The following is a 55,147-nucleotide window of genomic DNA, read 5'->3' on the forward strand; positions in this document are numbered from 1 at the left end:
CGATCTATCAGGTGTCCACCTACAAGCAGGACGGTGTGGGCGGCCTGCGTGGGGGCTACGAGTACAGCCGCAGCGCCAATCCGACCAGGACCGCGCTGGAGGAGAACCTCGCCGCCCTGGAGGGCGGCCGTCGCGGTCTCGCGTTCGCGTCAGGACTGGCGGCCGAGGACTGCCTGTTGCGTACGCTGCTCAGCCCGGGCGACCACGTGGTGATCCCGAACGACGCGTACGGCGGCACGTTCCGCCTCTTCGCCAAGGTCGTCGCCCGCTGGGGCGTGGAGTGGTCGGTCGCCGACACCTCCGACCCCGCCGCCGTACGGGCCGCGATCACCCCGAGGACCAAGGTCGTCTGGGTGGAGACCCCCTCCAACCCGCTGCTCGGCATCACCGACATCGCCGCCGTGGCCCAGGTCGCCCGGGACGCGGGCGCCCGGCTCGTCGTCGACAACACCTTCGCCACGCCGTACCTCCAGCAGCCGCTGGCGCTCGGCGCGGACATCGTCGTGCACTCCCTGACCAAGTACATGGGCGGCCATTCCGACGTCGTCGGCGGCGCCCTGATCACCGCTGACGCGGAGCTGGGCGAGGAGCTCGCCTACCACCAGAACGCGATGGGCGCGGTCGCCGGCCCGTTCGACTCGTGGCTGGTGCTGCGCGGCACCAAGACGCTCTCGGTGCGCATGGACCGCCACAGCGAGAACGCCACGAAGATCGCCGACATGCTCAGCCGTCACCCGCGCGTGACGAGCGTCCTGTACCCGGGGCTGCCGGACCACCCGGGGCACGAGGTCGCGGCCAAGCAGATGCGCGCCTTCGGCGGCATGGTCTCCTTCCGCGTGGAGGGCGGCGAGGAGGCGGCCGTCGAGGTCTGCAACCGGGCCGAGGTGTTCACGCTCGGCGAGTCGCTGGGCGGTGTCGAGTCCCTGATCGAGCACCCGGGGCGGATGACGCACGCGTCGGTGGCCGGTTCCGCGCTCGAGGTCCCCGCCGACCTGGTGCGCCTGTCCGTGGGCATCGAGAACGTCGACGACCTGCTCGAAGACCTCCAGCAGGCGCTCGGCCGGTAGGCCCCGGTCACCAGCCCGTGAGCGGTGGAGTCGTCTCCGACGGTGGCTCCACCCACGGGCGGGCGGTCAGCGCCCACGCGGTGAACGCCACGGCAGCCGCCAGTAACAGCAGCCACATGGCGCGGCGCGCCAGCGTCCTGCGCCGCAGGATGCGGGCGCCGCGCCGCGTGGCGTCCAGGTGCAGGTCGGGCGGGACGGGTGGCGGTGACTGCTCCAGCATCCGCCGTACGGTCGCTTCGCGTTTCATCCCTGCCATGCCGGCTCCCGTCTCATGACGGCACCGCCTTGACGCCCGCCACCGTGGGCGACGGGCTCCTGGGCGGGCGCAGCACGTTCGCCATCGCGCGGTTGAAGATCGCCCGCACGCGCTCCGCGGGCAGTCCGAGCAGCGCCGCCGTCTGTTCCTCGGCGACGCCTTCGCGCAGCCGCAGCACCAGGACCAGGCGTTCCTGCGGGGGGAGCGCGGCCAGCGGGCTGCCGGGGTGGGGGCGGGAGCGGAGCAGTCCGCCGAGTTCGTGCCACGCGCTGTTCGCGAACCGGGTCGCCAGGTACCGGCGGGTGTGGTCGTAGGGGTCCTCGCCGTGCAGCCGGTCCCAGCACGCGTACGTATGAGCCAGCGCCAGGGTGAGCAGGCGCCGCGCGCGCGGGTTGGCGTCCCGTGGCTCCGCGGTGAGCAGGGTGGCGGTGTGCAGCAGCCGTCCGCCCGCGCCGGCGACGTACGCTTCGAACTCGCGGGTGCGGGAGGCGTTCTCGGACACCTGCCGTGCCATGCAGCCGCGCCCTCCCCTCTGGGTCCCCACCCCTCATATCAGGCCAGGAGGCACCCCGTGGTCAAGAGCCGTGCGTGCGCATGACGGTTCCAGCTTTGTTTCGCCCCCGCCGCCCCTTCCCGTTCCCGTCCTCCGGGGGCTCCGCCCCCGGACCCCCGCTCCTCAAGCGCCGGAGGGGCTGGATTTTCAGCCCGTCCGGTCCTGAACGGACATCCGAGAAGACAACGCACCGTTGAAGCGCGTCAGGAGCGCGCAGAACGCCTCGCGCTCCTCCGGCGCCCAGTCGTGGGTCAGCTCGGCCATCAACTGACGCCGCGAGGTGCGCACTTCCTCCAGCCGCGACTGCCCGCGCGGGGACAGCTGGAGCACGACCGCCCGGCCGTCCTCGGGGTGCGAGGTCCGCTTGACCAGGCCGGTGTCCACGAGCGGTGCCACCTGACGGGTGACCGTGGAGGAGTCGATCCCCATGCTCGCGGCGAGCGCCTTGACGCCCATCGGACCTTCCTTGTCGAGGCGGTTGAGCAGCAGGTATGCGGCGCGGTCCATCGAGTTGCGCACCTGGCCGACCCCGCCGAGCCGGGTCTGTTCGGCACGGCGGGCGAACAACGCCACCTCGTGCTGCAGCGTGTCGAGAAGACCGGTGTCGCCGACGGTGGTCAGGTCCGTCGTCATGTCCATCGACATTTCAGGTGTTGTGGGCATGGCCGGAGGCTCACTTCGTGGAGGGCTGCTCATTGGGGGACAGGTTACGCGGCTGGGGGGCGGGCCGTACCGGCGCTGCGCAAAGCCGAGTCCGCGGGTTGGTCACACCGGTCGTGGCCGTCCGTGAACTGCGATGCTGGAGTCATGAGCTACAGCACGGCCGGCTCCCTGCGGGCCGTCACCCTCGATGATGTGCGCGGCGCCCAGAAGATGCTCTCCGGCGTGGCCCGGACCACCGCGATGGAGAGCAGCCGGCATCTGTCCCAGCGGGTGGGCACTCCGGTGCACCTGAAGTGCGAGAACCTCCAGCGGACCGGGTCGTTCAAGCTGCGTGGCGCCTACGTCCGGATCGCCGGGCTGCTGCCGGAGGAGCGGGCCGCCGGTGTCGTCGCGGCGAGCGCCGGCAACCACGCGCAGGGCGTGGCGCTGGCGTCGTCGCTGCTCGGGGTGCGTTCCACCGTGTTCATGCCGGAGGGCGCCCCGCTGCCGAAGGTCAGCGCCACGCGGGAGTACGGCGCCGAGGTGCGCCTGCACGGTCAGGTGGTCGACGAGACGCTGGCCGCGGCGATGGAGTACGCGCACGAGACGGGCGCGGTGTTCATCCACCCCTTCGATCACCCGGACATCATCGCGGGCCAGGGCACGGTGGGCCTGGAGATCCTGGAGCAGTGCCCCGAGGTGCGCACGATCGTCGTGGGGGTCGGCGGGGGCGGGCTGGCCGCCGGGATCGCGGTCGCGGTGAAGGCGCTGCGGCCCGATGTGCGGATCGTGGGTGTGCAGGCGGCCGGCGCGGCGGCGTATCCGCCGTCGCTGGAGGCCGGCCGTCCGGTGTCGGTGCGCAACCAGGCGACGATGGCCGACGGGATCAAGGTGGGGCGGCCCGGTGACGTGCCGTTCGGGATCGTCGGCGAGCTCGTGGACGAGGTGTGCACGGTCACGGAGGACGAGTTGTCGGCCGCGCTGCTGCTCTGTCTGGAGCGGGCCAAGCTGGTCGTCGAGCCGGCCGGGGCGAGCCCGGTGGCGGCGCTGCTGAGCCGTCCCGGTGTCTTCGAGGGTCCGGTCGTCGCGGTGCTGTCCGGCGGCAATGTGGACCCGGTGCTGATGGAGCGGGTGCTGCGGCACGGCATGGCGGCGCAGGGCCGCTACCTGGCCGTTCGGCTGCGGCTGACGGACCGGCCGGGGGCCCTCGCCTCGCTTCTCGGGGCGTTGTCAGTGGTCGACGCTAACGTCCTCGATGTGAGTCACGTACGGACCGATCCACGGCTCGGGCTCACGGAGGCGGAGGTCGAGCTGCACCTGGAGACCAAGGGCCCGGCGCACTGCGCCGAGGTCGAACGGGCTCTGCGCGAGGCGGGTTACACGGTCATGGACTGACGCCGGGGGCGGTGTCACTCCTTCAGGTAAATGCATTGAGAGACGCGATACATCGCGTTAGAGTGTGTCTCTCGTCACTGCCTGGCCGCCGTACGTGCCGCTGTCGTGCCGGGCGAAAAAACATGAGCGCATCGCAGCGCGCAAACCTAGGCTTTCCGAAAAATCGAAGACGTGGAGATTTCATATGCCAGGCGCCATCTATGCCGAAGGTCTGGTGAAGACCTTCGGAGACGTAAGGGCACTGGACGGCGTCGACCTCGAGGTCCCCGAGGGCACCGTCCTGGGCCTGCTCGGGCCGAACGGCGCGGGTAAGACCACCACCGTCCGCTGTCTCACCACGCTGCTGCGGCCCGACAGCGGCAGGGCCGTCGTCGCCGGCCTGGACGTGCTCAAGCAGCCCGACGCCGTGCGCCGCTCCATCGGCCTGTCCGGCCAGTTCGCGGCCGTCGACGAGTATCTGACCGGCCGCGAGAACCTGCAGATGGTCGGACAGCTCTATCAGATGAGGGCCAAGGCGGCGAAGTCCCGCGCGGACGAGCTGCTGGAGCAGTTCAACCTGGCGGACGCCGCCGACCGCACCGCGAAGACCTACTCCGGAGGTATGCGCCGCCGGCTGGACCTCGCGGCCGCGCTGGTCGTCTCGCCGCCGGTGATGTTCATGGACGAGCCGACGACCGGCCTCGACCCGCGCAACCGCCAGCAGCTGTGGGAGGTGATCAAACAGCTCGTCTCCGGCGGTACGACGCTGCTGCTCACCACGCAGTACCTGGAGGAGGCCGACCACCTGGCGCACGACATCGCGGTCGTCGACCACGGACGGGTCATCGCCCAGGGCACCTCCGACCAGCTCAAGGCCCGTACCGGCGGGGAGCGCGTCGAGGTCGTGGTGCACGACCGCGAGCACATCCGGGCCGCCTCCGCCCTCCTCGACAAGTACAGCCTCCGGGGTCTCGGCCAGGGCGACACCACGGTCGAGGAACACATGCGCAAGATCACCACCCCGGTCTCGGGCGGAGCCAAGCTCCTCGCCGAGATCATCCGCGAACTCGACGCCGAGGGCATCGAGATCGACGACATCGGCCTGCGCCGCCCCACCCTCGACGACGTCTTCCTCTCCCTCACCGGACATGTCGCGGAAGCCAAGGACGAGCACGACGACGGCCCACCGGAAGCCGACGGTCACAGCAAGGGACACCGCCCCGCCAAGGAGGCCGCGAAATGAGTGCCGTCACCGACGCCGTGCGGGTCACCGCGCCCGGCAACCCGATCGGCCAGTCGATCCGGGACTCCCTGGTCGTCGCCAAACGCAATCTGATCCGTATGGCCCGGATCCCCGAAGTCGTCATCTTCGGGCTCATCCAGCCGATCATGTTCGTGGTGCTGTTCTCGTATGTGTTCGGCGGCTCCATGGACATCGGCGGCAGCACCAGCCCGGAGGTCTACCGCGAGTTCCTGATGGCGGGCATCTTCGCCCAGACCGTCACCTTCGCCACCGCCGGAGCCGGCGCGGGCATCGCCGAGGACATGCACAAGGGGCTGATCGACCGCTTCCGCTCCCTGCCCATGGCACGCGGCGCGGTCCTCACCGGCCGCACCCTCGCCGACCTGGTGCAGACGGCGCTCACCCTGCTCGTGCTCGCCGTGGTCGCCCTGCTGGTCGGCTGGCGCACCCACACCAGCATCGGCGAGGTGCTCGGCGCGTTCGGGCTCCTGCTGCTGACCGGGTACGCATTCACCTGGATCGGCGCGGTCATCGGCCTGTCGGTCCGCACCCCGGAGGCGGCGACCTCCGGCGGACTGGTCTGGCTCTTCCCGGTCACCTTCGTGTCGAACGCGTTCGTGGACTCCAGCAACATGACGCCCTGGCTGCGCCACATCGCCGACTGGAACCCGTTCAGCGCCACCGTCCAGGCCTGCCGGGAGCTCTTCGGCAACCCGGGGGTCTCGACCTCGGACGCCTGGCCCATGCAGCACCCCGTGTGGGCCTCGCTGATCTACTCGGTCCTGATCATCGCGCTCTTCCGCACCCTCGCGGTCCGCAAGTACCGCTCCGCCGCGGCATGACGAGACCCCCGGTGCCCCAAGGGGCGCCGGGGGTCCGTCGGGACATCGCGGGGCGGGTCAGCCGCGGTACGGCTCGGCCTTGAGGATCTTCACCGAGGCCGTCTTGCCGTTGGGCAGCTCGTACTCGGCGTCCTCGCCGACCTTGTGGCCCATCACGCCGGAGCCGAGCGGGGACTGCGGGGAGTAGGTCTCCACGTCCGCGCTCGCGTACTCGCGCGAGGCGAGCAGGAAGGTCAGGGTGTCGTCCTCGTCGCCGTCGAAGGCGATGGTGACGACCATGCCGGGTGCCACGGCGCCGTCGGCCGCCGGGGCCTCGCCGACCTTGGCGTTCTCGAGGAGCTGGGTCAGCTGGCGCACCCGGAGCTCCTGCTTGCCCTGCTCCTCCTTGGCCGCGTGGTACCCGCCGTTCTCCCGCAGGTCGCCCTCCTCACGCGCGGCGGCGATCTTGGCGGCGATCTCCGTGCGCGCGGGACCAGTAAGGTACTCAAGCTCGTCCTTGAGCTTGTTGTACGCCTCCTGGGTCAGCCAGGTGACGTTCTCGCTGGTCTGGGTCACAGGTGCTCCTCGTAGGTACTGGGAAATACAAAGCAACGCCCTACCAAGAAGGATGGTCCTCCGTGGATGGGCGAAACCACGAGCCTAACAATTGAGTGCCCGCAAGGGGAGGACATAAGCCCCCAGACTTCTGTCAGCGCAGGTCACCGGCCAGGTATTCCCGCCACGTCACTCCGCGTGGCAGCCGACGAGCTCGGCCGAGGTGGCCCGGGAGGTCGTGCGCAGCGTGACGACGTCGTCGACGCGCGTGGCGTCCTTGTCGAAGCGGAAGTCGGCGCGGCCCACCTCGGCGCCGTTCTCGGCCTGGGAGCGGACCGTGCAGTAGCCGTCGACGCCCGCGTCCTTGTGCACCTCCAGCTGCACCTTCACGGCGTCGTCGTCGGAGACCTCGAAGCCGATCACCTCGCCGCTGATCTCGTTCTCGGCGACGTAGTGGTAGCCGAACCAGCCGATCAGCCCGAGCATCAGCACCGACAGCACGGCGCCGACGACCTTGAGGGTGCGGTCGGCACGCTGGTCCGAGGAGCGGCCGTAGCGGCCCTCGGGCAGCCGCGTGCTCGACGTACTCATGATCGTCTCCTCGGCAGGAAGGGACCGGCGTCCCCGTGACAGTCCCGGAGCGTAACTCCGGAATTTTTCGTCCCCCGATTCGGTCACTATAGAAGCCTGCGACTGCGCCGCCGCACACAGGGCGCCTGACGACTTGAGGATTGAGTCTTGACTGACCAGCTGCGACTGATGGCCGTGCACGCCCACCCCGACGACGAGTCGAGCAAGGGCGCGGCCACCATGGCGAAGTACGTGTCCGAGGGGGTGGACGTGCTCGTGGTGACCTGCACGGGTGGGGAGCGCGGCTCCATCCTCAACCCGAAACTGCAGGGCGACCCGTACATCGAGGAGCACATCCACGAGGTGCGCAAGAAGGAGATGGACGAGGCCCGCGAGATCCTCGGCGTGAAGCAGGAGTGGCTCGGCTTCGTCGACTCCGGCCTGCCCGAGGGCGACCCGCTGCCGCCGCTCCCGGAGGGCTGCTTCGCCCTGGAGGACGTCGACAAGGCGGCCGGCGAGCTGGTGCGCAGGATCCGTGCGTTCCGCCCCCAGGTGATCACCACGTACGACGAGAACGGGGGATACCCGCACCCCGACCACATCATGACCCACAAGATCACGATGGTGGCGTTCGAGGGTGCGGCGGACACCGCGAAGTACCCCGAGGACGAGTTCGGCCCGGCCTACCAGCCGATGAAGGTGTACTACAACCAGGGCTTCAACCGTCCCCGCACCGAGGCGCTGCACCAGGCCATGCTGGACCGCGGGCTGGAGTCGCCGTACGGGGACTGGCTGAAGCGCTGGAGCGAGTTCGAGCGCAAGGAGCGCACGCTCACCACGCATGTGCCGTGCGCCGACTTCTTCGAGACCCGTGACAAGGCGCTGATCGCGCACGCCACGCAGATCGACCCGGACGGGGGGTGGTTCCGGGTGCCGATGGAGCTGCAGAAGGAGGTCTGGCCGACGGAGGAGTACGAGCTGGCGAAGTCGCTCGTCGATACCTCCCTCCCCGAGGACGACCTCTTCGCGGGGATCCGGGACAATGGCTGACATGAGCGTGAGCGCGAGCCTGGCAGTGACGCATTTGGTGCCGTTGGCAAAGGAGCTGGACGAGGACAAGGTGACCCCGGGGGTTCTCGGGTTCATCGTGTTCGCGGTGATGGCTCTGGCGGTGTGGGGGCTGATGAAGTCCATGAACCGGCATATGGGGCGGGTGGACTTTGTGGAGGCGGAGGAGCCTGAGGCGAGGGGTGCGGGTACGGGTGCTGAGAAGCACGCCTGAGCAGTGACCCCGTGACTGTGTGGGCCGGGGGTGGTGCGCAGCCCGGCGTATACGGGGTGCCGCCTGCGCCCACCCGTGCCGCCCCAGCGGCACGACTGCCCGCAGCTGGGGAGGCACGACTGCCCGCAGCCCGGCGTATACGGGGTGCCGCCTGCGCCCACCCGTGCCGCCCCAGCGGCACGACTGCCCGCAGCTGGGGCGGCACGACTGCCCGCACCCCGGCGTATACGGGGTGCCGCCTGCGCCCACCCGTGCCGCCCCAGCGGCACGACTGCCTGCAGCTACTGCGGCACTGGGACGCCCATGATTTCTCGGGCGTGGCGGCTGGGGACCAGGCCGAGGTGCCAGGCCTGCCAGCCGGATTCCAGGGTGACGCCGCGTTCCAGGAGGAGCTGGTAGGCCTCCACGCAGTCGGTGAGTTTGGCGTCGCGGGCGGTGTGGGTGGCGCGGGCCAGCTGGGACAGTTCCTCCTGGGCCACCGCCGTACCGACCTCCGTACCGCCCGGTGCCGCGTACGGCAGCAGCGTGCAGCGCAGGAAGCGCGCCCAGTCCTCACCGCGCCGGTCGCCGTAGGACGCGAACAGGGACCCCGCCTCGTCGCACAGGGCGAGGGCCTGCGGCGTCCGCGCGTTGCCCGCGTCGACAACCGCCAGTTCCAGGCAGGTCCACGCCTCGCCGTGCGCCACCCCGATCCGCTGGAAGTCGGCGCGCGCGTCCACCAGGAGCTGCCGGGCGAATCCGGAGTTGCGCAGCGACCCCGTCCGGGCCGCGCGCTGGTCCCGGGTCACCCGCGCCGAGTGGTGCCGGGCGCAGGCCAGGCCGTAGACGTCCCGCATCCGGGAGAACATCGTGCGGGCGCGTTCCAGCTCGCGCACCGCGCGGTCCAGGTTGCCGGTCTCCTCCAGGGCCTGGCCCAGGTAGTACAGCGTCCACGCCTCGCCCCGCGCGTCCTCGTTGTCCCGGTGCCGGGCGGCGGCCCGGCGCAGCTCCTCCACCGCAGGGGATGCGTCACCGTCGACCAGCCGGGCCCGCGCCAGCTCCGTCAGCGCCCATGCCTCACCGCGGGCGTCGCGGGTACGGCCGTACAGGTCCAGGGCGGTACGCAGCTCGCTCTCCGCGCGCGGCACGTCGCCCATGCGCAGGTTCAGCTGTCCCAGCTGGAAGTGCGCCCACGCCTGCCCGTGCACGGACTCGCCCGCGCGGTGGAGTACCAGGGACTCGGTGAGCAGGTCCAGCGCCTCGGCCGGCCGGGCGCGGTCCCGCTCGACCGCCGCCAGCGCGTGCATCGTCCAGGCGCGGTCCGTGGCCAGCTCGGGCGCGGCCTGCAGATCCAGGGCCTCCCGCAGCCTGGCCGACGCCTCCGTCAGATTGCCCTGGTGGTGCAGCGTGATCCCGAGCGAGGTCAGCGCCCGTGCCGCGCCCGCGTTGTGGTGTGCCTCCCGGTACAGGTCCACCACCGACGTCAGCGTGGTGCGCGCCTTGTCCAGCTCGCCCAGCTGCCGCGCCGCGATACCCGTGCGCCACTGCACCGAGCGCACCAGCAGCCCCTCGTCCACGGCCTGCGCCAGCTCGCTGATCTCGCCCAGCCGGTAGAGGTCGCCGCGCAGCAGGCAGTAGTCGCACAGCGCGCCGAGCAGATTCTGCACCGCCCCCCGGTCCACGCCCTCCGCATGCCGCAGCGCCGCCGTGATGAAGCTCGACTCGTCGTCCAGCCAGCGCAGCGCCTCGTCCAGCGAGGTGAAGCCGTACGGGCTGAAGCGGTCCGAGCGCGTCGACATATTGCCGTCGACCAGCCGGAGCACCGAGTCGGCCAGCTCGGCGTAGTTCACGATCAGCCGTTCCTGCGCCGCCGAGCGCTCGTCGGGGTCCTCCTCGTCGAGGAGTCGCGCCAGCGCGAACGCGCGGACGAGGTCGTGCAGCCGGTAACGGCTGTGGCGTACGCGGTCGATCAGCCCGGCGCGGTTCAGCGCGACCAGGTGCCGGGTCGCCTCCGTCTCGTCGGTGGCCAGGAGCGCCGCCGCGGCCGCCGCGCCCAGCGAGGCCCGGCCGGCCAGCGCGAGCCGGCGCAGCAGCCGGCGCAGGATCTCCGGCTGGTCGGTGTAGCGCAGCCACAGGGCCCGCTCGACCGGCTCGACGGGCCCGTAGGCGCCGAGGTCGGTGGCGAGTGCGAGCGGCGAGCGCGGACCCAGGGCGGCGCCGACGGCCCGCAGCGCCAGCGGCAGGCCTCCGCACAGCTCCCGCACCCGCTCGGCGGACTCGGCGTCGTACGGCCCCGAGGAGTCCTGCGCGGCGGCCGCGAGCAGTTCCTCCGCGCCGGCCGCGTCCAGCGGCTCCACCGGCAGCCGGTACACCCGGGCCGGCAGATCGTCGGGCAGCCCGAGGGGTGAGCGGGAGGTGACCAGCACCAGGCTGTCGGACCGCTCCGGAATCAGGGTGCGGACCTGCTGCGGATCGGAGGCGTCGTCGAGGACCACGGTGACCGGCAGCCCGGTCAGATGCTGGTGGTACAGCTCGCTGAGCCGCTTGACCTGCTGGTCGGGGGACGACCGCTCGCGGAACAGCAGCTGCTCGCGCGGCGCCCCCAGCCGGTTCAGCAGATGCAGCAGCGCGTCCCGGGTGGACAGCGGGGGCTCACCGGGGCTGTCACCGCGCAGGTCGACGACACAGGCCCCGCGGAAGTAGTCCCTGAGCTCATGCGCGGCGCGCACCGCGAGGGTCGTACGGCCGCTGCCGGACGCCCCGTGCAGCACCACCACCGTCGGCCGGGTCTCCGTACTGGCGCGGGCGGCCTGCACCCACTGCCGGATCCGGCCCAGCTCCTGCCGCCGGCCCGCGAAGGGACCGTGCGGCTCGGGCAGCTGCCCGAAGGACTGCTCCAGCACACTGCGCCCGCGGGCCGCCGCGCTCTTGTCGCTGCCGCGCAGCCGCGGTCCCCCCTTCGCCGGCCCGGTGGACGCGGCGAGCACCCGCTGCTGGTCCAGGAACGGGCGGATGCCGCGCACCTCCAGCGCCGTCAGCCACTGCAGCCTCAGCTGCTCCGGCCCGCCCGGCTGGCTCACCGCCCCGGCCCGGTGATGGGCGGCGGGCAGATGGGCCCCGGCCACCTTCACCACGGTGGCCGCCGCGCCGGCGACACCGACGGCCACGCCCGCGCCCAGTGCCGTCCCGGTGCCCGTCCCGAGCGCCATGTCGGCGGCGACGGCCGCCAGCCCCGCCACCCCGGCCACCAGCAGCGGCGTCCCGGCGCCCTCGCGCGCGTAGCGCTGGCGGAAGGTGAGCTGTCCGTCCGCCGCCTCGTCCAGGGCGCGGGTGTACGCCTCGTACTCCTCGGCCGCCGTCTCGGCCATCGCGTCCAGCGCGCCGCGCGCCCGCGTCAGCAGCGTCGTGCCGTCCGTGCGCCCGCCCGACCGGCGCACATCCTCCTCCACGGCCCGCGCCAGCAACCGCTCGGCATCAGCCCGGTGACCGTCCCTCATGCCACGTCCCCCTCCGGCTGCAAGTCCGTTGCCTACGAGTGTCCTTCGGACGGGGCGTGGGCGCGAGGGGGCGGCGATCACCGTTGCACGCCGCCACACCGTCGAGCACGGCGCGGGCATGACAGTTTCATGAGGTCGATCCCGGCCATGGATGCGTAAGGATGGGGGTATGCCGAACCGACTCGCGCAGGCCACGTCCCCCTACCTCCTCCAGCACGCGGACAACCCCGTCGACTGGTGGCCCTGGGAGCAGGGCGCCTTCGAGGAGGCCCGGCGGCGTGATGTCCCGGTCTTCCTGAGCGTCGGTTACAGCGCGTGCCACTGGTGTCACGTCATGGCGCACGAGTCATTCGAGGACCAGGCCACCGCCGACTACCTGAACGAGCACTTCGTGAACGTCAAGGTCGATCGTGAGGAGCGGCCCGACGTCGATGCCGTGTACATGGAGGCCGTGCAGGCGGCGACCGGGCAGGGCGGGTGGCCCATGTCCGTGTTCATGACGCCGGACGGGGAGCCGTTCTATTTCGGCACCTACTTCCCGCCCGAGCCCCGCCACGGCATGCCGTCCTTCCGACAGCTGCTCCAGGGGGTGCACCAGGCCTGGACGGAGCGGCGCGACGAGGTGACCGACGTGGCCGGGAAGATCGCCCGGGACCTGGCCGAGCGGGAGCTCTCCTACGGCGACGACCGGGTCCCCGGTGAGCAGGAGCTCGCGCAGGCGCTGCTGGGGCTGACGCGTGAGTACGACCCGCAGCGGGGCGGGTTCGGCGGGGCGCCGAAGTTCCCGCCGTCCATGGTGATCGAGTTCCTGCTGCGGCACCACGCCCGCACCGGCGCCGAGGGCGCGCTGCAGATGGCGGCGGACACCTGCGAGCGGATGGCGCGCGGCGGGATCTACGACCAGCTCGGCGGCGGTTTCGCGCGGTACTCCGTGGACCGGGACTGGGTGGTGCCGCACTTCGAGAAGATGCTGTACGACAACGCGCTGCTGTGCCGCGTGTACGCGCACCTGTGGCGGGCCACCGGCTCGGAGCCGGCGCGCCGGGTGGCGCTGGAGACCGCCGACTTCATGGTCCGCGAACTGCGCACGCCGGAGGGCGGGTTCGCGTCCGCGCTGGACGCCGACAGCGACGATGGCACGGGACGGCATGTCGAGGGCGCGTACTACGTGTGGACGCCCGCCCAACTGCGCGAGGTACTCGGGGAGGACGATGCCGAACTCGCCGCGCGGTACTTCGGGGTGACCGAGGAGGGCACCTTCGAGGAGGGCGCCTCGGTGCTGCAACTGCCCCAGCGGGACGAGGTGTTCGACGCCGAACGGATCGACGGCATCCGGGAGCGGCTGCTCGCGGCGCGGGCGTCACGGCCCGCCCCCGGCCGGGACGACAAGGTGGTCGCCGCCTGGAACGGGCTGGCGATCGCCGCGCTCGCCGAGACCGGGGCGTACTTCGGCCGGCCGGATCTGACGGAGGCGGCCGTCGCGGCCGGGGACCTGCTGGTCCGGCTGCACTTCGACGAGAAGGCCCGTATCGCCCGTACCAGCAAGGACGGGCACGTCGGCGCCAACGCGGGGGTGCTCGAGGACTACGCGGACGTCGCCGAGGGCTTCCTGGCGCTCGCGTCGGTGACCGGCGACGGGGCGTGGCTCAAGTTCGCCGGGCTGCTGGTCGACCACATCCTGGAACGTTTCACCGACGAGGCGTCGGGTGCGCTGTACGACACGGCGTCGGACGCGGAGCGGCTGATCCGGCGTCCGCAGGACCCGACCGACAACGCGGCCCCGTCCGGCTGGACGGCCGCCGCGGGCGCGCTGCTGAGCTATGCCGCGCACACCGGTTCGGAGCGGCATCGCACCGCGGCCGAGCGGGCGTTGGGTGTGGTGAAGGCGCTCGGACCGCGGGTGCCGCGGTTCATCGGGTGGGGGCTGGCGGTCGCCGAGGCGGCGCTGGACGGCCCGCGGGAGATCGCGGTGGTCGGCCCGGCGCTCGACGATCCGGCGACAACCGCCCTGCACCGTACGGCACTTCTGGGCACCGCGCCGGGCGCGGTGATCGCCGTCGGGACTCCGGAGAGCGACGAGTTCCCGTTGCTCGCCGACCGTCCCCTCGTCGGCGGTGAACCAGCCGCCTATGTGTGCCGTAATTTCACATGCGACGCGCCGACGACCGATCCCGACCGTTTGCGTACGGCCCTGGGCAGCTGAACGAGGAGACGCACCAGGGCAGTTGGTGTGCCCGGTTGCGCACTTATTCGGTCGAATGATGGCACGGTTCCGGTCAACTTCCGGACATCATCGCACTGTTCCCCCACAGGCTCTTTATCGGAAGCGCCCACACGCTTCACGATTCCCCCCTAATCTCTCCACAGCGGCGTGACGGATCGGGCGTCAGGTAAGCGACGCACCGTCACGTTGTGGGGGTTTTTGGATCTGGGGGGATCTGTTTGCTCACGTCTGTCTTTATTTCTGTCGTTTCGCTTGCCCTGTTCTGGATGGCCGCGTTCACTCTGTGGTGGCAGATGCACGCCTGGCGTACGCCGGAGGTGCTGGCCTCGACGAGGTTCAGCAGCCCGGACGGCGGCGAGCATCGGTCGTTCTCGCTCCTGCTGCCGGCCCGTCACGAACAGGCGGTGCTGGACCACACCATCCAGCGGCTGCTGGAGTCCAGCCACACCGACTTCGAGATCATCGTGATCGTCGGCCACGACGATCCCGAGACCACCGCGGTCGCCCAGGCCGCGGCCGGCCGGGACCCACGGGTCCGGGTGGTCGTCGACACCCATGAGAAGAAGAACAAGCCGAAGGCCATGAACACGGCGCTGCCGCACTGCCGCGGCGACGTCGTCGGGGTCTTCGACGCCGAGGACCAGGTCCACCCGGAGCTCCTCGCCCATGTCGACCACGCCTTCCGCTCCACCGGCGCCGACGTGGTCCAGGGCGGGGTGCAGCTGATCAACTTCCATTCCAGCTGGTACAGCCTGCGCAACTGCCTGGAGTACTTCTTCTGGTTCCGCTCCCGGCTCCATCTGCACGCCCAGAAGGGGTTCATCCCGCTCGGCGGCAACACGGTCTTCGTCCGCACCGACGTGCTGCGCGAGGCGAACGGCTGGGACCCCGACTGCCTCGCCGAGGACTGCGACCTGGGCGTCCGGCTCTCCAGCGTCGGCAAGAGGGTCGTCGTCGCCTACGACTCCGACATGGTGACCCGCGAGGAGACCCCCGGTTCGCTGATGTCGCTGCTCAAGCAGCGCACCCGCTGGAACCAGGGCTTCCTCCAGGTGTACCGGAAGAAGGACTGGAAGCAACTGCCCACGTTCGGGCAGCGGATGCTGGCCCGCTACACCCTGATGACTCCCTTCCTTCAGGCGTTCACCGGCCTGATCATCCCGCTGAACGTGGGGATCGCGGTCTTCCTCGACGTGCCCGTCTCCGTTGCCTTCATCACCTTCCTGCCGGCCGTCACCGCGCTGGTCACCTTCGTCTTCGAGGTGGTCGGACTGCACGACTTCGGCAAGCAGTACGGGCTGCGCGTCCGGTTCGTCCACTATCTCAAGCTCATCGTGGGCGGCCCCCTGTACCAGGTGCTCCTCGCCGGCGCCGCCGTCCGTGCCGTATGGCGCGAGCAGCGCGGGCGCAACGACTGGGAGCTGACCACACATGTCGGCGCGCACCTCGACGCCCAGGACGCCTCCGCCGCCGTGACCCGTGACGCCTCCGACATGACCCGAGAGGACGTTCCCGCGTGACCTCCACCCTTCCCGCGGTGACCGGCCCCGACGTCACCGCGCCACGCCGACCCGTGCCCAAAACCAATCCGACCGGCCGGGCCCAGCCGCCGAGCCGGCTGCGGTCCTCCCGCTCCGACCTGCTCCTGTGCGGAGTCCTTCTGGTGGTGATCCTACTCGTCCAGGGCTGGAACATCGCCGACTACCCGACCCTCAGCGACGACGAGGGCACCTACCTCGCCCAGGCCTGGGCCGTCCAGGAGGGCAAGGGCCTCGCCCACTACACGTACTGGTACGACCATCCACCGCTCGGCTGGATCCAGCTCGCCGTCCTGACCTGGATACCGGCGATGATCAGCCCCGAGTCGATGACCGTCGGCACCATGCGCGCCGTGATGCTGCTGATCAGCGCCATCAGCGCGGTCCTCGTCTACGTCCTCGGCCGCCGCCTCGCGCTGCCCCGCTGGGCGGCCGGACTCGGTATGGCGATCTTCGGCCTCTCCCCGCTGTCGGTGGTCCTCCAGCGCGAGATCTTCCTCGACAACCTGGCGGTGATGTGGACGCTGCTCGCGTTCACCCTCGCCGCCTCGCCGAGCCGCCACCTCTGGCACCACTTCGGAGCGGGCATGGCCGCAGCCACCGCGGTGCTCACCAAGGAGACGATGCTCGTCGTCCTGCCCGCCCTGTTCATCACCGCCTGGCGGCACAGCCACAAGGACACCCGCAAGTTCGCCCTGACCGGCGCCGTCACCGCCTGCGCGCTGATCGGCTTCTCCTACCCGCTGTTCGCCCTGCTCAAGGGCGAGTTGTTCCCGGGCAGCGGACACGTCTCGCTGTGGGACGGCGTCGCCTACCAGATGACCCGGCCGGGTTCCGGCTTCATCCTCGACGAGGGCTCCGGCTCCTGGGGCGTGCTCCAGTCCTGGCTGTACTACGACCGGATCCTGCCCCTCGGCGGGCTCGCGGGGGCGCTGCTGCTGCTCGCCACCTGGCGCTGGTCGGTCACCGCCCGCGCGCTGGCCGGACCGGCCCTCACGGTCGCGATCCTCGCCGCGCTGGCCCTGCGCCCGGACGGCTATCTGCCCGCCATGTACATCATCCAGGCGCTGCCCTTCCTCGCCCTCGTGCTCGCCGGAGGGACCGCCAGCGTCGCCCACGCGGTGCTGCGCCGACGGCGCTCGGCGGCCGAGCCGCGGGCGCTGACCCACGCCCGGTACGCCCTCGCCGGCGTCCTGGCCCTCGCCGCCTGCGTCCACGTCGTACCGCGCTGGTACGACGGCGCCCGCACCGCCGTGACCACCGAGGCCAACGCCCCGTACGAGGCGGCCTCGACGTGGATGGCCACCGAGGTGGCGGACCCGGCGGACACCCGGGTCCTGGTCGACGACGCGATGTGGCTGGACCTGGTGCACGCCGGGTACCGGCCCGGCCTCGGCGTCATCTGGTTCTACAAGGCCGACCTCGACCCGGCGGTGACGAAGACGCTGCCGAACGGCTGGCGGGACATCGACTACGTGGTCGCCTCCCCGACGGTACGGCGCGACGCCAAGGACCTGCCGAACGTCAGACAGGCCATTGAGCACTCGAAGCCGGTCGCCGTGTTCGGCACCGGTGAGGACCGTATCGAGATCCGTCAGGTCGAGACCGCCGGAGGCACCCGATGAGCCAGGAGTCCCTGTCCCCCGGCGAGCTCGGCGACCCGGCGCTCGACCCGGTGGGGGTGCCGGAGCCCGGTGCCGTCACCATCGTCGTACCCACCTTCAACGAGTCCGCGAACATACGGCAGTTGCTGCACCAGATCACCGAAGCGGTGCCCGCCCGGCTGCCCTGTGAGGTCGTCTTCGTGGACGACTCCACCGACGACACCCCCGACGTCATCCGGGAGGCGGCCCAGGACTGCCCCTTCCCGGTCACCGTCCTGCACCGGGAGGAAGCGGTCGGCGGGCTCGGCGGCGCCGTCGTCGAGGGCATCAAGGCCGCCTCGTCGGACTGGGTCGTCGTCATGGACGGCGACTGCCAGCATCCGCCGTCCCTGGTACCGGAGCTGGTGGCGACCGGTGAGCGGGCCAACGCCCAACTGGTCGTCGCCTCCCGGTACATCAAGGGCGGCAGCCGGGCCGGGCTGTCGGGCAGCTACCGGGTGGCCGTCTCGCGCGGCGCGACCTGGCTGACCAAGGCCCTCTTCCCGCGTCGGCTGCACGGCATCAGCGACCCGATGAGCGGCTTCTTCGCCATCCGCCGCAGCGCCGTCACCGCCGATGTCCTGAGGCCCCTCGGCTACAAGATCCTCCTCGAACTCGCCGTCCGCAGCCGCCCCCGCACGGTCACCGAGGTGCCGTTCGTCTTCCAGGACCGGTACGCCGGGGAGTCCAAGTCGACGGCGAAGGAGGGGATGCGCTTCCTGCGGCACCTCGCCGGGCTGCGCATGGAGGCCCCCCTCGCCCGCATGGTCGTCTTCGGACTGATCGGACTGACCGGCTTCCTACCCAATCTCGCCGCGCTGTGGGCGCTGACCGAGGCCGGGCTGCACTATCTGCCCGCCGAGATCGTCGCCAACCAGTTCGGCGTGGCCTGGAACTTCCTGCTGATCGAGACACTGCTGTTCCGCGAGCGGCGGCGGCACCGGCACTGGGCGGACCGCACCGCGCGGTTCGCGCTGCTCGCCAACGCCGACCTGGTGCTGCGGCTGCCGCTGATCGCGCTGCTGGTCGGCCAGTTCGGCATGACGGTCCTGCCCGCCACCGCGCTGGCGCTCGTGATCACCTTTGTCCTGCGCTTCGTGGGGACCGAAGCGCTGGTGTACCTCCCGAGCCGGGCCCGTAAGGCAAGGAGCACCGCATGAGAACACCCGGAAATCCGCCGACGTCCAGACGCACCACGGCCCTGCTGGCCGTGGGCGCCCTCACCACCGGCCTTCTCCTGACCGCGCCGCAACCCGCCTCCGCCGCCAACCTCATCAAGAACCCCGGCTTCGAGACGGCCGGCACCGGTGACATGCCGTACTGCTGGGAGAAGTCCGGCTGGGGCGACAACGACTTCACCTTCACCACCACCGCCGACGCGCACACCGGCGGCAAGGCCATGAAGGTGGAGCTGACCCGTCGCGTCGACGGCGACCGCAAGGCCCTGATCACCGAGTCCGCGGAGTGCGCGCCCGTGGTGACGCCGGGCAAGCAGTACGACCTGGGCCTCTGGTACAAGACGACCACCCCGGACGCGGCCATCACCCTGTTCCGGCACGACACCACGGCCGGCTGGCAGTACTGGACCGACCTCAAGACGCTGGACATGCAGGCCGCCTGGACCGAGGCCACCGTCCGCACCCCCGAGGTCCCGGCCGGCACCGACCGCATCTCCTGGGGCGTCTCCGTCTACGGCACCGGCTCCGCCACCACCGACGACTACACGATGGAGCAGGTCGCCGACCCGGTCCCGGAGCCCGGCTGCACGGGCACCGCCGAGGAATGCGCCGACGGCAGTTGGGAGGTGCTGCCCGCGCAGAACCCGGTCCGCTCCATGCACTCCGTCGTGCTCCACAACGGCAAGGTGCTGCTGATCGCCGGCTCCGGCAACGACCCGGAGATGTTCGAGGCGGGCACCTTCACCAGCGCCGTCTACGACCCTTCGAGCGGCAGCTACAAGGTCATCCCCACCCCGGACGACATGTTCTGCGCCGGGCACGTCCAGCTCAAGGACGGCCGGGTGCTGGTGATGAGCGGCAACAAGGGCTATCCGTCGGCCGACGGCACCATCGGCTACCAGGGCTACAAGGACTCCTACCTCTTCGACCCGGAGACCGAGTCCTACACCAAAACCAACGACATGAACGACGGCCACTGGTACCCGTCGGCGACCATCCTCGGCAACGGTGACGTGCTCAGCTTCGGCGGTCTGCGCGAGGACTCCACCGGCTCGGTCACCGCCGAGCGGTGGTCGGACGCCGAACAGCAGTGGCTGCCGACCTGGAAGGTCAACCAGACCTGGTCGTACTGGGGTCTGTACCCGTCGATGATCCTCATGCAGGACGGCCGGCTCTTCTACTCCGGCAGCCATGTCTTCGGCAACAACATCCCCGGCACCGGCTCCGCGATGTACGACTACGACGCCAACACCATCACCCAGGTCCCCGGACTGCGGAACAAGGACGAGCGGGACCAGTCGGCGAGCGTGCTGCTGCCCCCGGCGCAGGACCAGAAGGTCCTCACCCTCGGCGGCGGCAACATCGACTCCAACCCGGACGCCAACCGGCTCACCGACATCATCGACCTCAAACAGCCGAACCCGTCCTACGTCGCCGGACCGCCCCTCCCGCAGGGCACCGTCGACTACGGCAACGGGCCAGTGCCGCAGACCGGCGACCAGGGCAAGATGTACGTCTCCGCCGTGCTGCTGCCCGACGGCAAGGTGCTGGAGACCGGCGGCGCGCTGCACAACCGCGCCAACCCGGTGTTCGAGACGTCGGTGTTCGACCCGGCCACGGAGACGTTCGACCCGGTGGCCGTCGACCCGGAGGCACGCGGCTACCACTCCTCGGCGTTCCTGCTGCCCGACGGCCGGGTGATGACCACCGGCGACAACCCGGGCAACGGCTCCTGGAACCACAACGTGTCGGTCTACAGCCCGCCCTACCTCTTCAAGGGGGAGCGGCCGGTGATCACCTCGGTGATCGACACCGAGTGGAACTACGGCGACACCCAGCGGATCACCGTCGACCGGCCGATCGCCAAGGCCGAGCTGATCCGCCCGGCCGCCGTCACCCACTCCTCCGACCCCAACCAGCGGTTCGTGGACCTGCCACTGTCCGTCGACGGCAACACCATCGACCTGAACGTGACGAGCAACCCCAACCTGGCCCCGCCCGGCTGGTACATGCTCTTCGCGGTGGACGCCAACGGCGTGCCGTCGGTGGCGAAGTGGGTGCACCTCCAGGGCCCGGGGGCCCTCGCCGCCCAGGACGCCTCCGCCCACGTGCACGACTTCGCGGAGGCCCCGGCGGGCAAGGTGACCAAGCCCGGCAGGAAGCGCGCGTCACAGCCGGTCAGCCCGACGGTCTCCGGCTGCGACCGCCACTACGGCTCCGCCAACGTCTGCGTGCCGACCACGTTCCCGGACGAGGTCAAGCCGACCACGACGGCCCGCTGCACCTGGCTGAAGGACCATGACTACGGCCCGCTGAAGATCAACGGCAAGGACGACCCGCTGAAGCTGGACCGCAACAGGGACGGAACAGCCTGCGGCAAGGGAGACACCAAGGGACGGTGAGATACCGCCGCGCTCCGGGCGGAGCCCTCAGCCCCGCCCGGAGCGCGACGCGACCGCCCGCTCCACAATCGCGACGAGCTGCGAATGATGCGCGCCTTTCCAGTACGCGCGCCCGCACTCGGAGCACTGCGCGAACACGTCGTACGTCCGGTGCGTACCGCCCTTCAGCTGGTCGGCGACATCCTCCTTGCTGGCCTCGCGCAGCAGCCCGTTGCACGCGGTGCACCGCGTCCACGGGCGCAGCTCGGGACCGAACCGGTCCAGCACGTAGGGGAGTTGTTCGTCCGGCCGGGTGCTGTACACGAACGCGCCCGCCCACAGTTCCCGCCGCCGCAGCAGCCCCCGGTCCCGGCTGAGCATCACCCGCCGCTCCGCCGCCGACCGCGCGGCAAGCGCCGGATCGCCGATGTCCGTCGACTCGTACGCGGTGTCCACGCCCAGCAGCCGCAGCCGGCGGGCGAGGGTGCCCAGGTGCACGTCGAGCAGGAACCTCAGGGGTGCGCCGGGCACCCGCTGGGGGTGGGCGACGGTCCGCACGGTCACCGATTCGCCCGCGGCCGGGACGTGCGACACCGGTACCTCGCGTCCGTCCACGAGCAGCGTGCCGACCTCGGTCAGCGGGACACCGAGGGATTCGATGACATGGCCGAGGCTGGAGACGCCGTCGGTGGCGGCCTTCAGGGTGCCCGTCGGCCGCGCCTGGGGGACGAAGACCAGCAGTTCGGGAGCGAACTGCACGTGGATCTCTGGACCGTTCACCCGGCCAAGGATGTCACGGGGCCGCCCGTCCGGCCCCTGCTTTGCGGCTGCGGTGCGGTGCCCGGTCTCAGCGGCGGGGGAGGTCCGCGCAGACGGCGAGGGTGCGGTCGATCAGCTCCAGGACGTCCTCCTGGCAATCGCCGTCGACCCAGTAGATCATCGTCTCCAGCAGGGCGCCCACCAGCCCCACGGCGTAGACGCGCACCTCGAGGTCGTTCTCGTGGCGTCCGGTGCGTTCGGCGAGGGCCCGGCGCAGCGGGCGGCCGGTGACGGACAGGCTCTTCACCAGCCGGGAGCGCACCTGGGGGACCTCGGCCATGAGACGGACCCGGAGTAGCATCTCCTCCCGCCCGTGCTCCGGGCTGTCGGTGAGCGCCATCGTGATCGCCTTGCGGATGGACCGGTGCAGCGACTCCCGCACGGGTTCGTCGGCCGGGCGTTCCCGCAGCAGGCCCTCCAGGAGGGCGCCGTACTCATCCGTCAGGACGATGTCCTCCTTGGCCGGAAAGTAGCGGAAGACGGTGCTCTGCGAGACCTCGGCGCGGTCGGCGATCTGCTCGACGGTGGTGGCGTCGTACCCCTGCTCCTTGATCAGGGCGTAGGTGGCGTCCCTGATCGCCCTGCGGGTCTTGAGCTTCTTCCGTTCGCGAAGCCCAAGGTGGCGGGCCGCCTCGGGGACAGGGGTTCGTGCCGTGGTCATGCGGTCATTCTCCGCTATCGAGAGCGACTGTCAAAAAGAGGTGACTGTCAATATTACGGCGCTCGAAAAAGGCCGCGACATCGGTGTCGCGGCCTTGTCCTCAGGCGGATGCGCTCTACGCGTGCTGGTACGCCACCAGGGAGATCCCCACGTAGTGGGCGATGAAGGCGGCCAGGGTGAACGAGTGGAACACCTCGTGGAAGCCGAACCAGCGCGGTGAGGGGTTGGGCTTCTTGATGCCGTAGATGACGCCGCCCACGCTGTAGAGCAGGCCGCCCGTGATCACCAGCACGAGTACGGCGATGCCGCCGGTGCGCATGAAGTCCGGGAGGAAGAAGACGGCCGCCCAGCCCATCGCGATGTAGCAGGGCGTGTAGAGCCAGCGGGGCGCGCCGACCCAGAAGACGCGGAAGACTATCCCGGCGGCAGCCGCCGCCCAGATGCCCCACAGCAGCCACCGACCCTTGGAGTGCGGCAGCAGCAGGATGGTCAGCGGGGTGTAGGTGCCCGCGATGATCAGGAAGATGTTGGCGTGGTCGAGGCGGCGCAGCATCCCATCCATGCGGGGGCTCCAGTTGCCCCGGTGGTACAGCGCGCTCACGCCGAACAGCAGGCAGGCCGTGAGGGCGTACACCCCGCAGGCGAGGCGGCCGCGGGCCGAGTCGGCGAAGGCGGTGAGCGCCAGTCCGGCGACCAGGGCGGCGGGGAACATGCCGAGGTGCAGCCAGCCGCGGAGCTTGGGCTTGACGGGATGCGGCAGGGATGTCGCCACCGGGCCGGGGCCGTCGGCGGGCGGGTCCACGGGGGCGTCGGGGACGAACGCAGTCATGTCCCGCATCGTACCTACGGAACCGTAAGTTACGCCTGGTCGGGAGGAATTGGGTCGCCGGAGTGGCCATCGTCTCACGCCGCCCCCCGGAAAAGTCACGCAAAGAATGTGTCATGTCTACTCAACGTGCGCGTAAAGCTCCGCGAAAGACCGTGGTCAGCGTCACGTTGCTCACCTGTGCGCTCCTCTGGACAGATGGGCACTCTCGTCGGATGATCAAATGAGTGCGGTCGACACCGGATGAGCGCGCAGCGCACCACCGCGCAGCATCCGGGTCGCAGCCCCCACGGGGCCTCCAACAAAAAACCCTCATTTAGGAGCAAACGTGGCGCGCGACATCGCGGAACCCGGCGTCCCCACCACCCACCAGGGACTGATTTCCTGGGTCAACGAGATCGCAGAGCTCACCCAGCCTGACAACGTGGTCTGGTGTGACGGCTCGGAGGCCGAATACGAGCGCCTGTGCGAGGAGCTCGTGGCCAAGGGCACCTTCCGGAGACTCGACCCGATCAAGCGCCCCAACTCCTACTACGCGGCCTCCGACCCCACCGACGTCGCCCGCGTCGAGGACCGGACCTTCATCTGCTCCGAGAAGGAGCAGGACGCCGGCCCCACCAACCACTGGAAGGCCCCCGCCGAGATGCGGGAGATCTTCCAGGGCGAGAAGGGCGTCTTCCGCGGCTCCATGCGCGGCCGCACCATGTACGTCGTCCCCTTCTGCATGGGCCCCCTCGGCTCGCCGCTGTCCGCCCTCGGCGTCGAGATCACCGACTCCGCCTACGTCGCCGTGTCCATGCGCACCATGACCCGCATGGGACAGGCGGTCCTGGACGAGCTCGGCTCCGATGGCTTCTTCGTCAAGGCCGTGCACTCGGTCGGCGCCCCGCTGGAGCCCGGCCAGCAGGACGTCCCCTGGCCCTGCAACCAGACCAAATACATCTCCCACTTCCCCGAGGACCGCGAGATCTGGTCCTACGGCTCCGGCTACGGCGGCAACGCCCTGCTCGGCAAGAAGTGCTACGCCCTGCGCATAGCCTCCGTCATGGCCCGCGACGAGGGCTGGCTGGCCGAGCACATGCTCATCCTGAAGCTCACCCCGCCCACCGGTGAGTCGAAGTACGTCGCCGCCGCCTTCCCGTCGGCCTGCGGCAAGACCAACCTCGCCATGCTGGAGCCCACCGTCTCCGGCTGGACGGTCGAGACGATCGGCGACGACATCGCCTGGATGCGCTTCGGCGAGGACGGCCGCCTGTACGCCATCAACCCCGAGGCCGGCTTCTTCGGCGTCGCCCCCGGCACCGGCGAGCACACCAACGCCAACGCCATGAAGACCCTCTGGGGCAACTCGGTCTTCACCAACGTCGCCCTCACCGACGACGGCGATGTGTGGTGGGAGGGCATGACCGAGGAGATCCCGGCCCACCTCACGGACTGGAAAGGCAACGACTGGACCCCCGAGTCCGGCACGCCCGCCGCCCACCCCAACGCCCGCTTCACCACCCCCGCCGCGCAGTGCCCGATCATCGCGCCGGAGTGGGAGGACCCCAAGGGCGTGCCGATCTCCGCGATCCTCTTCGGCGGTCGCCGCGCCAGCGCCGTACCGCTGGTCACGGAGTCCTTCGACTGGAACCACGGCGTCTTCCTCGGCGCCAACGTGGCCTCCGAGAAGACCGCCGCCGCCGAGGGCAAGGTCGGCGAGCTGCGCCGCGACCCGTTCGCCATGCTGCCGTTCTGCGGCTACAACATGGGCGACTACATGGCCCACTGGATCGACGTGGCCAAGGACAAGGACCAGTCCAAGCTGCCGAAGATCTACTACGTCAACTGGTTCCGCAAGAACGACGACGGCAAGTTCGTCTGGCCCGGCTTCGGCGAGAACTCCCGCGTCCTGAAGTGGATCGTGGAGCGCCTGGACGGCAAGGCGGAGGGCGTCGAGACCCCGATCGGTGTGCTCCCGGCCAAGTCCGCCCTGGACACCGAAGGACTGGACCTCTCCGACGCCGACCTGGACTTCCTGCTCACCGTCGACAAGGACGTGTGGCGCGAGGAGGCCGCCCTGGTCCCCGAGCACCTCAACACCTTCGGCGAGCACACGCCCAAGGAACTGTGGGACCAGTACCACGCGCTGGTGCAGCGCCTGGGCTGACGCCCGCACAGACCCCGCGGCCGGTCGGTATGAGGATGCCCTGACCAGCGATCGTCACGCCACGACCGGCCGCGGAACACACCGGCGGGGCCCCGCACAACGGCGTGCGGGGTAGGGGCCCGTCACCGCCCCCTCCGTCCGCCCCGACGGAACCCGGCAGTGACAGGCCCACCCCCGCCCACCGCGGCACGGCCCACCCAGAGGGCTCACGAACGTGCCGATGCATGACCGAGCGCTCCGGCCGACACCCACCGTCGCCCGGAGCGCTCGGTCGTCCACGACGCCGGGCCGCTCTCCGCGACGGACGTCCGGACGACCGGGGCCCGTTCAGATCACGCGGAACAGGTCGGCCGTGGTGTGGACGTCCGTCAGGTCGTCAATCGTGCGGAGGTTGTCGCACAGGGACTCCAGGACCGAGCCCGACTCGGTGGCGGCGTCCGGAGTGGCGATGGCGACACCGAACAGGCGGAAGCCCAAGCGGTGTTTGGCGTCGTTCCAGACGCGGGTCCACCTCTCTGTGACCTCGCAGGCGTCGTCGGTGATCAGGACGATGTCCCCGCGCCCGCGGGCCGTGTCGTCGAACTCCTCCTCCAGCAGCCCGGCGGCCGTGCTCAGCGGACGCTGGAAATCGGTGCCTCCGCCGAGGAAGGTCTCCGCGAAGTCGAGGACATCGGTGACCCCGGCCGGACGGTCGCCCGGGAAGCGGAAGACGCGGATCTTGTCGGCGGCGGAGAACAGGATGCCGACGAAGTCCCGGCCGGCGTGCCGGGCCTGGTCGAGCAGGGCCAGCGCGCACGCCTTCGACCAGGCCTCCCGGGTGATCCCGCCGGGCCCTTCCGCGTACATGGAGTGCGAGGTGTCCACGCACGCGATGACGGCACCCCGGCCGGTGCTCTGCTCGCCCCGGGTGTGGTAGAGCATCAGCTCCCCGGCCGCGTACCGCGCGGCGAACACCGCACGCAGTTCCGGCACGCCAAGGACCGCCAGTTCGGAGGGGATGACCCGGGACAGGTCGTCGCCGAGGGTGACGCCGACCAGTTCCCCCATGGCGTTCTCCACCTTCCGGGCCCGCTCGCCGTCGGCCATCTGCCGGAAACGGCCGATCAGTTCGGCCCACCGGGCCAGCCGACCGCCGCGCAGCCGCTCGGCCAGCCGGGCACGCTCGTCGAACGGCATCCGTTCCAGTTCGCCGGAGCCGACGCCCCACGCCCGCATCAGCGCGGCCTCCTGCCGGACGGCCTCCGCCGCCGTCGCCGTCGCGTTCCGGGCGGCGGCACGGATACCGGGGAGGGCCGCCGCGAGGGCCTGGGCGGCGGCACGGGCCTCCTGCCGGGCGGTGGCCTCGGCGGCTTCCGCGGCCTCGATCGCCCGGCGTACGGCGTCGGCGGCCGGGGCGGGAACGGTGCCGTCCTCGCCGGCCTCCTCGGCGGCCTGCCCGAGCGCCTCGCTCACGGCGGTCGCGGCGGTTACGGCCTCCTGCTGGGCGTTGTTCGCATGTTGGGCCCGGTCCATGGCGTTCCGGGAGCGTTCCAGGAGGCCGCGCAGTGCGGAGGCCTGGGCGAGTACGGCCATGGCGGCCGCGTAGGAGTCGCCCGCCGTCTCCCGGTGCATTGCGGCGAACTCCGGTGACCGCAGCAGTGCGGCGACGACCTGGTGGTTGACCAGGTGGGAGGGGGCCATCTCCGCACGGTCGCGCAGCCGGGGGACTGCCTGGTAGGCGGACAGGAACACGTCGGCCAGCAGGTCGGTGGTGTGGAGGTGGCGCGGGTCCAGCTCGGCCGCCAGCTCGCGCAGCCCCGCCGACTGCTCGTACACGTCCCGCCACGCCACCCGGTCGAACGGGCCCGCGACCACGGCCGCCGTGTGCCGTGCGGCGGCGGCGGAGAGGGCCAGCCACCTGCCGGAACGGCCCGCCAACGCGTCCAGTGCGCTCTGCCCGTCACTCATCGTGCGCCTGATGGAGCTGGGCCTGCACCATGCTCGCGTCCATACCGAGGGCCTCGGTGAGGACGCGGGCGCGGACGGCGCGCTGGCGGCCGGTGACCCGGTCGATGGCGGCGGTGGAACGGCCCGCGCTCGCCGCCTCCTCGCGCAGCTTCTCCAGCCGCTTCCCGGCCAGGGCGAGTGTGCCGTGGGCGTTCTTGATGACCCACTCGCTCAGCGCCTCCCGGGACTGCCCGGCCATGGCGTCGAGCTGCGCCTCCAGCTCCTCGATGGTGTCCGCCAGGTCGAGCGCCTCCTTGGCGTCCGGGTTGACCAGGTGCAGCACCTCCCGCTCGACGAGCGGACGTTGGGCGGGGGAGTCCCACAGCACATGCGTCAGCACCGACAGATCGGTCTCCGACACCGCCGTACGCCCGTCGAGGTAGGCGGACGCCTGGAGCAGCCCCACCGCCTGCCGCCACCGGCGGTCGGAGGCGACGAGCTCCTTGCGGCGCAGCGCGGCCCGCAGCGTCACCACCGCGTCCACGATCATGTCGGGCACGTCCACGGCCGGGACGCCCTCGGTCACCGCGTGCTGTAACGCGGCCAGCTCCACGCTGGTCGGGGGCGGAGGTTCGGCTGGACGGCCGACGGCGGACCGCACCAGGGCGGCGAAGTTCGAGGGGTCCTCCAGATACCCGACCTCGATCCGGACCAGCAGCCGGTCGTAGATCGCGGCCGAATCCTCTCCGTCCGGCAGCTCGTTGCTCGCGGTGATCGCCCCGATCAGCGGGCAGCGGATCGGGGCCCCGCCGTTCTCGGGGTGGTAGATCCGTTCGTTGAGGTAGCCCAGCGTCTCGTTGAGCGCGGCGGTGGAGCACTTGAAGATCTCGTCGATGAACGCGACATGCGCGGTCGTCGCCCGCCCGTCGTACACCTGCCGGTACTCGCCCCGGGCCAGCGCGGCGACGTCGATCGGGCCGAACATCCGCGTCGGCGCGGTGAACTTCGACAGCAGGATCTCCCAGTACGCGGCCCCCTCGATACGGCCCGTCAGCTCCCGCGCCAGCTCCGACTTCGCGGTCCCGGGCGGTCCGAGCACCAGCGAGTGCTGCCCGGCCAGCAGCGTCACCGCGAGCGTCCGTACGACGTCCGCCCGCTCGTAGAAGCGCTCCGACAGCTCGTCGCAGATCGCGCGCAGCCGCTGGGCCGTGTCCCGCCCGTCGTCCATGTCCCTCTCCTCGCCCGTGACGCCCTGTGGGGCCTGCCGCCTCTGACAGGGACCCCGGTACGCTCAGGCCGCGTCGGTGTCGTGAGCGGTGAAGGTCACCCGGGTGTCGTCGTCGTCCAGCGCGATGTTGAGCGTGGCGTCCATGGCCTTGGCCAGCTTGGCGAGAAGCGGCAGCGTGGGGACGGTGTCGGAACCCTCGATACGGGAGATCTTGGCCTGGGTGAGCCCGGCGCGGTCGGCCACTTCCGTCTGGGTGAGCCCCAGCTCCGTCCGCCGGTCGTACACAGCCTTGGCCAGTGCCATGGACAGCCGGATCTCACGCCGTGCCTCGGCCACGTCCTCCGGCTCGGTGAGGCCCTCGGCGAGCTTCCGCTCACGCAGGCTCTTCCAGCGGCTGTGGCTCATGGTTCCAGCTCTCCCTCGTCGACGGTCCGGACGAATGCCTCGTGGGCCGGTTCGTGTTCCGCCTCGCAGATCTTCTGCGCGAGCTTCGCCCGCCGGACCTCGGCGTCCTCCCGCATTCTCGTTTTCCGAAAGACGGTCAGCAGGACCGCGGTGCGATGCGGAGTGAGCCAGTACGTGAGGCGTATGGAAGCACCATCAAGCGTCGGGCGCAGCTCCCGGACTCCGTCGCCGAGGTAGCGGGCGTAGGGCTCGCCGAGTTCGGCAGCGTGCTCGGCGAGCAGTCCGACATACTCGTCGATCTTGAGGAAGTGCTTGGCCGGAAGGGCTGCCAGCCAGTCCCGCACTTCGGGTTCGAGCTCGATCGTGAAAAGCGCATCCACGAGACGACTGTATATGTCGTTTGCAACATACTCAATGCGAGACACAGGCTGGCCGTACGCACCCGATACGGTCCCGGTGTGGATCTTTTTGATGCCGGCCCGCTCCGGCTGCTGGAGGCTCCGCCGCTGCGGCTGTCCCCGCGGGACCGGCGGGCCATGGACGACGCGTGGGACGCGGCGGTGCGGGCCAACCCCGCCTTGTTCGACGGACCGGTGGCCGGGTGCACGAGCCTGGTGCACGACGAACGCGACGGCCTCGTCCTGACCTGGGTCCGGGCGACGTACCGGTACTTCGTCCTGCGCAGGCTGCCCGGCGCGACCGTACGGCTGCCGTCCCTGTTCGTGTCGGTCGCGCAGCCGTCGGAGGACGGGCGGCTGCTCGTGGGCCGGATGGCGCCCTGGACGACCTCAGCCGGCCGCTGGCAGCTCCCCGGCGGCTCGGTCGAGCCCCCGCCGGACGGCGAGCCCCTCGACCTGGCCGCCCTGCGCCGCCACGCGGCCCGCGAACTGGCCGAGGAGACCGGCGTCGACACCCCCGCCGACGACCTCACCCCCTGGCAGGTCACCCGGCAGACGAACGGCAGCGTCGGCGTCCTGTTCCGGGCTCCGTCCCGCCCCGCCGCCTGGCTGCACGCCCGCCACGCGACCCTCACGGCGACCGAGCACGCCCTCGGCCGCACCCCGGAACTCGACCGGCTGGCTCTCGCCCGCTCCCCGGCCGACCTGACGGCCCTCACCGGCCCACACGTCTCCTACCTGGCCCCGGTCCTCCACCGTCACGCCCGGTCCGACGGCCCCTCGTCACACGGACACCACTGACACCGCCCCCGCCCCCGGAACGGCGCCGCTTTCCGGCGCCGTCGCCCCCAGCTCGCACCACACGGTCTTACCGCCGGGGTGGCTGTGCACCACGCCCCACCTCAGCGCGAGCGCCTCCACCAGCGCGAGCCCGCGTCCCGACTCCGCGTCGGCGTCCACGGCCGCGTGCAGAACGGGCAGCACCCGGGGGTCGGGGTCGGTGACCTCCAGCCGGGTCCGTCCTCCGTCGTCGCGCGACACCCGGATGGTGACGGGGACTCCCTCGCCGAGGTGCTGGATCACGTTGGTCACCAGTTCGCTCGCGCAGAGCTGGACGTCGGTGCCGTAGTCGCGCAGGGCACGGCGTACGCCGGAGACCTCGGCCGGTGTGGCGAGCAGTTCGAGTGTCGTGTCCGGTCGCATCACGCGGCCCCCTTGCGGAGGGCGGCGGTCAGGGCCTGGGCGGTGAGGAGGTTGCAGTTGCCGAGCGCGATCAGCGGCCGGGCGGGGCAGCGCGCGGCGAACGTCGGCAGGTCGACGCCGAGGGACGGCAGCGTGATGCCGTGCGCGGCGAGCGCCGCCCGCAACTCCTCGGCGCAGGCGTCGGCTTCGGTGGGGCTGTGCATGGGGGGATTCACACCTTCCAGTGCGCTGTGTGACGAACGGCTCACACTCTGCCGCCGCCCGGCGTAGCGTGACAGCCCTTCGGTATCCCGGCCCTGAACTGCACGTACGCGATACGGCAGTTGGTACCGGCTGGGGAACGGCACAGCAAGGAGGGTGAACGATGGGACAGCGCAAGGACATCGACGGCTCGACGGGCGTCCCGACCTTCTACGGCAGTGAACTGCGCTGGAAACGGGAGGAAGCGGGGCTGACGCTCCAGCAGTTGGTCGAGGGCAGCTTCTACGGCCCGAGCCACCTCAGCGAGATCGAACGCGGCACGCGGAGGATGCCGGCGGAGCTGGCGGAACACGTGGACAAGGTGCTCGGTACGGACGGGTTCTTCCGGCGGCGGTGCGAGGACGTACGGAGGGCGAAACGGCGGGGGCACGCGAGTTATTTCGAGCGGGTACTGGAGGCGGAGAAGCACGCGGAGACCATCGAGGAGTGGTGCCCGACGCTGGTGCCTGGGTTGTTGCAGACGGAGGCGTATGCGCGGGCGGTGACGCGGGCGGCGCATCCCCTGGTGCCCGACGCGGAGGTGGAGGAGAAGGTGTCCGCACGGCTGGCGCGCGCTCAGCTCTTCGACGACAACCACAAGACCCCTGAGTACTGGGTGATCCTGCCCGAGTCCCTGCTGCGTCAGCCGATTCTGCCGCCGGAGCAGCACGCCGAACAATTGGAGCGCGTGACGGAACTGGCGCGGCGCCATCGGATCGTTTCCCAGATCCTTCCGTGGAACTGCGGGCCGCACCCGCTGATGCTGGGCAGCGCCATGGTTATGACCTTCTCCGACGCTCCCCCTCTGATCTATACGGAGGCTCAGTACAGCGGGGACACCATCGACGATCCGGGCCTCGTGAAGCAGTACCGCAAGGCATACGATCGGCTTAGGGCCGCCGCACTGCCTCCGGAGGCGTCCCTCGCCCTGATCGAGCAAGCGGCTGAGGATGACCGAAATGGCAAACTACGCAATTGACTTGAGCACGGCTGCCTGGCGCAAGAGCAGCTACAGCAACGGCGATGGCGGCAACTGTGTGGAGGTCGCCGAAGCCTTCCCCGGCGCCGCCCGCTGGCGCAAGAGCACGTACAGCAACGGCAGCGGCGGCAACTGCCTCGAAGTCTGCGACGCCCACACCGCCGTAGTCCCCGTCCGTGACTCCAAGGTCCCCCACGGCCCGGTCCTCACGATCACGGCCCAGGCCTGGACGTTGTTCGTCGCCTCCCTCAAGTGATCTCAGGTCAGTTCTGGTTCACCGGGAAGACGGCCGCCGGGTCGCAACGCTTCGGGCAGGCCAGCAGGTAGACCTCGTTGCCGAGGAACAGGAGGTAGGCGTCGTCCCGGATGCTGTAGGGCTGCACCGGGGCCCCGGGGTGGACGCCGAACTCCCAGTTCCCCGGCACCTGGCAGACGAACGCCAGCTCCGATCCGCACGCGCACCGGTAGTACTCGGGGTCCTGCACCCAGGACGCCGTACCGCCCACCTTGAAATACGTGTCCTCGAAGGGCCGCAGGGCCAGGGGCAGAGCCCGCACGGCCGGTTCGGGCTCCGCCTCCGGTATCCCCGGGTCACGCTGGAGCAGCACCCGCCAGAATGAGCCCGGGAACGGCGGCTGCGGAGCCTCCCAGAACCGGGGCACGAGGCGGCCGTCGGCCGTGATCGGGTCGGACGCGTCGTTGTGGTGCGCACAGTGGAAGACCGACAGGTGTTCTCCGCCGAAGTACTCGATGTCGTCGGGCAGATCGAGCTGGAAGAACAGCGCCATCCGCTCGCCGCAGAAGCAGCGCGGCCACTCCTGGCCGTCGTCGAAGTAGGGCCACCCGCCGACCGAGTTCCGGGCCGGCCGGTCCAGCGACTCGGTACCGACCTCGATCTCGTACTCGGAGGGCGCCACCCACTCCACCTCCAGCCCGTCCTCGCTCACCGGCCGGCGTCCAGAACGGTCCGGCCGATAAGGGGCCGGTCCCACAGGGCGAGGAGCTCGTTGGCGAGGTCGAAGATCGGCAGCGGGGGCTGCTCGCCCTGCACCTCGATGCGGGCCGCCGACAGGCCCTGCGGAACCGCACCGGCGTCCAGCAGGACCCGCCACTCCTCCGGGCCGAGGCTCAGGTACTCCAGACCCGTCAGCCCGGCGATCTCCAGGGGGTCGGCGAGCGTACCCGGAAGGGCGGTGAGAGTCCTCAGGCGGGGAAGCCCGGCTACCGGGGCGAGGCTGACCGGCGCGCCCTTCCGCCAGCCGATGCAGAGCACCTCCAGCTCGGGATGGGCGGCGGCCTCCACACTGTCCAGGTAGTGGCTGTTCACCCGGGCTACCACCGGCGGGCTGTCCGCGTCGCGGTCCTGGTGCCAGCCGCTGGGTCGGTTGATCACCATGTCGGTGAGGGAGTCGGCGCGTAGTCCGGCGCCGATGGTCCGCTCGTGGTCGATCACGATGACCTGCCCCTTATGTCCGCCGGGGCCCGGCGTCAGGTCGACGGCCAGCCGGTCGCCGCCCCCGTTGTCGCCGAAGACGATCCAGCCGGGCGAGCCGACGAGACCCTGCACGGCGGCGTCCGGCGCGGTGACGACGGCGTCGTCGGCAGCGAATTGCCAAGGGCAGGGACGGGAGGCCGCGTCTGCGATGTACAGCGAGTCCAGGGAGAAGAGCTCGCAGCCGACGGCGTCAGCGACGCGCTCCGCCGCCGCGTAGTCGCCGCCCCAGTCCTGCCGCCGCGCGCGGGTGACGCGGTAGAGCGCCTTGAGCTCGTCGGGCAGCGCGACACCGAGACGTGCTTCCGCTTCGGCGATCTCCTCCTCGGTGGCGCCGATCGCGTCGGGAAGCCGCTCGCGAAGGGTCCGCTCCAGCAGCGCCGGGTCCGCCGACGGCGCAGGTGTGGCCCCCGGCACATCCTCGGGCAGGCGCCGCCAGGGCTCGGGAACGGCACCCTCGATTAGGAGCAGGGCTCCCACGAAGGGGCTGACGACGCCGTGCTCCACGGCAGGGCCCAAGTCGACGACGTGAAGCCGTGTCGTCCCGTCCGGCGCCGTCTCGACCATGTACGAAACGCTGCTCGCGCCGTCGGCCCTGAGGGCGTCCTGTACCCGTTCCACGGCGGTGAACTGGTCCTGCATGTCCGCCACCTGGAGGGCTCGCCCCGGCTGCGGGCGCGGCTGGGGGGCGGGCAGTGTCCAACTGCCCAGAGTGATCTGCCCCACGAAGCAACCCCCCGGCGCGTCGAGCTGTTCCGCATGGGCATCCCGCACGAGCCCCAGCAGCGGCTCCCAGGTCGCGAGGTCATGTATCTGGGACAACGGCGCGCTCCACTCGGTCTCGGTCTGTTGGTCACCCGGCAGCACAACTGATCACTGCGTTGGCACGCGATCCTAGGACCGGCCACTGACACCGCCGCTCCCTCTGCTCTACTGCCTTCAGAGACGCCGGGACCAGGAGGGGAACGATGGGTGTTCTGACCGACTACTTCCGTGCACCGCACGCCGAGGCGGTGGTGCAGTCGCTGGAGGAAACGGACGGAGGATCCCCGCTCCTCGCGGAACCCCCTCGGTTCGAAGGAGCCGACGCCAAGGGCGTGGATAACGTGGTCCTGGGGAAGCTGATCGCCGCCATCCGTCGAACCGAGTGGCGAGTGGACCTGGTGGACGGGACGACCGTCTGGCCGACCTGCCCGGCACCGGGTCCGGACGGCACCGAGACCGAGGACGACCCGTGGGCTACGGGCCCATGGGTATGGGAACTCCCGTCCCTGGTACGGGACACGCTGGCCAGAGTACCCGACTCCACGGTACCTGCGGTCATCGCCCGGTGGACTGACGCGGAGGAACTCCAAGGAGCGAGCGTCGAGAGCATCCAGCCGCTGGCCGAGAAGCTCATCGTTCTTGCCAGACGGGCTCAGGACGCCGATGAGCAGCTCTACTGCTGGCTCTCATTGTGAGGCCGCTCCGATGACGGGACGCTGACCCCATGTCGAATTCGTATGCGCGGCCCATCCTGAGGACGACGGATCTCGCGGCGGCGATGCGCGTCGTTCAGCAGTTGCTGGTCATTGCCGACACGAGTGAGCTGGAAGTGGACTTCGAGGCACGAATATCCTCGGTGCCCACCATGACAGCCCTGATGGGACTGCGCCCGGACACGGACTGGTGGGCTGAAGGAGACCGGCGGGGCTCGTCGGAGTCGGGAGACGACCCATTGGCGCATCTCCCCGTCAGAGTGCGGAGCTGGGCGCTGCCGCCGCAACTTCTGGATCCGCTCATCAGAGCCACGGGCGGCGCGCCCCTGCCACAGTGCGGTGGGATCTCTCCGGGTGGCCGGAGGCACCCGAAGTGGGCCTCGGCGTCGGCGGATACAGAGGCGCGTTCGTGACGCTGTGCCTGAACTCCCGCGACCTCGACCTGGAGGTACCCGCCACCGACCACACGGTGTTCGTGCACGTCAAGCAGTTCGAGGCCGAACGTGCCCCCTGGCTGGCGGCCCAAGTCGGGCTACAGGTGATCGGCGACCTTGTGATGGCCCCTTACTGACTGACCTACCGTCCGCCATCCGCAAGTGTGCTCTGGACTTCAAGGGCCTGGGCAAGCTCCGTCACGTCGGCGAGCAGTACTTCGCCCTGCCCCACCGGTTCAAGCGATGTGTCATCCCTGGGAACGACGCCTCGAACCTCACCACCCCTTCCTCTCGTTGACCAGTAGCCCGATCTGCTGGCACAGGCTTCTAGGGCGTGTATCGAGTCATGATCAATTTGGACTGTGCATAACCGCTTCCGGCAGTGGCGTGACGCGGGCGTCTTCGAGGCCCTGCTGGAGAGCCTGATCGTGGAAGCAGCGAAGCGGGGTGAGTTGGACCTGCCCTTGGTCAGCATCGACTCCACCACCGCGCGCGCTCACCACGACGCCGCCGGGATGCACCTGGATCAGGGCCTCCTCGCCGCTCTGGAGAAGGCCGCCGCCAAGGAGGATAAGGTCAGGTCAAAAAGGGGTAACTCCGAAGAACAAAACGGGCAGGAAGCCGAAGCGGATCCCGAGCGAGAGGAGCGGCGAGGCGTCCAACGCCGACGAAGAGTCCGCCTGAAGGCCGCACTCCTGGGACGCTCCAGGGGTGGGCAGACCAGCAAGGTGCACCTCGCCGCCGACCGCAAGTGCCGCCCGCTGGCATTCGTCCTGACCGCGGGCCAGGCCGCGGACAGTCCGCAGTTCATCCCCGTACTCAACCAGGTACGGGTCCGCGGGCCTGTGGGCCGCCCCTGCACTCGCCCGGACGCGGTCGCCGGGGACAAGGCCTACTCGTCCCGCGGCAACCGTGCCCACCTGCGGAAACGACACATCAAGGCGGTCATCCCGGAGAAGAAGGACCAAGCCACCAACCGGAAGAAGAAGGGCAGCAAGGGGGGTCGACCCGTCAGTCACGACGCCGACCTCTACAAGGAGCGGAACACCGTCGAGCGACTGATCAACAAGCTGAAGGCCTGGCGGGGAATCGCCACTCGCTACGACAAGACCCCGGAGAGCTACCTCGCCGGCCTCCGCCTGCGCGCCTTGATGATTTGGATCAAAGACCTCACCCGATGCGACTGACCGCTCGGGCGGCGACTTGAGCGCCTTACCAGCCGACGGCGCGAGTCGCCAGCCGCCGACGCACCCAGGCGGCGAAATCGTCCCCAGGACCAGCTGGCCGCACGTCGGTCAGCAGCGCTTCTATCTCGGGAACCGGTGCGTCATCGACCCGCAGCAAGATCTCCAGTCTGGTCAGCGGCACCAGTCGCACGACCGGCATGGTCGGATGGCGACACTCGTGCAGGAGATTGGTTCGGTCGAGCAGGTGGATCATCTGCGGGATCGCTTCGTCGCGCAACGCACTTGCCAGCGCCTCACCGCAGATGTGTCGGTTGTCCTCGAGCAGAGCCCAGCGTGAGCGAAGCCGCCCCTCGATGTTGGGCATATGTGCTGCCTGTGGTGGTGGAATCACGTCGCCGGCCACAACCGCCTCCCCGATGGCGCGGGGAGCCCCCACCTCGCCGCTGGCCCAGTGCTGCCGGTTGATCCACTGCCAGTAGAGAGCCGGCACAATGCGGTACCCCACTTCGAACACAGCGGTGTCCCGGTCGACGTAGTGACGTGCGAACCCGAGAACAGCCTGATCACCACTGTCCGAGACGAAGCGGAAGGTGGGGCCAGCCCGCTTGAACTTGGCTGATCGCATCACTGGCGCCACATACTCCCTGACCAGCAAGTCCAGCGGTCTCATCAGCCTCACTTCCACGTCTACGCGCCCGCATGGAGCCCAGTTGCTGCCGCAGCGTAGTGCCGCGCACCGACAGTCTCTGAGGTGCGTTGCACCACCGGATGGAGATCGACGTCCGCGAGCATGAGGGGCGCTCCTCAAGGTCACGCTCGAACCGCCCTTTGACCACAACTCGACACGTGCCCTAGGAGTTTCGGCTCACGATTGAGTTGGCGTATGACGCGAGATCGTGGACCAGGGCCTGCAGGCGCCGTCTTCTGCGCGTGTCCAGAAGTGGGAGGGCGTGCCGGTAGGTTGCCGACCAGGTGATGTCGGTGCCGCCGTGGGGTGCTCGAGCCAGGTCCACAGACCCCCGGTGGGACGTGAACAGTCCGGCGGCCTGTTCGTAGCTGAACCGCCGGCCGGGAACCAACTCGACGATGCGCTCGCGGCAGCACACCCGTCCAAGGGGGGTACGGATGGTGCGGAGGTCATCTACGCGTGCCGGTCGCTCGACCCCCGCGGGCAACTCCCACTGGACTTCGTAGTAGGAGGTCCACGACGGCCAGGACTCCGCGTCCAGGAGTGCCGCGTAGACGAGAGCGCAAGGCGCCGACGAGTAAGAGGTGGCAGAAACAGCGAACGACGGCACCCGGCAAGGCTAGATGGTGTCTCGCCCTAACTGTCCTACGCGTGCATACGGAGATCAGCACCTGCTGGGTTTCTGCCGGCGGTCCGTCGGCGGCCGGTACCGTGCGGCGCAGATCCGCAGGGGAGTGAGCTCTGTTCGTGGCAGCCGGCCCGTGCCCCCTCACGGCCCGGAGACGGCCAGGGCCTGTCCCCCGAGCACCCCGGAGACGATGAGGCAGGCGGTGGTGGCACCGGCGGTGATACGCCGCCCCAGGGGAAACCGGCGCGGGAGGCAGAGAACCATCACCGCACCGGCCCACGCGGCGGTCACCAACCGGGGCAGCCAAGTCTCCGCCCGGTCATTGACCAGGTAGCAGTGATCGGCGCGCGGCCCGGCGTCACCGAAGTAGAAAAGGCAGTCGTTCCCGAAGTTCTCGGACAGCAGCGCAGTGAGTCCCCAGCACACGGTGGTGAGGACGGCTGCGGTCACCGCGACACCGAAAACCGAGCAGCCTCCGGGGCCACGCGGCACGGCTGCGTCCATACTCCAGGACCCTTCGACCGGGCACGGCTCTCAACTGACCCTACCGGCACACGGTTGGGCCTGTCGGCCACTGCGTCCACCGCACGCTTCCTGCGTGAGCGATGAGTTCGGGCGGCGGACGGAGTCTGCTCTGTCATGACTCGTAACACCACCACCGTCAACGCCAATGAGGCCACCTTGGGCGTCGAGTCGTTCGGTGACGACGACGCGCCGCTCGTCCTGCTCGCGGGCGGGACAACGATGCTCTCCTGGCCCGACGCGCTCTGCGAGCGTCTCGTCGCCGGCGGTTGCCGTGCGGTGCGCTACGACCTGCGCGACAGCGGGGAGTCGACGACGGCGGATCCGGAGGCGCCCGCCTACACCCTGCGCGACCTCGCCGCCGACGCGGCGGCCCTCGCGGGCGCGCTCGGAGGCGGGCCCGCGCACCTCGCGGGGATCGGCGTCGGCGGAATGGTCGCCCAGGTGGCCGCGCTCGATCATCCGGGCGCCTTCTCTGCGCTCACGCTGGTCGGCACCCGCGCGGTCGCCCCCGGCCCGTCCGACGACGACCTCCCCGACCACGACGGGGAGACGATGAGCCGGCTGTTCGCGCACGCGATGCCTGATTGGAGCGACCGCGAGGCAGTCGCGGACTTCGCCGCCGCCGGTGCGGAGATCCTCGGCGACGACCCGGATACGGCACGCGCTGTCGCCGCGCACATCTGGGACCGTACGCCCAGCACCGCACCGGCGGTCCAGATGGCCAACCAGCTGGGCATGGTGTTCTCCAGGCTCGACTGCACACCGCGCTGGCGCGAGCGCCTGCCCGAGATCAAGGCCGCCACACTCGTCGTCCACGGCCGCCGCGACCGGTTCTTCCCCGTCGGCAACGCGGAGGCGATCGCACGCGAGATCCCCGGGGCGCGCCTGCTCGTCCTCGAGGAGGCCGCCACCGCGATCCCTGAGACGGCGGCCGACGAGGTCGCCAAGGCGATGCTCACGCTCGGACCGTCCGACGGCTGGAGTCAGCGGTAGTACTTACGTCGTAGATCTGCCTCGAACTGCATGTGAGGGCCCGCGTAGCTCGCGAATCGCTCCCAGAGTTCAGGAAACCCCAGCAGGAGATCCGTAATGCGAATGCTGACGAGTTCGATGACCTGAGGGCGTCCCGATCCCAGGAGTGCCTCTATCAAACGGGCCGAGCGAACGATGGTCTCCTCCACCGATTCTTCCAGCGCAGGCCGCAACAGGGGGTGGATAAATCCGTAACTCAGCATGGAATACATGCCGGGATCGGAGCACTCGCCGTTCGTGAGCTCCAGTTCCTCCTGTTCGAGCCCAGTGACAAAGGGGCGGGCCTCCGGGACATGTTCCCAAACGCTCTGCCGCACGAACTCGCTGTCTGTATTGTTCATTTCCTGTATCCGCGATGGGTTGATGGGGCGAAGGGCGAGCCCAGGGGGATGCGAACGCATCGCAACCCCCTGAACTCCGGACGGAGGCCCGGACTGTAGTTGCGGAAGCCCATGTCGTAGGTGTCGGCGTGGGCGTCCCAGCGCCACTGAGCGTTGCTGTGGGCCAGCTCACCTCGACCTTGGGCGGCACACTGTCCCTCATGTCAAACTCGTATGCGCAGCCCATCATGAGAACATCCGATCTTGCGGCGGCCATGCGGATCGTTCAACAGTTGCTCGACCTCGCCGACACAACCGAGCTCGAAGTCGACTTCGAGGTGCGAATCTCCTCGGCGCCCACCCTGACAGCTCTGATGGGACTGCTCCCGGACACGGATTGGTGGGCTGAAGGAGACCGAGACGGCTCGTCGGGCACAGGAGACGATCCTGCGATGCATCTCCCTGTCAGATTGCAGAGCTGGGCGATGCCCCCGGCCCCCGTAGATCTGCTCCTCAAATCTACGCGTAACGCCCCTGCCGTAGTGCGTTGGGACTTTTCCGGCTGGCCGGAGGCACCCGAAGTGGGCCTGGGCGCAGGCGGCTCCAGAGGCGCGTTCGTGACGCTGTGCGTGAACTCCCGCGACCTCGACTTGGAGGAGCCCGCAGCTGACCACACGGTGTTCGTACACGTCAAGCATGCCGAGGCTGAACGTGCTCCTTGGCTGGCGGCTCAAGTCGGGCTGCAGGTGATCGGCGATCTTGTGATGGCCCCCCACTGACTCACCGCATGTGTCCGTAAACGGTGGTACACACCGCCGCAGGAGCACCCAGCAGCGGAGGTCACCTGAATTCCGAACGAGCGATTTCGCCCTCTCCATTCAGCGGGGTTGCCGGCTCACACCGGAAGCCAAGCGGGCCACCACTGTGGCACATTGTCGGGCGGGCAGAAGCTGACCGGATAACCGTCGGGCGCATGCCAGATGGCCATCAAAGGCCACAGCAGTACAGCCGCGGCGGCAGTGGTCAGGAGTAGTGGATACAGCAGCCGACGACGGCCGGTAACCTTGCGCACCAGCACCCACAAGAATGTGGATGCAGCAGCCATGGAGGTAGATGCCATCACCAGATCTCCCAGGTTGGCCGATGTATTGACACCGATGTCGCAGTCATGCCAGGCGTTACTCAGCAGTATGGAGGCCGCAAAGCCGGACGCCAGGAAGACGACCCAGCCAATACCCCAGGCCGCGGCGCTGTACGGCCCCCTCTCATTCTCGCTCACAGCATTCCTTCGGGATGGGTGGATACAACGGGGGCGCCGGCGGTGTACCGGCCGCCCCCGCGGGCGCATGATGCCACCCCAGTCCCATACGGGTGTCCTCCGGAAGGCGGATGCCTTCCGGAGGAAGTCAATTCAAGTACCTTGTCGGTTCCCCGAAGTCCATCGATCATCTTCAGCATTTCTGAGTGAAACTCTTCCTGATCGGCGCCGTATTTGTTCCACAGGTCGATACCCATGCGCACCGTGACCTCGTCACCAGGACCGGAGGCGCCCACCAGTGGCAGGCTCTCCACCCCGGTACGTCGAGTCCCGGTGACACGCCGAACTCCAGGAGATCCTGGTCCAGCCCGGAGGCCGCGCCGACGTATCCCTGGCACGATGCCGCGGGCCCGGACCTGGTCGCGGTAAACGTCATGGTCGTAGCCGCGGTCGGCGAACAAGGGAGTCCGGCCTGCGGCGGGGACGCCCGACCCGGCCGCGGACCGGCGGAATCGCGTCGAGCAGCGGCAGGAGCTGGGACACCGCTGTCGAGTTCGGCATGCTGCGCCGGGCGGCAGGTGACACACCGTGATCTCAAGGCCGGTCTCTCGCAGTCCTACTGACGAGATCGCCGCCCCGCCCATCACTCGCCATCGCTTCCACGGCGACTGGAACTACACCATCCACCCCCACCGGCCGATGGTCGCGGCGACCACCGGCAGCACACTCCCCCTGATCGGCGACCGCACCGACACGGTCACCGTCTCGGTACCGCGAGGGGGGCGCCGGCAGGAAGACAACTGGCGCGCCCCGCGCATGGGGATCACCCTCAGTCAGAACGGGCTCGGGACCTGCGTCCAGACGATCACGATGAGGGCCAGATGGACGAGGCACAGCAGTCGCGCGGACTTCCATCTGAACGACACCCCGGCCGTGGCGGCGAGAAAGAGTGCGGACAGGATGAGGCAGAAGAAGGCGCCGGCCGCTGTGTCGGGGTCCGACGTCGGCGTGTTCTCGACGCCCACGGCGGGCAGGCTCAGGGCCAGCATGCCGACGGCGACGGCGTACAGTCCTGCGGTCAGCAGACCTCGCAGCCACAGGCCCGGCTTATGGTGCTCAGCTGTCACGTTTCGCGACGGCCCGGCTGTGTCTGCCGGGCAACCCCCACGCCTGACGGGCCGCCCTCCGAGTGGGGGCTGGCCCATGGTGGTACCACCGCATCCGTGCTCCAGGGCGCCGCCCGGGGCCATGAACCCCCCGATTCCCAGCCCGACCCCGACCAGCGCCCGAGCGGCTCCCAGCAACAGCAACAGCACCAACCCCAGTGGAACCAGCCCCCAGGCGGCGACTCTGAGTCCGCGGCCCATACGTTGCGACTGCATGAACGCCCCTCCCTGTCTGTCTCTGCTCAACTGCCGTGGACAGAGCGGCCCGGCTGGAACGTCGGGTCAAGGTCGTAGTCCGCGATACCGAAGGGTTTGAATTCCTTGTCCGCAAGGACCCGGTACAGGAATTCCGAGGTCGACATTTCGTACCTGCACCATTCGCCGACATCACCTCGCACGAGAATGCAATACTCACCCGGACGCTGTGCTTCGAGAAGCTCTCTCTCGACCGCATCCCAGGCGACATGGTGCGCCGACGGCTCCCAGCCAGTGAAGTCGATTGCACGTTGCACCCACATAGAGAATCCCTTCGGAAGGTAGGGTGTAGGCGGCTATCAGAATCCAGCGACTTCACGAGTTCAACCTCAGTAGTCCGCTGCTCGCGCCGTCGGCCCTGAGGGCGTCCTGTACCCGTTCCACAGCGGTGAACTGGTCCTGCATGTCCGCCACCTGGAGGGCTCGCCCCGGCTGCGGGCGCGGCTGGGGGGCGGGCAGTGTCCAACTGCCCAGAGTGATCTGCCCCGTGAAGCAACCCCCCGGCGCGGCGAGTTGTTCCGCGTTGGCGTCCCGCACCAGCCGCAGCAGCGGCTCCCAGGTCGCGAGGTCATGTATCTGGGACAACGGTGTTCTCCTGCCGGTCGGTGGTCGAGACAGGATCGGGCGTGAGCATAGGGCCGCCCACTGACACGCCGGCGGGCCGCGCACCAGTGACGTTCTGGCTGCCGCGTGCGCAGAAAGAAGCATGAACGTCATGGAATTCTTCCCGCGGGCCGATGACCGCGGACGGCCTGGTGACGGCGCCGGGACGGTCGGCCGAGTGCAAGGGCGTGACTGAGTGTTCCGCGCTTCCCTGCGTTCCTGGCTGATCCTCGCCGTGCCCGTCGTGGGGCTGCTGGTACTGACGTACTCCGCCACCACGCCCGAGCCGCGCGCAGCCGTGGACTGGCGGGCCGCTGCCGAGCCGTTGCGGGACACTCCGCTCTCCTCCGGCGGCACGGCCCAGCTCTCGACATGCGGGGTGAACGAATGGCCGCGCCCGAAACCACGGGGAAAGGCCGAGCGGAGCAAGAACCCCCAACTGGTGCTCACCAGTTGGGGCTACTACGACCCGGGGCCGAAGAAGCCGGGTGAACCCCGCTTCACCGTCCACGCGGCCATCCGAACGGGCAACCGCCCCCTGCTGCTCGACGCACCGGTGGCCGAAGGCCGGGTCACCCTCGATGTCCACGGCCCCCACGGTGAGGGCGTCCGCGCATCCGCCCGCGGTCTCACCGCGACCGTCGTGGACGGCGGTTTCATGGGCAAGCCGTTGGACGTCCCGGCGTCCGGCCGTTTCCGTGTCGATCCGGGCGAGGAGTTGCTCCTGGAGGTGGAGTTGCCGGCTGGGGCCGTGTGTCCGGGCCGTAGCCTGCTCGACGTCACCACTTGCTCGCCTCAGCACACCAACGACGCCGCGGACTGCCCGGTGCTGACGCTCACCGTCACCGACCCGGCGATCCGCACGTACCGCGCCGGGACGGCAGCCGACAGCGCCGCCGACTCTTTCAGCGACCGGCTGGTCACAGTTTCCCTGGAGCCGGACGTCTCCCGGGTGTGAGCAGGACCCCTCCGAGCATGCAGCCCCACGGCTCAGTCGCCCGAGTATCCGAAGATGCCCAGGTGGGTCGGCTCGGGCCGGTCATCGGTGTAGAGGAGGACGTACACACCCGTCCACCGCATACGGCACTCGTCCAGCAGCGTCTCCTCGGGATCGGGCGGGAGCCGGTTGGCCGTGCGGGCGTGGTCGAGGAGTCCGGCGAACCGAAGCGGTGTCGGTCGGCTGGTGCCGAAGTGGTGCAGGACGCGTTCCGGCGTCAGGGGACGCAGTGTCCCGTAGTCCTCGACGTTGAGCGGCGTCGGCGCTGCGGTGGAGTGGACGACACGCTGGATGTCGAGGATGGAATGCGTCCCCTCTTCACCCATGAACTCTTCGTCGGCCCAGAGGTCGTCCAGGCAGCCGTACATGTCGTCGTGGCCGTAGTACTCGTCGAAGACCCGCCGGTGCAAAGCCTCCAGCGACGTCTCGACGCTGCCTTCGTACGCGGTGACGTACTCCCACCAACTGGCGCCCACGGTCGTCCCTCTCTGTCATGGATCCGGCGTGATCCTAGGGCGATGAGTTCGGGCGGCGGACGGAGTCTGCTCTGTCATGACTCGTAACACAACCACCATCAACGTCAATGAGGTCACCTTGAGCGTCGAGTCGTTCGGTGACGACGACGCGCCGCTCGTCCTGCTCGCGGGCGGGACGACGATGCTCGCGCATGCCAAGCGCACCGTCCGGGTGCCGCTCGGCGAGGCGCCGACCGTGGCCGTCGTGCTCGGTGAGAAGGGCGGACAGGCGGGCTGCACGCTTGCGATCCGCGGCAAGCATGTCCAGCGGGCGACGGCATCGGGCGCGTACGGACGCGCGACGTGTGCGGGTGAGTTGCCCGTTGGCGAGCGCTGATCACTGAACGGGATGCGGGCCGGAAACGGGGGCGCCCGGTCCGCGCGTCGCTGCGGGTTCGCGCGGACCGGGGCCGTCGAGGGGAGCCCCGCAGGGCTCAGCGGGACGCGAGGGCGGGCGGCTGCAGGGCCGCGGCGTGGGCGTCCATCTGTTCGGCGGCGAGGATCGCCACCGCCGTGTCGGCGCGCGACGCGGCGACGACCAGGGCGCGGCCGGCGAGGGCGTGGGCGCGCCGGTGCAGGGCCGCCGCGTTCGGCTCGCGGTCCGTCGTGGCCGCCGACGCGCGGGCCGGCGTACGTCCTCCCCGCAGGCGTGTGACCTGCTCGGTGAGCCGCTCGGCCGCGGTGTCCAGTGCGGCCGAGGGTGCCGCGGCGCGCAGTTCGTCGGTGACGGCGAGCAGCGCGGCGAGATGGCCCGCGAGCTGAATGTCCAGCTCTTCCTCGCGCGAACGGTGGGGGAAGTCGTGGGGGGTGCCGGCCATCGTGCTGTGGACCGACTTGGCACGTATCGGCTCGTACATGGATGGCCTCCTGGGTGCTGACAGGAAGCCATCCTAGCTTAGATTTCGTCTAAAGTTGAGTCGTCCACAAGATCGGACGAACGGGACCGGTTGTCAGGGCTGGGCGTAACCGTCCAGGAAGCGGCCGATCCGGCCCATCGCGTCCCGCAGGTCGGTGACCGACGGCAGGGTGACGATCCGGAAGTGGTCCGGCTCCGGCCAGTTGAAGCCGGTCCCCTGGACGACCATGATCTTCTCGCGGCGCAGCAGGTCCAGGACCATCCGCCGGTCGTCCCTGACCTTGAAGACGTCGGAGTCGAGGCGGGGGAAGAGATACAGCGCGCCCTTGGGTTTGACGCAGCTCACGCCCGGGATCTGGGTCAGCAGCTCGTACGCCGTGTCCCGCTGCTCGCGTAGCCGCCCGCCGGGCAGGACGAGGTCGTTGATCGTCTGGCGTCCGCTGAGCGCCGCGACCACGCCGTGCTGGCCCGGCATGTTCGCGCACAGGCGCATGTTCGCCAGGATCGTCAGGCCCTCGATGTAGGAGTCGGCGTGGGCGCGCGGGCCCGAGATCGACATCCAGCCCACCCGGTAGCCGGCCACCCGGTACGCCTTCGACATGCCGTTGAAGGTGAGGGTGAGCACGTCGGGGGCGACCGAGGCGGTCGGGATGTGCTGCGCGTCGTCGTAGAGGATCTTGTCGTAGATCTCGTCCGAGCAGACCAGCAGGTTGTGGCGGCGGGCGATGTCGGTGAGGCCCTTGATGACCGCCTCGTCGTAGACCGCGCCGGTCGGGTTGTTCGGGTTGATGATCACGATCGCCTTGGTGCGGTCGGTGACCTTGCGTTCCACGTCGGCGAGGTCGGGCATCCAGTCGGACTGCTCGTCGCAGCGGTAGTGGACCGCCGTGCCGCCGGAGAGTGAGACCGCGGCCGTCCACAGGGGGTAGTCGGGCGCCGGGACGAGCACCTCGTCGCCGTCGTCCAGCAGGCCCTGCATCGCCATCACGATCAGCTCGGACACGCCGTTGCCGATGAAGACGTGCTCGACGTCGGTCTCGATGCCGAGGGTCTGGTTGTGCATGACGACCGCCCGGCGCGCCGCCAGCAGTCCCTTGGCGTCACCGTAGCCGTGCGCCGTCGACACGTTGCGGAGGATGTCCTCCAGGATCTCGGGCGGGCACTCGAAGCCGAACGCCGCCGGATTGCCCGTGTTCAGCTTGAGGATGCGGTGACCGGCAGCTTCCAGCCGCATCGCCTCCTCCAGCACCGGGCCACGGATCTCGTAACAGACATTGGCGAGCTTGGTCGACTGGATCACCTGCATGCTGGGAGCTTACGGCCCGGTATGGACCTTCGGGCCGTGTTTTCCGCCACGTGAGACGCATCGCGTTCGGGTGCTTTTGTCCGCTCGCTGTCCTGGAGGGCCCCGAAGTCCCTACAATGCGCCGCCATGTCCAGCCCATCCCCGTACGCCGACGGGGGGAACGACGTGTCGGATCCCCGCACTCCGCCGAACGTGTACCTCCCGCAGAGCACCCCACCCCCGGCGTACGACGCCTACGCCGACCCGGCGGCCGCCCATGGCTGGCAGAACGCCTACGACGAGACGCGCGAGCTGCCGCTTGTCGGGGTGGGTGAACCGGACGCCGCGGACGGTGACGCGGTGGGCCCTGCGGGGGTGGGTGGCGGGGTGGCTCGCCCCGGCGGCGAAGCGGCCGGGCGGCGGGGCCGCCGCAGGGCCGCCCCGCTCCCGCGCACGCGTCGCGCGGCGGTGGCCGGGTCGGCGGTGGGTGCCGTGTCGGTGGCGGCGCTGATCGCCGCGTTCGCCTTCTCAGGGTCGCCGTCCGACGGCGGCGAGGGGAAGGCCGACCGTGAGGACGTCACCACAGGGCGGTCCGAGGAGCCGTCCACGGTGGCGGACCCGTCCGTACCGGCCGGGGGCCCGGACGTCACCGGCAGCCCGTCGGCCGGCTCCGCCTCCCCGAGTGCGAGCGGCTCCGGCGACGACCGGAAGGACGGCACCGGGGAGGGTGATGAGCCGTCGTCCGGGCCTTCCGCCACCGCCTCCATCACCTCCACACCGACCCTCCCCACGGCGTCCCCCACCGCCTCCACCGGCCCGGGTGACCCTGGTCCGGGCAACTCCGGCGACCGGCCGGGCCGAGGGCAGGGCCCGAAGCGGTCCGGCTAGCGGCGGGTGCCCGGACACGGGTCCGGGGCCGTCGGGCCGCCCGTCGGTCACGCATGTCCGGCCTGGTGAGGGGTCCGTCCCCGGTTAAGTTACCGGCTGGAAACAAGGCCTTGCCCCCTCGGCTTACGCGTGCTGACAATGCGCATGACAATTCTGTGGGCGGCTGGAGGATGCCCTCCGGCCGCCCGACGCCGCAAGAGGGGACCCCCATGAGAAAACCTCTCGTCGTCGCGCTCTGCGCCCTGGCCTTTGCCGGGGCGGGCGCGACCCCCGCGGTCGCCGCCGCGCCAACCCCCACGGGCGCGGACACGACCACGGACGCGGTCCCGACCACGTTGACGGATCTCGTCAACGACACGGTCGGGACCGCGGCGGACACCCTGTCCGGACTCACCGCGCCGAAAGCCGGCGCGGTGAACTTCGCGGGTACCGTCTCGCTCAGCAACTGCTCCGGATCCGTCGTCCGCATGCCCGACTCGGCGGCCGACGACCCGGCGCTCGTGCTCACCAACGGTCACTGCCTGGAGAGCGGATTCCCCGCCCCCGGACAGGTGCTCGTCGACCGGGCGTCCAGCCGCAGCTTCGGACTGCTGAACTCCTCCGGCTCCAAGGTCGCCACCCTGCGCGCCGACCGGCTCGTGTACGCGACCATGACCGACACGGACGCCGCGATCTACCGGCTCGGCACGACGTACGCGCAGATCAAGAGCTCGTACGGCATCGATCCGCTGACCCTGAGCGACACCCGTCCGGCGGCCGGCACGGCCATCAGCGTGGTCTCCGGCTACTGGAAGCGGATCTACAACTGCTCCGTCGACGGGTTCGCGTACCGCATGAAGGAGGGCGACTGGACCTGGAAGGACTCGGTCCGTTACACCTCCGCCTGCAACACCATCGGCGGCACCTCCGGCTCACCGGTCGTCGACGACGCCACCCGGCAGGTGGTCGCCGTCAACAACACCGGCAACGAGGACGGCGAGCGCTGCACGGTCAACAACCCGTGCGAGGTCGACGAGAACGGGCAGGTCACGGTCCGTCAGGGCATCAACTACGCCCAGCAGACCTATCTGTTCCCGGCCTGCTTCGGGGCGGACAACAGGCTCGAACTGAGCGCGAGCGGTTGCTCGGTGCCCAAGCCGTAACAAGCCGTGTCCGGTAAAAAGGGCGGGCGGTCAGCGGGGAGTCCTGCGGACCGCCCGTCCCGCCAGGACGTCCGTGCGCCGCCCGTCCTCGATGACGAACCGCCCGTCGACCATCACATACGGAATCCCCGTCGGCAGCGTCCGTGGCTCGGCGAAGCTCGACCCCGCCGCCACCGTCCGCGGGTCGAACAGCACCAGGTCCGCCCGGTAGCCCTCGCGGACCAGCCCCCGGTCCGGCAGCCTCAGCCGCGCGGCCGGCCGCGCGGTCAGATGCGCGACACATTCCTCCAGCGACAGCACCCCCAACTCCCGCACGTAGTGCCCGAGATAGCGGGGGAACGTCCCATAGGCGCGCGGGTGCGGCTTGGCGCCCCGCAGGATGCCGTCGGAACCGCCGGTGTGCACCCGGTGTCGCATGATCGCCCGGACGTTCTCCTCGTGGCCCACGTGCTGGAGGATCGTCGGGGCGAGCCTGTCCTTCAGCAGCAGTTCCCGCGCGACCGCCCAGGGCGACTCACCGCGCTCGCGCGCCGAGTCGAGGACCGTACGGCCCACGTACTCGCCGAGCGCCGGATCGCCGACCCCCGAGATCTCGATGGTCTCCCACTCCACGGGCACCCCGTGGCAGCCGTCCGAACCGGTGACCTCCAGATGGTGCCGGATCCGCTCGGCCGTCCCCTCGTCCGCCAGCCGCCGCAGGATCTCCTCCGGACCGCCCTCGCTCGCCCAGCTCGGCAGCAGCGCCACGAGGGTGGTGCAGCCCGGGGTGTAGGGGTAGGTGTCGAGCGTGATGTCGGCCCCGGCGTCCAGCGCGTCGTCCAGCAGGGCCAGCAGCTCCGGCGCCCGGCCCTTGTTCACGCCGAAGTTCATCGTGGCGTGCGCGAGATGCAGCGGGCAGCCCGCCTCCCGCGTCAGCGCCACCATCTCCTCGTACGCCTGAAGCGCGCCGGCGCCGTAGGAGCGGTGGTGCGGGCAGTAGTAGCCGCCGTACGACGCCACCACCCGGCACAGCTCGGTCAGTTCGGCGTCCTTGGCGTACATGCCGGGCGTGTACGTCAGTCCCGACGACATCCCGACCGCGCCCTGCTCCATGCCCTCCGCGACCAACCGCCGCATCCGCTCCAGTTCGCCGGGCGTGGCCTCACGGTCCTCCCAGCCGACGGCGAGCGCGCGGACCGTACCCTGCGGGATCAGATACGCGGCGTTGACCGCGATGCCCCGGTCGAGCCGGTCCAGGTACTCGCCCACCGACCGCCAGTCGAAGTCGATGTCGTCGCCCGAGCCGTTCCACCCGGCGATCGCGCGGCGCACCTCGCCGAGCGTGCGCTCGTCGACCGGCGCGTACGACAGCCCGTCCTGGCCGAGGACTTCGAGGGTGACGCCCTGCGCCGCCTTGGCGCTGTGGTCGGGGTCGCGCAGCAGCGCCAGATCGCTGTGGGCGTGCATGTCGATGAAGCCGGGGGCCAGCACGAGCCCCTCGGCGTCCAGTTCACGGCGTGCCTTCGGGCGCTGACAGCCCGCGTCCGCCGCCTCCTTCACGATGGAGACGATGCGGCCGCCGTCCACCACCACGTCCGCGCGGTACGAGTAGTCGCCGGAGCCGTCCACCACGTCCGCGTCCCGGATGACGAGCTCTTCCATGTCCGGCCTCCTAGAAGAACGTACGGACGTAGTCGACCACCGTGCCGTCGGCCTCCGCGACGGGAATGAGCACCCACTTGTCGAACGACGTGCACGGGTGCGACAGTCCGAGCCCCACCCAGTCTCCCACCTCCAGATCGGCCTCCTCGGTGGTACGCAGCCACGCGTGCTGGTCGGACAGGCCGGTCACCGCGATCCCGGTGGCCGGGCGCTCGCTCCCGTCCCGTCGCACCACCTGGGCGAACGGCAGATCGAGGTCGTAGGCCGCGTCCCGCTTGCCCGCGTTGGTGAACGCCTGCTCGGCGGACGGCCGGGACACCACCTGCGTCCACAGCCGGAACGCCGGCTCCAGCGCGCCTTCCTCCGGGACCCGGTTGAAGGGGGTCAGCTTGCGGTAGTGGCCGTCGTCGTGGGAGACGTAGGCGCCCGAACGCAGCAGCTTCAGCACGGGTGCCGAGAGCTCGGGGATCTGGGCGAAGACGTCCGCCACCGCGTCGAACCAGGCGCTGCCGCCCGCGCTCACCACGATCTCGTCGAGGCCCTCGAACCGGCCCGCCTTGTCGAAGTCCACGGCGAGGGCCACCAGTCGCCGCAGCCAGGCGTGCACCCGCTCCGGATCCGCCCGCGGCACCTCGCCCTCGTACCCGGCGACCCCGGCCAGCCGCAGCGACCGCGCGCCCGCCACGGCATCGGCGACGGCGGCACACTCCGCCTCCGTGCGTACGCCGGTGCGCGCGCCCTCGCCGGCGGCGAGCTCGACGACCACGTCCACCGGACGGGCGGCCCCGGAGAGGGCCGCGTCCATCAGTTCGACGCCGCGCACGGAGTCGACGTAACAGACGAAGCGGAATCCGGGGTCGGCGTCCAGCTCGGCCGCGATCCACCGCAGGGCCGCCGCGTCCACCAGTTCGTTGGCGAGGAAGACCCGCTGGATCCCGTACGCCCGCGCCACCCGCACCTGGTGCGGAACGGCCAGCGTGATGCCCCACGCGCCGCGCTCGATCTGCCGCCGGAAGAGCTGCGGCGCCATGGAGGTCTTGCCGTGCGGCGCGAAGGCGAGACCGTGCCGGGCGGTGTACGTCTCCATCAGCTCCAGGTTGTGCTCCAGGCGCTCGGCGGAGAGCGCGAGCACCGGGGTCGTGAACCCGTCGGTGAACAGGTTGCGCCGCTGGGCGGCCAGCGCGCCGACGGTCAGTCCCTCGGCGTCCGGCGGGAGGCCCTTGAAGCGGTGGTCGACACGTTCCTCGGCGAGGCGGGCGAGAGCGTCGGTGCCGGAGACCATCGGGAACCTCCCTGATCAGGAGTGTTGCGCTTTGTGCAACATCCATTGCGTATATCGCTTACCGCTGTCTAACATCTCGGCCACGCGGGGTCAACGGACACCGCTGCACCGCACCGGACGAGGAGCCCCGCCATCGTGACCGTCACCGGAACCGGCAACGCCCCCGACGTCGTGGACGTCGTCGCGCTCGGCGAGTCCATGGTGACGTTCCTGCCCTCCCGGCCGGGCGGCCTCGCCGACGTCCCCTCCTTCCATCGCGGCATCGGCGGAGCGGAGTCCAACGTGGCCTGCGTGCTGGCGGCGGCGGGGCACACGACCCGGTGGCTCAGCAGGGTCGGCGCCGACGGCTTCGGCGACCACCTCGTCGAGACGGTCGGCGGCTACGGCGTCGACGTGTCCCACGTCCGCCGCGACCCGGCCCGCCCCACCGGCATCTACTTCCGCACGGCCGGCGACCGCTCCACCGACGACCACGAGGTCGCCTACTACCGGTCGGGCTCGGCGGCCTCCGCGATGTCACTCGCCGACTTTGACCCGGACGCGGTGGGCGCGGCGCGCATCCTCCACCTCTCCGGCATCACGCCGGCGCTGTCCGAGGGATGCCTGGCCCTGATCCGCGAACTGACCGCCCCCCGCCCCGGCCGCCCCCTGATCTCCTTCGACGTCAACCACCGCCCGGCCCTGTGGCGCGACGGCCACGGCCCGGAGATCCTGCTGGAGTTGGCCCGCCGCGCAGACATCGTCTTCGTGGGCGAGGACGAGGCGGAGGAGGCCTGGGGCCTCACAGGCGAACACATCCGCGAAGCGCTTCCCGAGCCAGACCTCGTGGTGGTGAAGCGGGGAGCAAGGGGAGCTGTGGCACTCCCGACGTACCGCGGGCAATCGTGCCTCCCCCAGTGCCTGAAGGGCCTGGGAGGTGCCCCCACGGGCGATGGGGGTCCCCCCGCTCGAGCGAAGTCGGGAGTGGGGGAGGGTGGGCGCGACGGCACCCCGCAAGCGCCGGGCCGCGCAACCACCCCGCGCCCGGCCACAACCGCCCCCGCCCTCAAAGTAGACGTAGTCGCCACCACCGGCGCCGGCGACGCCTTCGCCGCAGGCTTCCTCTCCGCCACCCTCCGCGGCCTCCCCCTCCGCGCCCGCCTCCGCCACGGCCACCTCACCGCCGCAGCCACCCTCACCGCCCCCGGAGACCTCGCCCCACCCCCCTCCCGCGCCCTCGCCGACCGCCTTGCCGCCCTCGACGACACCGCGTGGGGGAGACTGCGACTCGGCCCCGGTTGGACCGACACCCTGAGCCGGGCCGAACAGGAGGCACGCACCCCATGAGCCAGACCGTAGACCGCGCCCTGAGCATCCTCCCGCTGCTCGCGGAAGGCCCCGCCGACCTCGGCCAGGTCGCCGACCGCCTCGGCGTGCACAAGTCCACGGCCCTCCGCCTCCTGCGCACCCTCCACGAGCACGGCATGGTCTACCGCCAGTCCGACCAGCGCTACCGCCTCGGCGCCCGGCTCTTCGCCCTCGCCCAGGAGGCGATGGAGAACCTCGACATCCGCGAGATCGCCCACCCCCACCTCGTACGCCTCAACGAGCAGTGCGGACACACCGTCCACCTCGCCGTGTACGAGGAGAACGAGGTCCTCTACATCGACAAGGTGGAGAGCCGCTACCCGGTCCGCATGTACTCGCGTATCGGCAAACCCGTCGCCATCACCGTCGCGGCCGTGGCCAAGCTCCTCCTCGCCGACCTGCCCGAACCGGAGCGCCGCGCCCTCGCGGAGAAGCTCGACTACCCCATGTACACGTCCCGTTCGACACCCCACGCCACCGCGTTCCTCCAGGAACTGGCCAAGGTGCGCGAACAGGGCTGGGCCACCGACCTCGGCGGCCACGAGGAGTCCATCAACTGCGTCGCCGCGCCGATCCGCGGCGCCGACGGCCGGGTGGTCGCCGCGATGTCGGTCTCCGCGCCGAACGTCGTCGTCACCGCCGACGAACTCCTCACCCTGCTCCCGCTGGTGCGCCGTACGGCGGACGCGATCAGCGGCGAGTACTCCGGCAGGACCCCGGCAGAACTCCAGTGAAGGAAACACCCCGCATGACCGAGAAAGTCGCGCTGACCCCCAACACCCACACCACCCCGCCCGCGAAGTTCTCCCACGGCGTCCGCAAGGGCAACATCCTCCAGGTCGCCGGCCAGGTCGGGTTCCTGCCCGCCGAGGAGGGCAAGCCGCCCACGCCCGCCGGTCCGACCCTGCGCGAGCAGACCCTCCAGACCCTCGCCAACGTCAAGGCGATCCTCGAAGAGGGCGGCGCGGGCTGGGACGACGTGATGATGATCCGCGTCTACCTCACCGACGTGGACCACTTCGCGGAGATGAACGAGATCTACAACGCCTACTTCGAGGAGCAGGGCCTCACCCAGCCGCCCGCCGCCCGCACGACCGTCTACGTCGGTCTCCCGGCCGGCCTCCTCATCGAGATCGACGCGCTCGCCGTCCTCGGCTGACCCGCGCCGAGACCCCCACATCCGCACGCCGGAGTCGTCGTCACGGCACGGTGTCCCGCACCCCCTGGGACGCCGTGCCGCGATCCCCCCTGCCCGAAAGCCCCATGCCCTTACCCAGAGGACCCCCGAATGTCCCATCCGCTCCTCCCGCTCGCCGCCTCCGCACCGGCTCAGACACCACCGCACACCGGAGGACTGCTCCTCCTCCTCGACGGCACCGCGGGCCTGCTGACCGTCGCCGCCATCGGCATCGCGCTGCTCCTCTTCCTGATCATCAAGGTCCGGCTCCAGCCGTTCGTCGCACTGCTCGCCGTCTCCATAGCCGTCGGCCTGATGGCGGGTCTGTCGGTCACCGAACTCTTCGGCACGGTCCAGCGTTCGGACGCGGTGTCCACCATCGAGTCGGGGATGGGCGGCATCCTCGGCCATGTCGCGATCATCATCGGCCTGGGCACCATGCTCGGCGCGATCCTCGAAGTCAGCGGCGGCGCGGAGGTCCTGGCGGGCCGGCTGCTCGGCCTGTTCGGCGAGAAGCGGGCCCCGCTCGCGATGGGCCTCACCGGCCTGATCTTCGGCATCCCGGTCTTCTTCGACGTCGGCATCTTCGTGCTCGCGCCAATCGTGTACGCCGCCGCCAAGCGCTCCGGCAAGTCGATCCTGCTCTACTGTCTCCCGCTGCTCGCCGGACTGTCCGTCACCCACGCGTTCCTGCCCCCGCACCCGGGCCCGGTGGCCGCGGCCGGACTGCTCCACGTCGACCTGGGCTGGGTCATCCTGATGGGCATCGTCTGCGGTCTGCCGGCCGTCGCCGCCGCCTGGGTCTTCTCCGCCTGGATCGGCAGGCGCATCTTCGTCGCCGTACCGCAGGACATGGTGGAGGCCGCGCAGGAGGCCAAGGACGCCGTCGCCGCCGACCAGCGCGCCTCCGGGGCCGAGCCCCGGGAGGCGCCGGTGCCGCTCGGCACGGTCCTCGGCATCATCGGTACGCCGCTGATCCTGATCCTCGCGGCGACCTTCTCCTCGATCGCGCTGGACGAGTCCACCCTCCGCTCGGTGATCGAGTTCTTCGGCCACCCGTTCGTGGCGCTCACCCTCGCCCTGTTCCTCGCGTACTACCTGCTGGGCATCCGGCGCGGCTGGTCCCGCACATCCCTGGAGACCGTCTCCACGTCCTCGCTGAAGCCGGTCGGCAACATCCTGCTGGTGGTCGGCGCGGGCGGTGTCTTCGGCGCGGTCCTCAAGGGCAGCGGGGTCGCCCAGGCGCTGTCCGACACCTTCAACGACGTCGGCCTCCCGGTGATCGTCCTCTCCTACCTGATCTCCGTGGTGCTG

The 55,147-nt window shown here is 70.2% G+C and carries 58 protein-coding genes and 2 pseudogenes (2 of these 60 only partly in view); 28 read left to right on the forward strand and 32 right to left on the reverse strand.

Features of this window, described 5'->3' with window-relative positions; all coding sequences use genetic code 11:
- Positions 1–1,067 carry the 3' portion of a cystathionine gamma-synthase gene (locus AB0L56_RS02055; protein WP_365417890.1) on the forward strand. It extends 91 nt beyond the left edge of the window, so the window shows 1,067 of its 1,158 coding nt (coding positions 92–1,158); the start codon falls outside the window, past its left edge; it ends in the stop codon at positions 1,065–1,067.
- 7 nt (positions 1,068–1,074) lie between these two features.
- Here the strand turns inward: AB0L56_RS02055 and AB0L56_RS02060 are convergent, their stop codons facing one another.
- The 3 genes from AB0L56_RS02060 to AB0L56_RS02070 all read right to left on the reverse strand — a co-directional run bounded on the left by AB0L56_RS02060 (position 1,075) and on the right by AB0L56_RS02070 (position 2,539).
- Entirely contained in the window at positions 1,075–1,323 is a 249-nt protein-coding gene (locus AB0L56_RS02060) for a hypothetical protein (RefSeq protein WP_361021847.1), read from the reverse strand.
- A 13-nt stretch (positions 1,324–1,336) separates the two neighbouring features.
- Complete coding sequence (locus AB0L56_RS02065; protein ID WP_361021850.1) at positions 1,337–1,837, reverse strand: sigma factor-like helix-turn-helix DNA-binding protein; 501 nt, start codon at positions 1,835–1,837, stop codon at positions 1,337–1,339.
- 186 nt (positions 1,838–2,023) lie between these two features.
- A complete protein-coding gene (locus AB0L56_RS02070) occupies positions 2,024–2,539 on the reverse strand; it encodes a MarR family transcriptional regulator (RefSeq protein ID WP_365417895.1) in 516 nt (171 codons plus the stop codon).
- A gap of 144 nt (positions 2,540–2,683) precedes the next feature.
- Between AB0L56_RS02070 and ilvA the strand changes: the two genes are divergently transcribed.
- From ilvA to AB0L56_RS02085, 3 genes are all read left to right on the forward strand, one after another.
- Entirely contained in the window at positions 2,684–3,913 is a 1,230-nt protein-coding gene (ilvA, locus tag AB0L56_RS02075; protein WP_365417898.1) for a threonine ammonia-lyase, read from the forward strand.
- A gap of 184 nt (positions 3,914–4,097) precedes the next feature.
- The gene (locus tag AB0L56_RS02080) at positions 4,098–5,135 is read left to right on the forward strand and encodes an ATP-binding cassette domain-containing protein (protein ID WP_361021859.1); all 1,038 of its coding nucleotides are present in this window, start codon (positions 4,098–4,100) and stop codon (positions 5,133–5,135) included.
- Positions 5,132–5,977, forward strand: a complete 846-nt coding sequence (locus tag AB0L56_RS02085; RefSeq protein WP_361021862.1) for an ABC transporter permease — start codon at positions 5,132–5,134, stop codon at positions 5,975–5,977. The genes AB0L56_RS02080 and AB0L56_RS02085 overlap by 4 nt, the downstream gene beginning before the upstream one ends.
- Positions 5,978–6,034: 57 nt before the next feature.
- Here the strand turns inward: AB0L56_RS02085 and greA are convergent, their stop codons facing one another.
- Positions 6,035–6,532, reverse strand: coding sequence for a transcription elongation factor GreA (greA, locus tag AB0L56_RS02090; RefSeq protein ID WP_361021865.1), 498 nt, complete (start codon positions 6,530–6,532; stop codon positions 6,035–6,037).
- 168 nt (positions 6,533–6,700) lie between these two features.
- Positions 6,701–7,102 (reverse strand): DUF4307 domain-containing protein, encoded by a 402-nt coding sequence (locus AB0L56_RS02095; RefSeq protein ID WP_365417902.1) that lies wholly within the window; start codon positions 7,100–7,102, stop codon positions 6,701–6,703.
- Between the two features lie 147 nt (positions 7,103–7,249).
- Between AB0L56_RS02095 and mca the strand changes: the two genes are divergently transcribed.
- Entirely contained in the window at positions 7,250–8,131 is an 882-nt protein-coding gene (gene mca / locus AB0L56_RS02100; RefSeq protein ID WP_361021871.1) for a mycothiol conjugate amidase Mca, read from the forward strand.
- Positions 8,124–8,363: a hypothetical protein gene (locus AB0L56_RS02105; protein WP_361021873.1), complete on the forward strand. Its 240-nt coding sequence runs from the start codon at positions 8,124–8,126 to the stop codon at positions 8,361–8,363. Before mca ends, AB0L56_RS02105 begins: the two co-directional genes overlap by 8 nt.
- 281 nt (positions 8,364–8,644) lie before the next feature.
- On the opposite strand, the gene AB0L56_RS02110 is transcribed toward AB0L56_RS02105, so the two are convergent.
- Positions 8,645–11,839 (reverse strand): tetratricopeptide repeat protein, encoded by a 3,195-nt coding sequence (locus tag AB0L56_RS02110; RefSeq protein WP_365417905.1) that lies wholly within the window; start codon positions 11,837–11,839, stop codon positions 8,645–8,647.
- A 169-nt stretch (positions 11,840–12,008) separates the two neighbouring features.
- On the opposite strand from AB0L56_RS02110, the gene AB0L56_RS02115 reads away from it, so the two are divergent.
- The 5 genes from AB0L56_RS02115 (at position 12,009) to AB0L56_RS02135 (ending at position 20,824) form a co-directional block, all read left to right on the forward strand.
- Positions 12,009–14,042, forward strand: a complete 2,034-nt coding sequence (locus AB0L56_RS02115; protein ID WP_365417908.1) for a thioredoxin domain-containing protein — start codon at positions 12,009–12,011, stop codon at positions 14,040–14,042.
- 239 nt (positions 14,043–14,281) lie between these two features.
- Entirely contained in the window at positions 14,282–15,583 is a 1,302-nt protein-coding gene (locus AB0L56_RS02120; protein WP_365417911.1) for a glycosyltransferase, read from the forward strand.
- The gene (locus AB0L56_RS02125; protein ID WP_365417913.1) at positions 15,580–17,226 is read left to right on the forward strand and encodes a phospholipid carrier-dependent glycosyltransferase; all 1,647 of its coding nucleotides are present in this window, start codon (positions 15,580–15,582) and stop codon (positions 17,224–17,226) included. Before AB0L56_RS02120 ends, AB0L56_RS02125 begins: the two co-directional genes overlap by 4 nt.
- Positions 17,223–18,404, forward strand: coding sequence for a glycosyltransferase family 2 protein (locus AB0L56_RS02130; protein ID WP_365417916.1), 1,182 nt, complete (start codon positions 17,223–17,225; stop codon positions 18,402–18,404). Before AB0L56_RS02125 ends, AB0L56_RS02130 begins: the two co-directional genes overlap by 4 nt.
- Entirely contained in the window at positions 18,401–20,824 is a 2,424-nt protein-coding gene (locus AB0L56_RS02135) for a galactose oxidase-like domain-containing protein (RefSeq protein WP_365417919.1), read from the forward strand. Before AB0L56_RS02130 ends, AB0L56_RS02135 begins: the two co-directional genes overlap by 4 nt.
- Before the next feature lie 27 nt (positions 20,825–20,851).
- Here AB0L56_RS02135 and AB0L56_RS02140 read toward each other — a convergent pair whose 3' ends face one another.
- The 3 genes from AB0L56_RS02140 to AB0L56_RS02150 form a co-directional block, all read right to left on the reverse strand.
- Positions 20,852–21,583 (reverse strand): Mut7-C RNAse domain-containing protein, encoded by a 732-nt coding sequence (locus tag AB0L56_RS02140; protein WP_365417922.1) that lies wholly within the window; start codon positions 21,581–21,583, stop codon positions 20,852–20,854.
- Positions 21,584–21,650: 67 nt separating this feature from the next.
- Positions 21,651–22,283 carry a TetR family transcriptional regulator gene (locus tag AB0L56_RS02145; RefSeq protein WP_365417925.1) on the reverse strand — a complete coding sequence of 211 codons (633 nt, stop codon included), beginning with the start codon at positions 22,281–22,283 and terminating at the stop codon, positions 21,651–21,653.
- A 115-nt stretch (positions 22,284–22,398) separates the two neighbouring features.
- Positions 22,399–23,112, reverse strand: coding sequence for a hemolysin III family protein (locus AB0L56_RS02150; protein WP_365417928.1), 714 nt, complete (start codon positions 23,110–23,112; stop codon positions 22,399–22,401).
- A gap of 325 nt (positions 23,113–23,437) precedes the next feature.
- Between AB0L56_RS02150 and AB0L56_RS02155 the strand changes: the two genes are divergently transcribed.
- Positions 23,438–25,258, forward strand: coding sequence for a phosphoenolpyruvate carboxykinase (GTP) (locus tag AB0L56_RS02155; protein WP_365417930.1), 1,821 nt, complete (start codon positions 23,438–23,440; stop codon positions 25,256–25,258).
- Between the two features lie 327 nt (positions 25,259–25,585).
- On the opposite strand, the gene AB0L56_RS02160 is transcribed toward AB0L56_RS02155, so the two are convergent.
- The 4 genes from AB0L56_RS02160 to AB0L56_RS02175 form a co-directional block, all read right to left on the reverse strand.
- Positions 25,586–27,205 (reverse strand): VWA domain-containing protein, encoded by a 1,620-nt coding sequence (locus AB0L56_RS02160; RefSeq protein ID WP_365417932.1) that lies wholly within the window; start codon positions 27,203–27,205, stop codon positions 25,586–25,588.
- Complete coding sequence (locus AB0L56_RS02165; protein ID WP_365417935.1) at positions 27,198–28,412, reverse strand: AAA family ATPase; 1,215 nt, start codon at positions 28,410–28,412, stop codon at positions 27,198–27,200. The genes AB0L56_RS02160 and AB0L56_RS02165 overlap by 8 nt, the downstream gene beginning before the upstream one ends.
- Positions 28,413–28,475: 63 nt before the next feature.
- A complete protein-coding gene (locus AB0L56_RS02170; protein ID WP_361021912.1) occupies positions 28,476–28,817 on the reverse strand; it encodes a helix-turn-helix transcriptional regulator in 342 nt (113 codons plus the stop codon).
- Positions 28,814–29,197, reverse strand: coding sequence for a type II toxin-antitoxin system RelE/ParE family toxin (locus tag AB0L56_RS02175; protein ID WP_361021915.1), 384 nt, complete (start codon positions 29,195–29,197; stop codon positions 28,814–28,816). The genes AB0L56_RS02170 and AB0L56_RS02175 overlap by 4 nt, the downstream gene beginning before the upstream one ends.
- Positions 29,198–29,275: 78 nt before the next feature.
- On the opposite strand from AB0L56_RS02175, the gene AB0L56_RS02180 reads away from it, so the two are divergent.
- A complete protein-coding gene (locus AB0L56_RS02180; RefSeq protein WP_365417938.1) occupies positions 29,276–30,016 on the forward strand; it encodes an NUDIX hydrolase in 741 nt (246 codons plus the stop codon).
- Here AB0L56_RS02180 and AB0L56_RS02185 read toward each other — a convergent pair.
- Entirely contained in the window at positions 29,999–30,418 is a 420-nt protein-coding gene (locus tag AB0L56_RS02185; protein WP_365418823.1) for an ATP-binding protein, read from the reverse strand. The two genes, AB0L56_RS02180 and AB0L56_RS02185, sit on opposite strands and share 18 nt — an antisense overlap.
- Positions 30,418–30,621: a hypothetical protein gene (locus AB0L56_RS02190; RefSeq protein ID WP_365417941.1), complete on the reverse strand. Its 204-nt coding sequence runs from the start codon at positions 30,619–30,621 to the stop codon at positions 30,418–30,420. The genes AB0L56_RS02185 and AB0L56_RS02190 overlap by 1 nt, the downstream gene beginning before the upstream one ends.
- A 161-nt stretch (positions 30,622–30,782) precedes the next feature.
- Here AB0L56_RS02190 and AB0L56_RS02195 point away from each other — a divergent pair, with 161 nt between their 5' ends.
- Both AB0L56_RS02195 and AB0L56_RS02200 read left to right on the forward strand, forming a co-directional pair.
- Positions 30,783–31,637, forward strand: a complete 855-nt coding sequence (locus tag AB0L56_RS02195) for a helix-turn-helix transcriptional regulator (RefSeq protein WP_365417944.1) — start codon at positions 30,783–30,785, stop codon at positions 31,635–31,637.
- Positions 31,618–31,893 (forward strand): DUF397 domain-containing protein, encoded by a 276-nt coding sequence (locus AB0L56_RS02200; RefSeq protein ID WP_365417947.1) that lies wholly within the window; start codon positions 31,618–31,620, stop codon positions 31,891–31,893. Before AB0L56_RS02195 ends, AB0L56_RS02200 begins: the two co-directional genes overlap by 20 nt.
- Before the next feature lie 7 nt (positions 31,894–31,900).
- Here the strand turns inward: AB0L56_RS02200 and AB0L56_RS02205 are convergent, their stop codons facing one another.
- A complete protein-coding gene (locus tag AB0L56_RS02205) occupies positions 31,901–32,584 on the reverse strand; it encodes a hypothetical protein (RefSeq protein WP_365417949.1) in 684 nt (227 codons plus the stop codon).
- The gene (locus AB0L56_RS02210; RefSeq protein WP_365417952.1) at positions 32,581–33,951 is read right to left on the reverse strand and encodes an SMI1/KNR4 family protein; all 1,371 of its coding nucleotides are present in this window, start codon (positions 33,949–33,951) and stop codon (positions 32,581–32,583) included. The genes AB0L56_RS02205 and AB0L56_RS02210 overlap by 4 nt, the downstream gene beginning before the upstream one ends.
- 146 nt (positions 33,952–34,097) lie before the next feature.
- Between AB0L56_RS02210 and AB0L56_RS02215 the strand changes: the two genes are divergently transcribed.
- From AB0L56_RS02215 to AB0L56_RS02225, 3 genes and pseudogenes are all read left to right on the forward strand, one after another.
- Positions 34,098–34,589 carry a hypothetical protein gene (locus tag AB0L56_RS02215; RefSeq protein WP_365417955.1) on the forward strand — a complete coding sequence of 164 codons (492 nt, stop codon included), beginning with the start codon at positions 34,098–34,100 and terminating at the stop codon, positions 34,587–34,589.
- 427 nt (positions 34,590–35,016) lie between these two features.
- Entirely contained in the window at positions 35,017–35,178 is a 162-nt protein-coding gene (locus AB0L56_RS02220) for a hypothetical protein (RefSeq protein ID WP_365417958.1), read from the forward strand.
- 222 nt (positions 35,179–35,400) lie between these two features.
- Positions 35,401–36,228, forward strand: a pseudogene (locus AB0L56_RS02225) (IS5 family transposase); the annotation flags it as partial.
- A 25-nt stretch (positions 36,229–36,253) separates the two neighbouring features.
- Here AB0L56_RS02225 and AB0L56_RS02230 read toward each other — a convergent pair.
- The 3 genes from AB0L56_RS02230 to AB0L56_RS02240 form a co-directional block, all read right to left on the reverse strand.
- A complete protein-coding gene (locus tag AB0L56_RS02230) occupies positions 36,254–36,898 on the reverse strand; it encodes a hypothetical protein (protein ID WP_365417961.1) in 645 nt (214 codons plus the stop codon).
- Between the two features lie 181 nt (positions 36,899–37,079).
- Complete coding sequence (locus tag AB0L56_RS02235; RefSeq protein WP_365417964.1) at positions 37,080–37,526, reverse strand: SRPBCC family protein; 447 nt, start codon at positions 37,524–37,526, stop codon at positions 37,080–37,082.
- Positions 37,527–37,685: 159 nt separating this feature from the next.
- The gene (locus AB0L56_RS02240; protein ID WP_365417967.1) at positions 37,686–37,994 is read right to left on the reverse strand and encodes a hypothetical protein; all 309 of its coding nucleotides are present in this window, start codon (positions 37,992–37,994) and stop codon (positions 37,686–37,688) included.
- Between the two features lie 189 nt (positions 37,995–38,183).
- Between AB0L56_RS02240 and AB0L56_RS02245 the strand changes: the two genes are divergently transcribed.
- Positions 38,184–39,062: an alpha/beta hydrolase gene (locus AB0L56_RS02245; RefSeq protein ID WP_365417970.1), complete on the forward strand. Its 879-nt coding sequence runs from the start codon at positions 38,184–38,186 to the stop codon at positions 39,060–39,062.
- On the opposite strand, the gene AB0L56_RS02250 is transcribed toward AB0L56_RS02245, so the two are convergent.
- Positions 39,053–39,442 carry a hypothetical protein gene (locus AB0L56_RS02250; RefSeq protein WP_365417973.1) on the reverse strand — a complete coding sequence of 130 codons (390 nt, stop codon included), beginning with the start codon at positions 39,440–39,442 and terminating at the stop codon, positions 39,053–39,055. The two genes, AB0L56_RS02245 and AB0L56_RS02250, sit on opposite strands and share 10 nt — an antisense overlap.
- A gap of 200 nt (positions 39,443–39,642) precedes the next feature.
- On the opposite strand from AB0L56_RS02250, the gene AB0L56_RS02255 reads away from it, so the two are divergent.
- On the forward strand, positions 39,643–40,200 hold the full coding sequence (locus tag AB0L56_RS02255; RefSeq protein ID WP_365417975.1) for a hypothetical protein: 558 nt from the start codon (positions 39,643–39,645) through the stop codon (positions 40,198–40,200).
- Positions 40,201–40,316: 116 nt separating this feature from the next.
- On the opposite strand, the gene AB0L56_RS02260 is transcribed toward AB0L56_RS02255, so the two are convergent.
- The 6 genes and pseudogenes from AB0L56_RS02260 to AB0L56_RS02285 all read right to left on the reverse strand — a co-directional run bounded on the left by AB0L56_RS02260 (position 40,317) and on the right by AB0L56_RS02285 (position 42,685).
- On the reverse strand, positions 40,317–40,700 hold the full coding sequence (locus AB0L56_RS02260; RefSeq protein WP_365417978.1) for a hypothetical protein: 384 nt from the start codon (positions 40,698–40,700) through the stop codon (positions 40,317–40,319).
- Entirely contained in the window at positions 40,697–40,936 is a 240-nt protein-coding gene (locus AB0L56_RS02265) for a hypothetical protein (protein ID WP_365418888.1), read from the reverse strand. The genes AB0L56_RS02260 and AB0L56_RS02265 overlap by 4 nt, the downstream gene beginning before the upstream one ends.
- Before the next feature lie 117 nt (positions 40,937–41,053).
- Positions 41,054–41,222, reverse strand: a pseudogene (locus tag AB0L56_RS02270) (IS5/IS1182 family transposase); the annotation flags it as partial.
- A gap of 290 nt (positions 41,223–41,512) precedes the next feature.
- On the reverse strand, positions 41,513–41,806 hold the full coding sequence (locus tag AB0L56_RS02275; protein ID WP_365417981.1) for a hypothetical protein: 294 nt from the start codon (positions 41,804–41,806) through the stop codon (positions 41,513–41,515).
- Between the two features lie 281 nt (positions 41,807–42,087).
- Positions 42,088–42,357 (reverse strand): hypothetical protein, encoded by a 270-nt coding sequence (locus tag AB0L56_RS02280; protein WP_365417984.1) that lies wholly within the window; start codon positions 42,355–42,357, stop codon positions 42,088–42,090.
- 58 nt (positions 42,358–42,415) lie between these two features.
- Positions 42,416–42,685: a hypothetical protein gene (locus AB0L56_RS02285; RefSeq protein WP_365417986.1), complete on the reverse strand. Its 270-nt coding sequence runs from the start codon at positions 42,683–42,685 to the stop codon at positions 42,416–42,418.
- Positions 42,686–42,899: 214 nt separating this feature from the next.
- Here AB0L56_RS02285 and AB0L56_RS02290 point away from each other — a divergent pair, with 214 nt between their 5' ends.
- Complete coding sequence (locus AB0L56_RS02290; protein ID WP_365417989.1) at positions 42,900–43,661, forward strand: hypothetical protein; 762 nt, start codon at positions 42,900–42,902, stop codon at positions 43,659–43,661.
- 32 nt (positions 43,662–43,693) lie between these two features.
- On the opposite strand, the gene AB0L56_RS02295 is transcribed toward AB0L56_RS02290, so the two are convergent.
- On the reverse strand, positions 43,694–44,176 hold the full coding sequence (locus AB0L56_RS02295) for a hypothetical protein (protein WP_365417992.1): 483 nt from the start codon (positions 44,174–44,176) through the stop codon (positions 43,694–43,696).
- Between the two features lie 76 nt (positions 44,177–44,252).
- On the opposite strand from AB0L56_RS02295, the gene AB0L56_RS02300 reads away from it, so the two are divergent.
- Positions 44,253–44,552, forward strand: a complete 300-nt coding sequence (locus AB0L56_RS02300; RefSeq protein WP_365417995.1) for a hypothetical protein — start codon at positions 44,253–44,255, stop codon at positions 44,550–44,552.
- A gap of 97 nt (positions 44,553–44,649) precedes the next feature.
- Here the strand turns inward: AB0L56_RS02300 and AB0L56_RS02305 are convergent, their stop codons facing one another.
- Positions 44,650–45,072, reverse strand: coding sequence for a hypothetical protein (locus AB0L56_RS02305; protein ID WP_365417998.1), 423 nt, complete (start codon positions 45,070–45,072; stop codon positions 44,650–44,652).
- Positions 45,073–45,165: 93 nt separating this feature from the next.
- Positions 45,166–46,377 (reverse strand): pyridoxal phosphate-dependent aminotransferase, encoded by a 1,212-nt coding sequence (locus AB0L56_RS02310; protein ID WP_365418000.1) that lies wholly within the window; start codon positions 46,375–46,377, stop codon positions 45,166–45,168.
- A gap of 126 nt (positions 46,378–46,503) precedes the next feature.
- Here AB0L56_RS02310 and AB0L56_RS02315 point away from each other — a divergent pair, with 126 nt between their 5' ends.
- Positions 46,504–47,244 carry a hypothetical protein gene (locus AB0L56_RS02315; RefSeq protein ID WP_365418003.1) on the forward strand — a complete coding sequence of 247 codons (741 nt, stop codon included), beginning with the start codon at positions 46,504–46,506 and terminating at the stop codon, positions 47,242–47,244.
- 209 nt (positions 47,245–47,453) lie between these two features.
- On the forward strand, positions 47,454–48,386 hold the full coding sequence (locus AB0L56_RS02320; RefSeq protein WP_365418006.1) for a serine protease: 933 nt from the start codon (positions 47,454–47,456) through the stop codon (positions 48,384–48,386).
- Positions 48,387–48,416: 30 nt separating this feature from the next.
- Here the strand turns inward: AB0L56_RS02320 and AB0L56_RS02325 are convergent, their stop codons facing one another.
- Together AB0L56_RS02325 and AB0L56_RS02330 are read right to left on the reverse strand one after the other, a co-directional pair.
- On the reverse strand, positions 48,417–50,027 hold the full coding sequence (locus AB0L56_RS02325) for a D-aminoacylase (RefSeq protein ID WP_365418009.1): 1,611 nt from the start codon (positions 50,025–50,027) through the stop codon (positions 48,417–48,419).
- A 10-nt stretch (positions 50,028–50,037) separates the two neighbouring features.
- A complete protein-coding gene (locus tag AB0L56_RS02330; RefSeq protein WP_365418012.1) occupies positions 50,038–51,309 on the reverse strand; it encodes an amino acid deaminase in 1,272 nt (423 codons plus the stop codon).
- Between the two features lie 135 nt (positions 51,310–51,444).
- Here AB0L56_RS02330 and AB0L56_RS02335 point away from each other — a divergent pair, with 135 nt between their 5' ends.
- From AB0L56_RS02335 to AB0L56_RS02350, 4 genes are all read left to right on the forward strand, one after another.
- Positions 51,445–52,635: a sugar kinase gene (locus tag AB0L56_RS02335; protein ID WP_365418015.1), complete on the forward strand. Its 1,191-nt coding sequence runs from the start codon at positions 51,445–51,447 to the stop codon at positions 52,633–52,635.
- Entirely contained in the window at positions 52,632–53,390 is a 759-nt protein-coding gene (locus AB0L56_RS02340) for an IclR family transcriptional regulator (RefSeq protein WP_361021993.1), read from the forward strand. The genes AB0L56_RS02335 and AB0L56_RS02340 overlap by 4 nt, the downstream gene beginning before the upstream one ends.
- Positions 53,391–53,404: 14 nt before the next feature.
- Complete coding sequence (locus AB0L56_RS02345) at positions 53,405–53,815, forward strand: RidA family protein (protein ID WP_361021996.1); 411 nt, start codon at positions 53,405–53,407, stop codon at positions 53,813–53,815.
- A 129-nt stretch (positions 53,816–53,944) separates the two neighbouring features.
- On the forward strand, positions 53,945–55,147 hold the 5' portion of the coding sequence (locus tag AB0L56_RS02350; RefSeq protein ID WP_365418020.1) for a gluconate:H+ symporter. It continues 285 nt past the right edge of the window; 1,203 of the gene's 1,488 nt are visible here — the first part of the coding sequence; it begins with the start codon at positions 53,945–53,947; the stop codon falls past the right edge of the window.

This window comes from Streptomyces sp. NPDC052079 (assembly GCF_040680275.1).
GTDB lineage: Bacteria > Actinomycetota > Actinomycetes > Streptomycetales > Streptomycetaceae > Streptomyces.

Coding starts and splice junctions, on each gene's coding strand:
- AB0L56_RS02250 (WP_365417973.1), bottom strand. CDS start 39,442: ATGAACAATACAGACAGCGAGTTCGTGCGGCAGAGCGTTTGGGAACAT.
- AB0L56_RS02325 (WP_365418009.1), bottom strand. CDS start 50,027: ATGGAAGAGCTCGTCATCCGGGACGCGGACGTGGTGGACGGCTCCGGC.
- AB0L56_RS02200 (WP_365417947.1), top strand. CDS start 31,618: ATGGCAAACTACGCAATTGACTTGAGCACGGCTGCCTGGCGCAAGAGC.
- AB0L56_RS02065 (WP_361021850.1), bottom strand. CDS start 1,837: ATGGCACGGCAGGTGTCCGAGAACGCCTCCCGCACCCGCGAGTTCGAA.
- AB0L56_RS02230 (WP_365417961.1), bottom strand. CDS start 36,898: ATGAGACCGCTGGACTTGCTGGTCAGGGAGTATGTGGCGCCAGTGATG.
- AB0L56_RS02150 (WP_365417928.1), bottom strand. CDS start 23,112: ATGACTGCGTTCGTCCCCGACGCCCCCGTGGACCCGCCCGCCGACGGC.
- AB0L56_RS02185 (WP_365418823.1), bottom strand. CDS start 30,418: ATGCGACCGGACACGACACTCGAACTGCTCGCCACACCGGCCGAGGTC.
- AB0L56_RS02135 (WP_365417919.1), top strand. CDS start 18,401: ATGAGAACACCCGGAAATCCGCCGACGTCCAGACGCACCACGGCCCTG.
- AB0L56_RS02130 (WP_365417916.1), top strand. CDS start 17,223: ATGAGCCAGGAGTCCCTGTCCCCCGGCGAGCTCGGCGACCCGGCGCTC.
- AB0L56_RS02145 (WP_365417925.1), bottom strand. CDS start 22,283: ATGACCACGGCACGAACCCCTGTCCCCGAGGCGGCCCGCCACCTTGGG.
- AB0L56_RS02215 (WP_365417955.1), top strand. CDS start 34,098: ATGGGTGTTCTGACCGACTACTTCCGTGCACCGCACGCCGAGGCGGTG.
- AB0L56_RS02345 (WP_361021996.1), top strand. CDS start 53,405: ATGACCGAGAAAGTCGCGCTGACCCCCAACACCCACACCACCCCGCCC.
- AB0L56_RS02165 (WP_365417935.1), bottom strand. CDS start 28,412: ATGGACGACGGGCGGGACACGGCCCAGCGGCTGCGCGCGATCTGCGAC.
- AB0L56_RS02060 (WP_361021847.1), bottom strand. CDS start 1,323: ATGGCAGGGATGAAACGCGAAGCGACCGTACGGCGGATGCTGGAGCAG.
- ilvA (WP_365417898.1), top strand. CDS start 2,684: ATGAGCTACAGCACGGCCGGCTCCCTGCGGGCCGTCACCCTCGATGAT.
- AB0L56_RS02340 (WP_361021993.1), top strand. CDS start 52,632: ATGAGCCAGACCGTAGACCGCGCCCTGAGCATCCTCCCGCTGCTCGCG.
- AB0L56_RS02110 (WP_365417905.1), bottom strand. CDS start 11,839: ATGAGGGACGGTCACCGGGCTGATGCCGAGCGGTTGCTGGCGCGGGCC.
- AB0L56_RS02300 (WP_365417995.1), top strand. CDS start 44,253: ATGACTCGTAACACAACCACCATCAACGTCAATGAGGTCACCTTGAGC.
- AB0L56_RS02320 (WP_365418006.1), top strand. CDS start 47,454: ATGAGAAAACCTCTCGTCGTCGCGCTCTGCGCCCTGGCCTTTGCCGGG.
- AB0L56_RS02085 (WP_361021862.1), top strand. CDS start 5,132: ATGAGTGCCGTCACCGACGCCGTGCGGGTCACCGCGCCCGGCAACCCG.
- AB0L56_RS02310 (WP_365418000.1), bottom strand. CDS start 46,377: ATGCAGGTGATCCAGTCGACCAAGCTCGCCAATGTCTGTTACGAGATC.
- AB0L56_RS02190 (WP_365417941.1), bottom strand. CDS start 30,621: ATGCACAGCCCCACCGAAGCCGACGCCTGCGCCGAGGAGTTGCGGGCG.
- AB0L56_RS02080 (WP_361021859.1), top strand. CDS start 4,098: ATGCCAGGCGCCATCTATGCCGAAGGTCTGGTGAAGACCTTCGGAGAC.
- AB0L56_RS02170 (WP_361021912.1), bottom strand. CDS start 28,817: ATGAGCCACAGCCGCTGGAAGAGCCTGCGTGAGCGGAAGCTCGCCGAG.
- AB0L56_RS02315 (WP_365418003.1), top strand. CDS start 46,504: ATGTCCAGCCCATCCCCGTACGCCGACGGGGGGAACGACGTGTCGGAT.
- AB0L56_RS02105 (WP_361021873.1), top strand. CDS start 8,124: ATGGCTGACATGAGCGTGAGCGCGAGCCTGGCAGTGACGCATTTGGTG.
- AB0L56_RS02195 (WP_365417944.1), top strand. CDS start 30,783: ATGGGACAGCGCAAGGACATCGACGGCTCGACGGGCGTCCCGACCTTC.
- AB0L56_RS02115 (WP_365417908.1), top strand. CDS start 12,009: ATGCCGAACCGACTCGCGCAGGCCACGTCCCCCTACCTCCTCCAGCAC.
- AB0L56_RS02330 (WP_365418012.1), bottom strand. CDS start 51,309: ATGGTCTCCGGCACCGACGCTCTCGCCCGCCTCGCCGAGGAACGTGTC.
- AB0L56_RS02255 (WP_365417975.1), top strand. CDS start 39,643: ATGTCAAACTCGTATGCGCAGCCCATCATGAGAACATCCGATCTTGCG.
- AB0L56_RS02070 (WP_365417895.1), bottom strand. CDS start 2,539: ATGCCCACAACACCTGAAATGTCGATGGACATGACGACGGACCTGACC.
- AB0L56_RS02265 (WP_365418888.1), bottom strand. CDS start 40,936: ATGGGTATCGACCTGTGGAACAAATACGGCGCCGATCAGGAAGAGTTT.
- AB0L56_RS02245 (WP_365417970.1), top strand. CDS start 38,184: ATGACTCGTAACACCACCACCGTCAACGCCAATGAGGCCACCTTGGGC.
- AB0L56_RS02305 (WP_365417998.1), bottom strand. CDS start 45,072: ATGTACGAGCCGATACGTGCCAAGTCGGTCCACAGCACGATGGCCGGC.
- AB0L56_RS02095 (WP_365417902.1), bottom strand. CDS start 7,102: ATGAGTACGTCGAGCACGCGGCTGCCCGAGGGCCGCTACGGCCGCTCC.
- AB0L56_RS02160 (WP_365417932.1), bottom strand. CDS start 27,205: ATGAGTGACGGGCAGAGCGCACTGGACGCGTTGGCGGGCCGTTCCGGC.